The 57,671-nt window shown below is 42.6% G+C and carries 55 protein-coding genes, 2 tRNA genes and 4 rRNA genes (2 of these 61 only partly in view); 19 read left to right on the plus strand and 42 right to left on the minus strand.

All coding sequences use genetic code 11. The features are described 5' to 3' along the window. The 10 genes from ACSBL2_RS21290 to rrf (ACSBL2_RS21335) form a co-directional block, all read right to left on the minus strand. Positions 1-345 carry the 5' end (the start) of a UDP-N-acetylmuramoyl-L-alanyl-D-glutamate--2,6-diaminopimelate ligase gene (locus tag ACSBL2_RS21290; protein ID WP_442588578.1) on the minus strand. It extends 1,113 nt beyond the left edge of the window, so only the first 345 of its 1,458 coding nucleotides appear in the window; its start codon is at positions 343-345; its stop codon lies off the left edge, out of view. A gap of 1 nt (position 346) precedes the next feature. Then, entirely contained in the window at positions 347-2,446 is a 2,100-nt protein-coding gene (locus ACSBL2_RS21295; RefSeq protein WP_442588579.1) for a penicillin-binding protein, read from the minus strand. Further along, the gene (locus ACSBL2_RS21300) at positions 2,436-2,855 is read right to left on the minus strand and encodes an FtsL-like putative cell division protein (protein ID WP_442588580.1); all 420 of its coding nucleotides are present in this window, start codon (positions 2,853-2,855) and stop codon (positions 2,436-2,438) included. The genes ACSBL2_RS21295 and ACSBL2_RS21300 overlap by 11 nt, the downstream gene beginning before the upstream one ends. Then, positions 2,852-3,757 (minus strand): 16S rRNA (cytosine(1402)-N(4))-methyltransferase RsmH, encoded by a 906-nt coding sequence (rsmH, locus tag ACSBL2_RS21305; RefSeq protein WP_442588581.1) that lies wholly within the window; start codon positions 3,755-3,757, stop codon positions 2,852-2,854. Before rsmH ends, ACSBL2_RS21300 begins: the two co-directional genes overlap by 4 nt. Continuing rightward, on the minus strand, positions 3,747-4,214 hold the full coding sequence (gene mraZ / locus ACSBL2_RS21310; RefSeq protein ID WP_442588582.1) for a division/cell wall cluster transcriptional repressor MraZ: 468 nt from the start codon (positions 4,212-4,214) through the stop codon (positions 3,747-3,749). The genes rsmH and mraZ overlap by 11 nt, the downstream gene beginning before the upstream one ends. A 563-nt stretch (positions 4,215-4,777) precedes the next feature. Beyond that, the gene (locus ACSBL2_RS21315; protein WP_442588583.1) at positions 4,778-5,971 is read right to left on the minus strand and encodes a phosphoglycerate kinase; all 1,194 of its coding nucleotides are present in this window, start codon (positions 5,969-5,971) and stop codon (positions 4,778-4,780) included. A 47-nt stretch (positions 5,972-6,018) separates the two neighbouring features. Continuing rightward, on the minus strand, positions 6,019-6,453 hold the full coding sequence (locus ACSBL2_RS21320; protein ID WP_442588584.1) for a GNAT family N-acetyltransferase: 435 nt from the start codon (positions 6,451-6,453) through the stop codon (positions 6,019-6,021). 42 nt (positions 6,454-6,495) lie between these two features. Next, complete coding sequence (gene gap, locus ACSBL2_RS21325; RefSeq protein WP_442588585.1) at positions 6,496-7,506, minus strand: type I glyceraldehyde-3-phosphate dehydrogenase; 1,011 nt, start codon at positions 7,504-7,506, stop codon at positions 6,496-6,498. 539 nt (positions 7,507-8,045) lie between these two features. Further along, positions 8,046-8,261: a hypothetical protein gene (locus tag ACSBL2_RS21330; RefSeq protein ID WP_442588586.1), complete on the minus strand. Its 216-nt coding sequence runs from the start codon at positions 8,259-8,261 to the stop codon at positions 8,046-8,048. Positions 8,262-8,423: 162 nt separating this feature from the next. Further along, positions 8,424-8,535: ribosomal RNA gene (rrf, locus tag ACSBL2_RS21335) — 5S ribosomal RNA — on the minus strand. Positions 8,536-8,909: 374 nt separating this feature from the next. Here rrf (ACSBL2_RS21335) and ACSBL2_RS21340 point away from each other — a divergent pair. Then, the gene (locus tag ACSBL2_RS21340) at positions 8,910-10,016 is read left to right on the plus strand and encodes an aspartyl protease family protein (protein WP_442588587.1); all 1,107 of its coding nucleotides are present in this window, start codon (positions 8,910-8,912) and stop codon (positions 10,014-10,016) included. A 197-nt stretch (positions 10,017-10,213) separates the two neighbouring features. On the opposite strand, the gene rrf (ACSBL2_RS21345) is transcribed toward ACSBL2_RS21340, so the two are convergent. The 5 genes from rrf (ACSBL2_RS21345) to ACSBL2_RS21365 all read right to left on the minus strand — a co-directional run bounded on the left by rrf (ACSBL2_RS21345) (position 10,214) and on the right by ACSBL2_RS21365 (position 15,420). Then, a 5S ribosomal RNA gene (rrf, locus tag ACSBL2_RS21345) occupies positions 10,214-10,325 on the minus strand. Positions 10,326-10,495: 170 nt separating this feature from the next. Beyond that, positions 10,496-13,374: ribosomal RNA gene (locus tag ACSBL2_RS21350) — 23S ribosomal RNA — on the minus strand. A gap of 234 nt (positions 13,375-13,608) precedes the next feature. Next, positions 13,609-13,685: transfer RNA gene (locus ACSBL2_RS21355), tRNA-Ala, on the minus strand. Between the two features lie 17 nt (positions 13,686-13,702). Beyond that, positions 13,703-13,776: transfer RNA gene (locus ACSBL2_RS21360), tRNA-Ile, on the minus strand. Positions 13,777-13,897: 121 nt separating this feature from the next. Further along, a 16S ribosomal RNA gene (locus tag ACSBL2_RS21365) occupies positions 13,898-15,420 on the minus strand. Together the 16S, 23S and 5S rRNA genes with 2 tRNA genes alongside form the textbook arrangement of a ribosomal RNA operon. Before the next feature lie 805 nt (positions 15,421-16,225). Here ACSBL2_RS21365 and ACSBL2_RS21370 point away from each other — a divergent pair. Continuing rightward, on the plus strand, positions 16,226-16,561 hold the full coding sequence (locus tag ACSBL2_RS21370) for a hypothetical protein (protein ID WP_442588588.1): 336 nt from the start codon (positions 16,226-16,228) through the stop codon (positions 16,559-16,561). A gap of 314 nt (positions 16,562-16,875) precedes the next feature. Here ACSBL2_RS21370 and ACSBL2_RS21375 read toward each other — a convergent pair whose 3' ends face one another. After that, on the minus strand, positions 16,876-17,085 hold the full coding sequence (locus tag ACSBL2_RS21375; RefSeq protein WP_442588589.1) for a hypothetical protein: 210 nt from the start codon (positions 17,083-17,085) through the stop codon (positions 16,876-16,878). On the opposite strand from ACSBL2_RS21375, the gene ACSBL2_RS21380 reads away from it, so the two are divergent. Next, positions 17,066-17,455 (plus strand): hypothetical protein, encoded by a 390-nt coding sequence (locus ACSBL2_RS21380; RefSeq protein WP_442588590.1) that lies wholly within the window; start codon positions 17,066-17,068, stop codon positions 17,453-17,455. The two genes, ACSBL2_RS21375 and ACSBL2_RS21380, sit on opposite strands and share 20 nt — an antisense overlap. 147 nt (positions 17,456-17,602) lie before the next feature. Next, on the plus strand, positions 17,603-17,953 hold the full coding sequence (locus tag ACSBL2_RS21385; RefSeq protein WP_442588591.1) for a helix-turn-helix domain-containing protein: 351 nt from the start codon (positions 17,603-17,605) through the stop codon (positions 17,951-17,953). Positions 17,954-18,119: 166 nt separating this feature from the next. Here ACSBL2_RS21385 and ACSBL2_RS21390 read toward each other — a convergent pair whose 3' ends face one another. Further along, entirely contained in the window at positions 18,120-18,893 is a 774-nt protein-coding gene (locus ACSBL2_RS21390; protein WP_442588592.1) for a hypothetical protein, read from the minus strand. A 755-nt stretch (positions 18,894-19,648) separates the two neighbouring features. Continuing rightward, positions 19,649-20,842, minus strand: coding sequence for a PAS domain S-box protein (locus ACSBL2_RS21395; protein WP_442588593.1), 1,194 nt, complete (start codon positions 20,840-20,842; stop codon positions 19,649-19,651). Between the two features lie 314 nt (positions 20,843-21,156). On the opposite strand from ACSBL2_RS21395, the gene ACSBL2_RS21400 reads away from it, so the two are divergent. Next, complete coding sequence (locus ACSBL2_RS21400; RefSeq protein WP_442588594.1) at positions 21,157-22,263, plus strand: serine hydrolase domain-containing protein; 1,107 nt, start codon at positions 21,157-21,159, stop codon at positions 22,261-22,263. Here the strand turns inward: ACSBL2_RS21400 and ACSBL2_RS21405 are convergent. Together ACSBL2_RS21405 and ACSBL2_RS21410 are read right to left on the minus strand one after the other, a co-directional pair. Beyond that, positions 22,260-22,619 (minus strand): CoA-binding protein, encoded by a 360-nt coding sequence (locus ACSBL2_RS21405; protein WP_442588595.1) that lies wholly within the window; start codon positions 22,617-22,619, stop codon positions 22,260-22,262. The genes ACSBL2_RS21400 and ACSBL2_RS21405 overlap by 4 nt on opposite strands. Before the next feature lie 157 nt (positions 22,620-22,776). After that, a complete protein-coding gene (locus tag ACSBL2_RS21410) occupies positions 22,777-24,318 on the minus strand; it encodes an NAD(P)/FAD-dependent oxidoreductase (RefSeq protein ID WP_442588596.1) in 1,542 nt (513 codons plus the stop codon). 434 nt (positions 24,319-24,752) lie between these two features. Here ACSBL2_RS21410 and ACSBL2_RS21415 point away from each other — a divergent pair, with 434 nt between their 5' ends. Together ACSBL2_RS21415 and ACSBL2_RS21420 are read left to right on the plus strand one after the other, a co-directional pair. Continuing rightward, positions 24,753-25,025 carry a hypothetical protein gene (locus ACSBL2_RS21415; protein ID WP_442588597.1) on the plus strand — a complete coding sequence of 91 codons (273 nt, stop codon included), beginning with the start codon at positions 24,753-24,755 and terminating at the stop codon, positions 25,023-25,025. Positions 25,026-25,047: 22 nt separating this feature from the next. Then, positions 25,048-25,509, plus strand: a complete 462-nt coding sequence (locus ACSBL2_RS21420; protein WP_442588598.1) for an HAD domain-containing protein — start codon at positions 25,048-25,050, stop codon at positions 25,507-25,509. A gap of 5 nt (positions 25,510-25,514) precedes the next feature. Here the strand turns inward: ACSBL2_RS21420 and ACSBL2_RS21425 are convergent, their stop codons facing one another. Beyond that, positions 25,515-26,405, minus strand: coding sequence for a cation diffusion facilitator family transporter (locus tag ACSBL2_RS21425; RefSeq protein ID WP_442588599.1), 891 nt, complete (start codon positions 26,403-26,405; stop codon positions 25,515-25,517). 181 nt (positions 26,406-26,586) lie between these two features. Continuing rightward, positions 26,587-26,895 carry a hypothetical protein gene (locus ACSBL2_RS21430; protein ID WP_442588600.1) on the minus strand — a complete coding sequence of 103 codons (309 nt, stop codon included), beginning with the start codon at positions 26,893-26,895 and terminating at the stop codon, positions 26,587-26,589. A 325-nt stretch (positions 26,896-27,220) separates the two neighbouring features. On the opposite strand from ACSBL2_RS21430, the gene ACSBL2_RS21435 reads away from it, so the two are divergent. The 5 genes from ACSBL2_RS21435 to ACSBL2_RS21455 all read left to right on the plus strand — a co-directional run bounded on the left by ACSBL2_RS21435 (position 27,221) and on the right by ACSBL2_RS21455 (position 30,056). After that, the gene (locus ACSBL2_RS21435; RefSeq protein WP_442588601.1) at positions 27,221-27,802 is read left to right on the plus strand and encodes a LemA family protein; all 582 of its coding nucleotides are present in this window, start codon (positions 27,221-27,223) and stop codon (positions 27,800-27,802) included. A 79-nt stretch (positions 27,803-27,881) separates the two neighbouring features. Further along, positions 27,882-28,328, plus strand: a complete 447-nt coding sequence (locus tag ACSBL2_RS21440; RefSeq protein ID WP_442588602.1) for a TPM domain-containing protein — start codon at positions 27,882-27,884, stop codon at positions 28,326-28,328. After that, a complete protein-coding gene (locus ACSBL2_RS21445; RefSeq protein ID WP_442588603.1) occupies positions 28,325-29,098 on the plus strand; it encodes a TPM domain-containing protein in 774 nt (257 codons plus the stop codon). The genes ACSBL2_RS21440 and ACSBL2_RS21445 overlap by 4 nt, the downstream gene beginning before the upstream one ends. Positions 29,099-29,103: 5 nt before the next feature. Then, positions 29,104-29,508: a hypothetical protein gene (locus ACSBL2_RS21450; protein WP_442588604.1), complete on the plus strand. Its 405-nt coding sequence runs from the start codon at positions 29,104-29,106 to the stop codon at positions 29,506-29,508. After that, positions 29,508-30,056, plus strand: a complete 549-nt coding sequence (locus ACSBL2_RS21455; RefSeq protein ID WP_442588605.1) for an NUDIX hydrolase — start codon at positions 29,508-29,510, stop codon at positions 30,054-30,056. Before ACSBL2_RS21450 ends, ACSBL2_RS21455 begins: the two co-directional genes overlap by 1 nt. Positions 30,057-30,252: 196 nt before the next feature. Here the strand turns inward: ACSBL2_RS21455 and dnaA are convergent, their stop codons facing one another. Together dnaA and ACSBL2_RS21465 are read right to left on the minus strand one after the other, a co-directional pair. Continuing rightward, on the minus strand, positions 30,253-31,683 hold the full coding sequence (gene dnaA, locus ACSBL2_RS21460; protein ID WP_442588606.1) for a chromosomal replication initiator protein DnaA: 1,431 nt from the start codon (positions 31,681-31,683) through the stop codon (positions 30,253-30,255). Between the two features lie 388 nt (positions 31,684-32,071). Further along, on the minus strand, positions 32,072-32,602 hold the full coding sequence (locus tag ACSBL2_RS21465) for a DUF7935 family protein (RefSeq protein WP_442588607.1): 531 nt from the start codon (positions 32,600-32,602) through the stop codon (positions 32,072-32,074). 103 nt (positions 32,603-32,705) lie between these two features. Here ACSBL2_RS21465 and ACSBL2_RS21470 point away from each other — a divergent pair, with 103 nt between their 5' ends. Together ACSBL2_RS21470 and ACSBL2_RS21475 are read left to right on the plus strand one after the other, a co-directional pair. Continuing rightward, positions 32,706-33,059: a HesB/IscA family protein gene (locus tag ACSBL2_RS21470; RefSeq protein ID WP_442588608.1), complete on the plus strand. Its 354-nt coding sequence runs from the start codon at positions 32,706-32,708 to the stop codon at positions 33,057-33,059. A 110-nt stretch (positions 33,060-33,169) separates the two neighbouring features. After that, positions 33,170-34,402, plus strand: coding sequence for an ABC transporter permease (locus tag ACSBL2_RS21475; protein ID WP_442588609.1), 1,233 nt, complete (start codon positions 33,170-33,172; stop codon positions 34,400-34,402). A gap of 210 nt (positions 34,403-34,612) precedes the next feature. Here the strand turns inward: ACSBL2_RS21475 and rfbB are convergent, their stop codons facing one another. From rfbB to ACSBL2_RS21495, 4 genes are read right to left on the minus strand one after another with little or no spacing between them, the layout of a single operon-like run. After that, positions 34,613-35,665 carry a dTDP-glucose 4,6-dehydratase gene (rfbB, locus tag ACSBL2_RS21480; protein WP_442588610.1) on the minus strand — a complete coding sequence of 351 codons (1,053 nt, stop codon included), beginning with the start codon at positions 35,663-35,665 and terminating at the stop codon, positions 34,613-34,615. Positions 35,666-35,698: 33 nt separating this feature from the next. Beyond that, positions 35,699-36,265, minus strand: coding sequence for a hypothetical protein (locus ACSBL2_RS21485; protein WP_442588611.1), 567 nt, complete (start codon positions 36,263-36,265; stop codon positions 35,699-35,701). Beyond that, the gene (gene galE, locus ACSBL2_RS21490; RefSeq protein WP_442588612.1) at positions 36,266-37,288 is read right to left on the minus strand and encodes a UDP-glucose 4-epimerase GalE; all 1,023 of its coding nucleotides are present in this window, start codon (positions 37,286-37,288) and stop codon (positions 36,266-36,268) included. Positions 37,289-37,297: 9 nt separating this feature from the next. Beyond that, the gene (locus tag ACSBL2_RS21495; protein ID WP_442588613.1) at positions 37,298-38,287 is read right to left on the minus strand and encodes a UDP-glucuronic acid decarboxylase family protein; all 990 of its coding nucleotides are present in this window, start codon (positions 38,285-38,287) and stop codon (positions 37,298-37,300) included. A 215-nt stretch (positions 38,288-38,502) separates the two neighbouring features. Between ACSBL2_RS21495 and ACSBL2_RS21500 the strand changes: the two genes are divergently transcribed. Further along, positions 38,503-39,765, plus strand: a complete 1,263-nt coding sequence (locus ACSBL2_RS21500; protein WP_442588614.1) for a 3-deoxy-D-manno-octulosonic acid transferase — start codon at positions 38,503-38,505, stop codon at positions 39,763-39,765. Here ACSBL2_RS21500 and hemH read toward each other — a convergent pair. The 4 genes from hemH to ACSBL2_RS21520 all read right to left on the minus strand — a co-directional run bounded on the left by hemH (position 39,762) and on the right by ACSBL2_RS21520 (position 43,495). Continuing rightward, a complete protein-coding gene (gene hemH, locus ACSBL2_RS21505; RefSeq protein ID WP_442588615.1) occupies positions 39,762-40,790 on the minus strand; it encodes a ferrochelatase in 1,029 nt (342 codons plus the stop codon). The genes ACSBL2_RS21500 and hemH overlap by 4 nt on opposite strands. A 147-nt stretch (positions 40,791-40,937) precedes the next feature. Further along, positions 40,938-41,786, minus strand: a complete 849-nt coding sequence (locus ACSBL2_RS21510) for a 4-hydroxy-3-methylbut-2-enyl diphosphate reductase (protein ID WP_442588616.1) — start codon at positions 41,784-41,786, stop codon at positions 40,938-40,940. Between the two features lie 44 nt (positions 41,787-41,830). Next, the gene (locus ACSBL2_RS21515) at positions 41,831-42,838 is read right to left on the minus strand and encodes a glycosyltransferase (protein WP_442588617.1); all 1,008 of its coding nucleotides are present in this window, start codon (positions 42,836-42,838) and stop codon (positions 41,831-41,833) included. A gap of 147 nt (positions 42,839-42,985) precedes the next feature. Then, positions 42,986-43,495 (minus strand): phosphoribosyltransferase family protein, encoded by a 510-nt coding sequence (locus tag ACSBL2_RS21520; RefSeq protein WP_442588618.1) that lies wholly within the window; start codon positions 43,493-43,495, stop codon positions 42,986-42,988. A gap of 284 nt (positions 43,496-43,779) precedes the next feature. On the opposite strand from ACSBL2_RS21520, the gene ACSBL2_RS21525 reads away from it, so the two are divergent. Further along, complete coding sequence (locus tag ACSBL2_RS21525; RefSeq protein ID WP_442588619.1) at positions 43,780-44,496, plus strand: head GIN domain-containing protein; 717 nt, start codon at positions 43,780-43,782, stop codon at positions 44,494-44,496. A 233-nt stretch (positions 44,497-44,729) separates the two neighbouring features. On the opposite strand, the gene ACSBL2_RS21530 is transcribed toward ACSBL2_RS21525, so the two are convergent. From ACSBL2_RS21530 to kbl, 7 genes are all read right to left on the minus strand, one after another. Beyond that, entirely contained in the window at positions 44,730-45,149 is a 420-nt protein-coding gene (locus tag ACSBL2_RS21530) for a hypothetical protein (protein WP_442588620.1), read from the minus strand. Between the two features lie 66 nt (positions 45,150-45,215). Further along, positions 45,216-46,631: a 23S rRNA (uracil(1939)-C(5))-methyltransferase RlmD gene (rlmD, locus tag ACSBL2_RS21535; RefSeq protein ID WP_442588621.1), complete on the minus strand. Its 1,416-nt coding sequence runs from the start codon at positions 46,629-46,631 to the stop codon at positions 45,216-45,218. 185 nt (positions 46,632-46,816) lie between these two features. Next, the gene (locus tag ACSBL2_RS21540) at positions 46,817-46,927 is read right to left on the minus strand and encodes a phenylalanyl-tRNA synthetase subunit alpha (protein ID WP_442588622.1); all 111 of its coding nucleotides are present in this window, start codon (positions 46,925-46,927) and stop codon (positions 46,817-46,819) included. 125 nt (positions 46,928-47,052) lie between these two features. Then, positions 47,053-47,628, minus strand: a complete 576-nt coding sequence (locus ACSBL2_RS21545) for a TetR/AcrR family transcriptional regulator (protein WP_442588623.1) — start codon at positions 47,626-47,628, stop codon at positions 47,053-47,055. Continuing rightward, entirely contained in the window at positions 47,628-48,044 is a 417-nt protein-coding gene (locus tag ACSBL2_RS21550; protein WP_442588624.1) for a hypothetical protein, read from the minus strand. The genes ACSBL2_RS21545 and ACSBL2_RS21550 overlap by 1 nt, the downstream gene beginning before the upstream one ends. A gap of 10 nt (positions 48,045-48,054) precedes the next feature. Beyond that, on the minus strand, positions 48,055-49,092 hold the full coding sequence (gene pheS, locus ACSBL2_RS21555) for a phenylalanine--tRNA ligase subunit alpha (RefSeq protein ID WP_442588625.1): 1,038 nt from the start codon (positions 49,090-49,092) through the stop codon (positions 48,055-48,057). Between the two features lie 185 nt (positions 49,093-49,277). Further along, entirely contained in the window at positions 49,278-50,465 is a 1,188-nt protein-coding gene (gene kbl / locus ACSBL2_RS21560) for a glycine C-acetyltransferase (RefSeq protein WP_442588626.1), read from the minus strand. A gap of 140 nt (positions 50,466-50,605) precedes the next feature. On the opposite strand from kbl, the gene ACSBL2_RS21565 reads away from it, so the two are divergent. Both ACSBL2_RS21565 and ACSBL2_RS21570 read left to right on the plus strand, forming a co-directional pair. Then, entirely contained in the window at positions 50,606-53,056 is a 2,451-nt protein-coding gene (locus tag ACSBL2_RS21565; protein ID WP_442588627.1) for a DUF5686 and carboxypeptidase regulatory-like domain-containing protein, read from the plus strand. Between the two features lie 109 nt (positions 53,057-53,165). Next, a complete protein-coding gene (locus tag ACSBL2_RS21570; protein WP_442588628.1) occupies positions 53,166-53,831 on the plus strand; it encodes an XRE family transcriptional regulator in 666 nt (221 codons plus the stop codon). Positions 53,832-54,368: 537 nt separating this feature from the next. On the opposite strand, the gene ACSBL2_RS21575 is transcribed toward ACSBL2_RS21570, so the two are convergent. Then, a complete protein-coding gene (locus ACSBL2_RS21575; protein WP_442588629.1) occupies positions 54,369-55,919 on the minus strand; it encodes a SulP family inorganic anion transporter in 1,551 nt (516 codons plus the stop codon). Between the two features lie 112 nt (positions 55,920-56,031). Between ACSBL2_RS21575 and ACSBL2_RS21580 the strand changes: the two genes are divergently transcribed. After that, positions 56,032-56,232, plus strand: a complete 201-nt coding sequence (locus ACSBL2_RS21580) for a hypothetical protein (RefSeq protein WP_442588630.1) — start codon at positions 56,032-56,034, stop codon at positions 56,230-56,232. Between the two features lie 237 nt (positions 56,233-56,469). Here the strand turns inward: ACSBL2_RS21580 and obgE are convergent, their stop codons facing one another. Next, positions 56,470-57,492 (minus strand): GTPase ObgE, encoded by a 1,023-nt coding sequence (obgE, locus tag ACSBL2_RS21585; RefSeq protein WP_442588631.1) that lies wholly within the window; start codon positions 57,490-57,492, stop codon positions 56,470-56,472. 77 nt (positions 57,493-57,569) lie between these two features. Then, positions 57,570-57,671: the 3' end of an adenylate kinase gene (locus ACSBL2_RS21590; RefSeq protein WP_442588632.1), read on the minus strand. Its footprint extends 468 nt past the window's final position; only the last 102 of its 570 coding nucleotides appear in the window; the start codon falls outside the window, past its right edge; it ends in the stop codon at positions 57,570-57,572.

Here is a 57,671-nt window from a genome sequence, read left to right on the forward strand (position 1 = left end):
TTTGCCATTGGTTCCTGTAATCCCCACCAGTTTCAGTTTTGCTGAGGGGTTCCCGTAATAATTCGCGGCCATAATTCCAAGGGCCACGGTGGAGCTCTCCACTTCAATATAAGTAACTGCGGCATCACGTTCCACAGGAATCTCTTCACAGATCACTACTGCAACACCGGCTTTAATTGTTTGCTCAATAAATTGATGTCCGTCCGACAAAGTACCCCTTACAGCAAAAAAAACGGCATTCTGCTGTACCGCACGCGAGTCAAACGTAAGCATACTAACTTCTCTGTTCGTTGAGCCGACCAGGTTAGTAATGGCAACACCATATAAAACATCCTGCAACTGCATCTTATCTCAATTCTAAATCAACCAATAAACCTTTTCCAATTTTAGTCCCTGCAGCGATCGACTGATAGATCACTTTTCCGCTGCCGGTCACATGGGTCTTTAACCCTCCGTTCCCTAAAAGATACAAGGCATCCTTCAATCCCATTCCTACTACATTTGGCATCAATCCTTTTACGGAACTATACTCTTCGTAAACGATCCCGTTACTGGTATCGACACTGTTAAAATAATCCGACTTGGCGGCATACAATGTTTTAATCCCTAAAGACTTATACACCTTCTTCACCGCTTTACTCTGTCCCGCTTTAGCTTCCGGACTTTTCGTATTGCCAACCAGGTGGTCAGTTACATTGTTATACATCTGTATGTCACTCGCATAAATACGGTCGGCAATCTCTTTAAACACCGGACCAGCTACTGTAGCTCCATAATACCCGTTTTTAGGGCCATTGATCACCACATTGATAGAATACTTCGGCTTATCTGCCGGAAAATATCCGCAAAAGGAAGCCTGATAGCTCTTCTTTGCCCTGTAGCCCCTGTTCCCATCGGCCACCTGTGCAGTACCCGTTTTACCGGCTACCCTGTAAAATGGTGATCCCATCAGCTTACCTGTACCATGGGTTACCACGGCTTCCAGCATTTCCTGCAGTTTCTTCACGGTTTTCGGAGAGCTGACCTGCTCACTGATCACGCGGGCATGAAACTGCTCTATAGGATTCCCCAGGCGGCGGATTTCCTTCACAAAAATCGGGGAGATATATTTGCCATCATTTGCTATGGCATTATAAAACGCCAAAATTTGCAGCGGGGTAATCTGCATTTCATAACCATAAGCCATCTGTGCCAGCGTCAAACCGCTCCATGATTTAAACGAGGGATTTTTAATCACCGGTTTTGTTTCTCCCGGAATCTGTAATCCCAGCCGTTCATTCATATGGATATTGTATAAATGATCTGTAAACTCCTTTGGATTATCCTTATAATGGGCATACACCAGTTTGGCCACAGCAGTATTGGAAGATTCTTCAAAAGCCCTTTTCACGGTCACTGTTCCAATACCTCCGTGCGAATCCCTGATGGTATGCCTGAATACCTTATAGGTACCATCTCCTGTAGCCACCATGGTATTGGTATCTACCTTTCCATCTTCCAGTAAAGCCATATAAGAGGCCAGTTTAAAAGTAGAGCCCGGATCCTGGCTTCCGCCAATGGCATAATTAAACTTCTCCCTGTACACCCCTTCACTCTCCCTTGTATAATTCGCCACTGCGCGAACCTCTCCCGTGGCCACCTCCATCAGTATCACTGTCCCATGGTCAGCATCACTTTTAATCAGCTGTTTCTCCAGTGCACTTTGTGCCAGGTCCTGCATATTGATATCAATGGTGGAAATAATATCGGCACCTTCCTTAGGGGCAATTTCCGCCTCTTCATTCACGGGCATCCATACGCCACCGGCAATACGCTGTACCAGACGTTTTCCACTTTCCCCGTTAATGTAGTTACCATAGGCACCTTCCAGTCCCACACTATTGGCCACATTTTCATTCTTATACCCTATGGTACGTGCGGCAAGCGATTTAAAAGGAAGGATCCGTTTATTCTGCTGAATAGCCATCAGTCCCCCGCTATACTTGCCAATATTGTACAAAGGAAAACTGCGGATCACCTTCAGGTCCTGGTAATTCACTTTTCGTTTAATCAGCAGGTACCTTACACTATCCCTCCTGGCTCCACGCAGGGTACGGGAATATTCCTTCGGTGTTTTATCGCCAAAAAACTGCGACAGTTTCATGGCCAGTGAATCCACCTTACTATTGAAAATATGGTCATCGGCAATTCCACCTGCATAGGTATCCATACGCAGTTCATATTCCGGTACCGATGTAGCCAACAGGCTACCATCATTAGAATAAATATTACCACGGGCTGCCTCCACATTGACATACTTTGTAGAGAGACTATCGGCCATGGCACGCCACTTATGTCCCTCTACAAATTGCACATCGCATAACCTGACCAATACCGCCACGGCAAGCAGTACAATCAGTCCGAAGGACAAATACACCCGTAATAATATGTTAGCTCTAATATTCATCACTCGTTATGATTATTTTTTTAGGGGGCTCCGTAAGCTCCTTAATTCCTAACGTATCTACTTTTTTAGCCACCTCAGTCAGTTTGCTTCTAAACATCAAATCTGCCTTCAGTGATTTATACTCCCAACTCAGCTCTTTAACTTCCTTGCTCAGTTTATCAATATCCCTGATATTCTTCACTGCCATATGGCTATTGGCGATATACAACATCGTCAGCAGCGAAAGGAAAACCAGAAAAGGCAACATTGCTGTCGCCGCTTCTTTAGAAACCACACCATCCACAAAAAGCTTTTTAAAGAAAATATTAACACTTTCATTTTCTTTTTTAGGCTCCTTCAGTTTAATTACCGGTTCGTCCAGTAACTCCTCCTCTTCTTCCTCTATGTCGTTCCTGAACTGGTTATTCATATCCTTTCTCCAATCCTCAGTTTTGCACTTCTCGACCTGCTGTTTCTTTCCAGTTCTTCCTCTTCAGCCATCACAGCTTTACGGGTAATCGCTTTAAAAGGCTTCTCTTCATTTCCGAAGAAATCCTTATCCGCTTCACCCCTGATTTTCCCTTTGGCAATAAAATTCTTTACAGGCCTGTCTTCCAGCGAATGGTAAGACATCACCACCAGTCGCCCGCCTTCATTCAGCACTTCGGCGGTCTGAACCAGGAAACTTTCCAGCACATCGATCTCGGCATTCACCTCAATACGCAATGCCTGGAAAACCTGCGCCATATATTTATTTTCTTTTCCCTTCGGAATATGTGCTGAAACAGCAGTTTTAAAATCGGCCAAAGTCACAATCGGTTGTCCCACTCTCCAGGTCACCACTGCCTTCGCCAATGATTTCGCATTTTTCACCTCCCCATAAATACCAAAGATCTTATGCAGTTTATCTTCGGTATAGGTATTTAAAACATCGGCAGCAGTAAGCTTGCCTTGTTTATCCATACGCATATCCAGGGTAGATTCAAACCTTGTAGAAAATCCCCTGTCGGGTTCATTAAACTGGTGTGAGGAAACGCCTAAATCGGCCAGAATTCCATCCACCTGTTTGTAACCCAATAAACGGAGGTTATTTTTAAGAAAAGCGAAGTTCTGGTCTACAAACCGGAAACGCGGATCATCAATCTTATTCCTTTGCGCATCAGGATCCTGATCGAATGCGATCAGCACTCCATTTTTCCCCAAATGTTTTAAAATCTCTCTCGAATGACCACCGCCACCAAAGGTAACATCAACATATACCCCATCAGGTTTGATATTCAAGCCCTCCATACATTCTTTTAAAAGTACCGGTACATGATAATTATTTTCCATCTTCCCCCCTGTTTTTATTTCCCATCACTTCTTCAGCCAGCTGAGCAAAATCTTCCGGTTCACTATCCAGTAAACTATCGTAAGCCTCTTTAGCCCACAATTCAATTTTGTCAAACTGACACGCGAGTACCACCTCCCCATTGATGCCTGCAAATTCCAATAATGACTTGGGAAGATTCACTCTTCCCGAGGCATCCAGTGTCAATTCCATCGCACCACGGGTAAAAAATCTGATGAACTCCCGATTTTTTTTCTCATATTGGTTCAGTTTACTCAACTCTTCAACTATACCTTCCCATACTTTTTTCGGGTAGATCACCAGGTGCTTTTCAAACCCCCTGTTCACTACTAACCCTTCTTGTTCAACACTGGGCAATTGTTTTTTCAGACCGGAAGGAACCATTAAGCGGCCTTTCGCATCCAATTTACAATCGAATTCTCCCAACAGTTGCACCATTATAGTATGTACACATTTTATGTAGTGTAAAAATAGGTACTTCTACCACTTTTTACCACAATCTACCACAAAAAAGTTATCAACATGCAAAATGTCCAATATTTTCCCCATTCCAGGATAAAACGGGTTGGAGAAGAATCTGCCCCTGCTGGGGAATTAAGCAGGATTTTACTGAATTTATGATCATGAAAGCCGGAGATATACAAGGAATGGCCTGTGCTCAAGAAAAATGAATTAAACAGGAAAACCACATTATTATTTTCGGGAAACACTTAAAAAGCTTGCTTTCAATACGTTCCGGAAATAAAGATTTCTCCTATCGGGGCTTTACTTCTTCCTACAGGTACGTACAAATCTGCAGGCTCCTGAATATCCTTATCCTGGACAGGTTTAAGATTGGGCAATGATCACATCGGAGTGCCATACTCTTGTAAACATCAAATTTGGGTCAGTTATTCCTCAACAAACCTGTGGTGTTTATAAAAATAATGGTATAAAAAAAAGCCACTAAAAGTGGCTTTTCCAAAGGAACGAATTCCCTTTTATACGATATAAAAAATCAATTAATCATTGATCGCTTTCACACCTGGAAGTTCTTTACCTTCCATATATTCCAATAATGCACCACCACCGGTAGAAACATAACTCACTTCATCTTCCAGGTTAAATTTAGCAATTGCAGCAGCTGAATCACCACCACCGATTAATGAAAATGCATCATTATCTTTCGTTGCAGCAACCACAGCATCAGCAATAGCGCGTGTACCTACTTCAAAACTTGTCATTTCGAAAACACCCATCGGGCCATTCCATAATAAAGTTTTAGAATCTTTAATGACAGAAGAGAACAACTCAATAGTTTTAGGGCCGATATCCAATCCCATCCAGTCAGCCGGAATTGCACCGCTATCCACGTTACCTTTTTCTGCGTCATTGTCAAACTTATCAGCAATCACGGTATCCAGGGGTAAAAGTAATTTTACACCTTTAGCTTTAGCTTTTTCAAGCAGTTCCAGGCAAAGTTCCATTCTATCTGCTTCCAATAAGGAAGTACCGATTTCACCACCCTGTGCTTTAGCGAAAGTATAAGCCATACCACCACCAATAATCAGGTTGTCAACTTTATCCAGCAGGCTTTCAATCAAAAGAATTTTATCAGAAACCTTAGCACCACCCATAATTGCAGTGAAAGGTCTCACGGCACCATGGTTTACTTTCTCTGCATTTTTCAACTCTTCAGCCATCAGGTAGCCAAAATATTTCTCTTCAGGGAAGAACTCGGCCACGATAGCTGTAGAGGCATGTGCACGGTGGGCAGTACCGAAAGCATCATTCACATATACATCACCTAATTTTGCCAGTTTACCAGCAAAATCTTTATCACCTTTTTCTTCTTCTTTGTAGAAACGCAGGTTCTCCAGCAATAAAACTTCACCAGGATTTAAGTTCGCTGCTTTTTCTTCCGCTTCCGCACCAATACAATCAGCCGCAAATTTCACTTCCAGATCAAGCATTCTTGACAGGTCACCTAAGATATGTTTCAAAGAGTATTTATCCTCCGGACCGCCTTTCGGACGACCCAGGTGGGACATTAAAATTACTGATCCACCATCGTTTAAAATTTTAGTGATGGTAGGTAATGCTGCACGCATCCTTTTATCATCAGTAATGTTGAATTCTTTATCCAGTGGTACGTTGAAATCTACCCGGATCAGCGCTTTTTTGTCTTTAAAATTGCATTGGTCTATTGTCTTCATCTATCTAATTATTAGTTTATCTATCTTTTTAATGAAATAAAAGCTTCCTATTTTTTTAATAACATCAGCATATCAAAATGTGGGCCTATGCCAGGAACATCAAATTCAGCGGACACCACTTCCATACCGAGCTTATGGTAAAAACCCACCGCTGCCGCTCTTGCATTACACCATATATAAACAGCATCATCTGCCAAAAGTTGGGCGGCAGCAAAATTAATCAGTGCTGCACCATATCCTTTACCGGCAAAAGCAGGAGCTGTGGCCATGCCCCTTAACCTAATGCCACCGGGGCCTTTTCCGGGATAATCCTCCGGGAAGAAAGTACCAACAACGACCAGTTGTTCTCCTGCATACCCTCCAAGATGGAAGATTCCCGCTGCCCCATCAGTCGGCAAAATACATTTATCGTAACTTGCACCCTTTCTGAGTACAGCACTACGTAGCGGGAAGGTTTCCTCCTGAGTGATTACTTTAATCATATTAAACTATTACAATGCTAAGCATAATTTTGCAATCCGGGTCTATAAAAGTCCGTAATCCTTATCATTATTATTCGTAATCTTCAGCACCAAATCTACCAGCCGGGCAGAATACCCCGATTCATTGTCATACCAGCCCACTACTTTCACCAGGTCGCCCACAATAGAAGTTAGCTGTGCATCAAAAATACAGGAATGCGGATTATCCAGAATATCAACAGAAACAATAGGATCTTCAGTATATTCAAGCACTCCCTTCATTTCATTTTCTGAAGCAGCTTTAAAGGCCGCATTGATCTCTTCAATAGTGGTTGGATTTTTGAGGATACAGGTAAAATCGGTAAGGGAGCCATTTAATACAGGAACACGAATCCCTGCCCCGCCCAGTTTACCTTCCAGATGAGGGAAAATATTGGTGATCGCTTTGGCTGCACCAGTACTTGTAGGGATGATCGATGCTGATGCTGCCCTCGCCCTTCTCAGGTCTTTGTGCGGTGCATCATGCAGACTCTGGTCGCCTGTCATTGAATGTACTGTAGTGATATATCCATCCAGAATCCCCCAGTGGTCATCCAGGATCTTCACCATCGGCGCAACGTTGTTGGTCGTACAGGAGGCGTTTGAAATCAGGCTGGAACTCAGGTCAATTACCTCATCATTCACCCCCAGTACATACATTGGAATATCTTTATCTGCCGGGGCGGATATGAGCACCTGTTTAGCTCCGGCTTTCAGATGCTTTTCTGCACCAGTCCTTGTGGTAAATTTTCCGGTAGACTCTAAAACAAGGTCTATCCCTAAAGTTTTCCATGGCAACAGTTCGGGCTGAGACGCTCTGCAAACCTTTATCCTCCTGCCATTAATAACAATTGCGTCATCGGTAGAACTCACATCACCTTTAAAGCCACGGTGAACCGTATCGTATTTAAAAAGGTGGGCAAGTGTTTCCGGATCTGCAAGATCATTTATGGCGACTACATCGATGTTTTTTTCCAGTGCGGCACGTAAAAATATCCTGCCGATCCTGCCAAAACCATTAATTGCTAATTTCATTTGTTGTCAATTTCTGGCGACAAAACTAGCTATATTCTTTTTGGTATTAATTGAAAAAATACGGGAATCATCAAAATTATATATTCAAATTACAGGGGGTGTAAATTAAAATACACAGCAATAATGTGACATATCTGAGCACCATTTTATTTGGTCCCAGACACAACGCTGTTGGAAGAAACTCATATTGATTTTGGCCCTCATTAGCTATTAAATATATCATAATTATCTTTCGCCCAAAGTTTCCCATATTTTTGGGTTTCGACTTGTATGTAAAACCGCAAAAATCAGAACGGTTTCATTCTCGAGTAAGAAATGGACCATAAATGGAAATTTCCTTATTACCATGCATCTCACTTCTTTATAGCGGACGGTATAAATCTCAGCAGTTTTACTTAGCTTATTTATCTGGTTGATTACTTGTTTCTAAAAACGTGTACCTAGTCCGTAAGATTGTTGATTATACCAATATGTTGTTTTTTGGATATCTGTTAAAGCCTCCGGAAAGATCTTAATTTTATAAGATAGCATTATTTTAATTAACCTTTAAGCTCTTTTGAAACAACACTCCAATCTAATAAGATATCCGGGTTAGATTTATACTCAGAGATTCTTTCATTAACGATATTCTGATGCTCTACAGGTAGAGCAATGTCCTCAGCCCAGATTACATCACTAAATTCCAGTTTTTCAGAAGGTGATAATCTTTTCACCGCATCTTTTAATTGTCCAAATGATAATTCTACAGCGATCATAATATTTTTCTTTATGCCTTTAACAAATTTACCTAAATTTTTCTCTAATACAAAACAGGATGTTTCACATCAAAATTATATATTTAAATTGCTTAGCTTGAAAAATTATTTTCACTCAGAAACAAGAAAAGCCTCTCAGTTTCCTGAAAGGCTCTCTTTAAGATTTGGCACCGACCTACTCTCCCACGTGTTACCGCAGTACCATCGGCTCTGGTGGGCTTAACTTCTCTGTTCGGAATGGGAAGAGGTGGACACCACCGATATAGGCACCTAAATATTTTGAACTATCAAATCATCCGCCTGATAGTTGAATTGTCTTTATTAATGTCCAAAGATAGTCAAAAATACCAGAACTCAACTATAATGATTAAAATAGGCAGCTAACTAAGCTGTGGGCATTTATATTTCGTATATTTATTCATAGGGAAACCTAGCCAGATATAGATCTTTTTCCAACCAGGAGTTTACTGCCAGTCAGTATGGTTCATGATATATACTGGAAAAATAAATGGTGCCATGAAAACATCTCCCTCTAGAATTCAGCGGTTTCTTTTCTGTCTACTTTTTTGCTTCATCTATATCAACCAGATACATGCGCAGAAATTTGAATTTGAGGGGAAAAGGAAAAAGTACACGCTAGACTTTAAAATGGTACAAAATTTAATTGTCATTCCTATATATATCAACCAAAAAGGCCCCTATAATTTCTTACTTGATACTGGCGTTGCCCAAATGATTATTACTGACACGACCTTCCTAAAAAACTATCAACTCGAAAAATATCAAACCATTAAAGTCCAAGGTTATGGATTTGGAGAAAGCATAGATGCCATACTCACCAGAGATTTGAATGTGCGTATTGGTAAAGCGAAGATCAGCAGAATTCCCACAGCTATATTTACAGAAGATATTTTCAATTTATCCAATTACCTTGGTGTACATATTTCAGGCATATTGGGGTATTATTTTTTTAACAGCTTTCAGGTCAAAATAAATTACAACCATGGTACCCTTACTTTTTATAAGCCAGGAACCTTAAAGAAAATCAAAGGGACAAAAATCCCCATCGTCCTGAAAAATGCCAAACCCTATATCAACATGTCTATTGAAACTCCACAACTGGGCAAGACAGACTTACATATGCTGATCGATAATGGTTCAAGTCATGCGATGACCCTAGAATCATTTAAACAAGCACCATTTCCTCTTCCTGATAGCGTGATCTCAGCGAACCTGGGCGTAGGTATCAATGGTATTATCAATGGCGCAATAGGAAGGATTGATACTGTTCATATAGATGGTTTTTCCTTTAACCATGTTTTAACCGGATTTCCAACTTACCACAAAGAAATGTCTGATTTAGAAGGTGCCAACAGAAATGGAAGTATAGGTGCTGATCTTTTAAAAAACTTTACAGTAACCTTTGATTATGGCGCTGAGGTTATGTATTTAAAAAGGGCGTATACGCATTCCCCAAAATTTGAACACGATATGGCGGGGATAGAGATCTATACCAATGATAAAAAGGTTAAAAGGTATTTCATTGGAAGAATTGAACAGGGTTCACCAGCAGAAACAGCAGGTTTACAACCTGAAGATGAAATTATCGCAGTAGACTTTAGGGATGTGATCGCCTATACGCTCAACGATTTAATAGAATTATTCAAATCAAGGGATGGAAGAAATATACTTCTCGAGATCAGACGTAAGTCCGATTTTCACGTAATTGTATTGACACTAAAAAAGAGGATATAAACCAAAACAAAATCACTCCAGGTAAACGTCTTACTACTCATTTATTACTCAGATAAAGAGATAAGCAATTGAAAGAGAAAACCTTTTCCATTGTTAGTGTCGATATGAACAGCCTGCTGTATCAATCATCAATGCACAGGTACAAAACCCCTGTAAACAAGAAAAGCCTCTCAGTTTCCTGAAAGGCTCTCTTTAAGATTTGGCACCGACCTACTCTCCCACGTGTTACCGCAGTACCATCGGCTCTGGTGGGCTTAACTTCTCTGTTCGGAATGGGAAGAGGTGGACACCACCGATATAGGCACCTAAATGTCTTTACCGTACAGCTTTTACGCTGTGCTTTTGTTTTTATGCGCTCGCGCATACAATATGTTAAATATGTTTTAGATTCGGATGATCCCTTTCGGAATCTTCCTGCTCTCAAACAATGACATGTTATTGAAAGAAGTTAGTGTGAAGAACAAACAACAGTGTATTGCTCTTGAAAGCTTCGGATGATTAGTATTACTCGACTATGGTGTCGCCACCTTTACATCTGTAACCTATCAACGTAGTAGTCTGCTACGGTCCTATATGGAATTCTCATCTCGTGGCTAGTTTCGCACTTAGATGCTTTCAGCGCTTATCTATTCCCAACGTAGCTACTCTGCAATGCCCCTGGCGGAACAACAGATTCACTAGAGGTTAGTCCAACCCGGTCCTCTCGTACTAAGGTCAGCCCCACTCAAAATTCCTACGCCCACAACAGATAGGGACCGAACTGTCTCGCGACGTTCTGAACCCAGCTCGCGTGCCACTTTAATCGGCGAACAGCCGAACCCTTGGGACCTTCTCCAGCCCCAGGATGTGACGAGCCGACATCGAGGTGCCAAACCTCCCCGTCGATATGAGCTCTTGGGGGAGATCAGCCTGTTATCCCCAGCGTACCTTTTATCCTTTGAGCGATGGCCCTTCCATGCAGAACCACCGGATCACTATATCCGTCTTTCGACCCTGCTCGGCTTGTCTGCCTCACAGTCAAGCAAGCTTATGCTATTGCACTCCTCATACGGTTACCAAGCGTATTGAGCTTACCTTTGAAAGCCTCCGTTACCTTTTTGGAGGCGACCACCCCAGTCAAACTACCCATCAAACAATGTCCCCCCCTAAAGGGGTTAGACACCGAATACAGAAAGGGTGGTATTTCAACGTTGACTCCACAACACCTGGCGATGCCGCTTCACAGTCTCCCACCTATCCTACACATCCTGTATCCAATGTCAATGTTAAATTGTAGTGAAGGTGCATGGGGTCTTTCCGTCCCGTTGCGGGTACCCGGCGTCTTCACCGGGACCACAATTTCACCGAGCTCATGGCTGAGACAGCGCCCAGATCGTTACACCATTCGTGCAGGTCGGAACTTACCCGACAAGGAATTTCGCTACCTTAGGACCGTTATAGTTACGGCCGCCGTTTACTGGGGCTTCGATTCAATGCTTCGCCTTGCGACTAACATCCCCTCTTAACCTTCCAGCACCGGGCAGGTGTCAGGCCTTATACTTCATCTTTCGATTTTGCAAAGCCATGTGTTTTTGTTAAACAGTCGCCTGGGCCTTTTCACTGCGGCTGACATTGCTGCCAGCGCCCCTTCTCCCGAAGTTACAGGGCCATTTTGCCGAGTTCCTTAGCCATGATTCACTCGAGCGCCTTAGAATTCTCTTCCCGGATACCTGTGTCGGTTTGCGGTACGGGTTTTTATAACCTGAAGCTTAGCGGTTTTTCTTGGAAGTCTGATTACCTGCGCTATCCACTTAGCCGAAGCCTCGCGGTACTATCGACTTTCAGCTAGGGTGGCGGATTTGCCTACCTCCCTAATACCTACAGTCTTTAACGATCTATTCCGTCAGATCGCGGCAGTGTCACTACTCCGTCCCCACATCGCAGTTATAAAAAGTACTGGAATATTAACCAGTTGTCCATCGAATTTCCCCTTCGGGTTCTCCTTAGGCCCCGACTAACCCTGATCCGATTAGCGTTGATCAGGAAACCTTATCCTTTCGGCGGGCAGGTTTCTCGCCTGCCTTATCGTTACTTATGCCTACATTTGCTTTTCCAGAAGCTCCACCACAACTTACGTCATAACTTCGCTGCCGCTGGAATGCTCCCCTACCGTAATATAAATATTACCCATAGCTTCGGTATACTACTTAATGCCCGTTTATTATCCATGCACGATCGCTCGACTAGTGAGCTGTTACGCACTCTTTAAATGAATGGCTGCTTCCAAGCCAACATCCTAGCTGTCTGTGCAATCGCACCTCGTTAGTTCAACTTAGTAGTAATTTAGGGACCTTAGCTGATGGTCTGGGTTCTTTCCCTCTCGGCCCGTGACCTTAGCACCCCGGGCCTCACTGCCGTGTATATTTGATAGCATTCGGAGTTTGTCTGGATTTGGTAGGATTTGACTCCCCCGCACCCAATCAGTAGCTCTACCTCTATCAAACTCTACCACGACGCTGTTCCTAAAAACATTTCGGGGAGTACGAGCTATTTCCCAGTTTGATTAGCCTTTCACCCCTACCCACAGATCATCCGGAAACTTTTCAACGTTTATCGGTTCGGTCCTCCAGTACGTGTTACCGCACCTTCAACCTGTCCATGGGTAGATCACAAGGTTTCGCGTCTACCTCCCCTGACTATACGCCCTATTCAGACTCGCTTTCGCTTCGGATCCGTGTCTTAAACACTTAACCTTGCCAGAGAAGAGTAACTCGTAGGCTCATTATGCAAAAGGCACGCCGTCACGCCACCTGGACGCTCCGACCGCTTGTAAGTACACAGTTTCAGGTTCTATTTCACTCCCCTGTTCGGGGTTCTTTTCACCTTTCCCTCACGGTACTGGTTCACTATCGGTCTCTCAGGAGTATTTAGCCTTACCGGATGGTGCCGGCAGATTCCCACAAGGCGTCTCCGACCTCGCGGTACTCAGGATACTACTAGGCTAATGTCTCTTACGTGTACGCGGCTCTCACGCTTTACTGCCAGGCTTCCCATCCTGTTCCACTTCAATTCATTAATACCACATCGTAGTCCTACAACCCCAACATTGCCGTAACAATATTGGTTTGGGCTCTTTCCCGTTCGCTCGCCACTACTTAGGAAATCATTATTATTTTCTCTTCCTCTGCTTACTTAGATGTTTCAGTTCGGCAGGTTTGCGCACCGCAGTGCGACTGATCTTCAATCAGCCAGGTTGCCCCATTCGGAAATCTTCGGATTAAATCATATTTGCTAATCCCCGAAGCTTATCGCAGCTTATCACGTCCTTCATCGCCTCTGAGAGCCAAGGCATCCCCTGTGTACTCTTTCTTACTTTCTTCTCTCCATAGCCTTTTGCGCCTATGGAAATGCTTTTTTATTAATGTTGTTAACCTTTTTGATCAGTTCCCAGTGATGATTGCTCATCCATGGTTACTTCCCTAAGTGCTAACAACGTCTCTATTGTTGTTTGCTCTTCTTTATTAACTTCTTCCAATATGTCAAAGAACTTTTCTATCCCGGGTATTCCTTCCGGTTTACCTATTTCTGTATCTTTTGTATCAGATACCGGTGATGGTGGAGAATAACGGAGTCGAACCGTTGACCTCCTGCGTGCAAGGCAGGCGCTCTAGCCAGCTGAGCTAATCCCCCGTAAGATATAACTAATGTAGTCCCGAGCAGATTTGAACTGCTGACCCCTACATTATCAGTGTAGTGCTCTAACCAACTGAGCTACGGGACTATTTGTCTTAACTTTCAGTAGGCAGAACATCTATGTTGATGTTTCATCCTATGGGTTGTCTTTTTGAGATTTTACTGTCATTTATATCATTTACGCAAACGGGTAGTTAGTCTTGCTCCAGAAAGGAGGTATTCCAGCCGCACCTTCCGGTACGGCTACCTTGTTACGACTTAGCCCCAGTTATCGGTTTTACCCTAGGACGCTCCTTGCGGTTACATACTTTAGGTACCCCCAACTTCCATGGCTTGACGGGCGGTGTGTACAAGGCCCGGGAACGTATTCACCGCATCATTGCTGATATGCGATTACTAGCGAATCCAACTTCAAGAGGTCGAGTTGCAGACCTCTATCCGAACTGTGAATGGCTTTTGGAGATTCGCTTGCTGTTGCCAGCTTGCTGCCCTCTGTACCATCCATTGTAGCACGTGTGTAGCCCCGGACGTAAGGGCCATGATGACTTGACGTCGTCCCCTCCTTCCTCTCTGTTTGCACAGGCAGTCTGTTTAGAGTCCCCACCTTAACGTGCTGGCAACTAAACATAGGGGTTGCGCTCGTTGCGGGACTTAACCCAACACCTCACGGCACGAGCTGACGACAGCCATGCAGCACCTAGTTTCGTGTCCTTGCGGACTGGACTATCTCTAATCCATTCACTAACTTTCAAGCCCGGGTAAGGTTCCTCGCGTATCATCGAATTAAACCACATGCTCCTCCGCTTGTGCGGGCCCCCGTCAATTCCTTTGAGTTTCAATCTTGCGACCGTACTCCCCAGGTGGAATACTTAACGCTTTCGCTTAGCCGCTAACTGTGTATCGCTAACAGCGAGTATTCATCGTTTAGGGCGTGGACTACCAGGGTATCTAATCCTGTTTGATCCCCACGCTTTCGTGCCTCAGCGTCAATTAAACCATAGTAAGCTGCCTTCGCAATCGGTGTTCTGTGACATATCTATGCATTTCACCGCTACTTGTCACATTCCGCCTACCTCTAGTCCATTCAAGCTCTTCAGTATCAAGGGCACTGCGATAGTTGAGCTATCGTCTTTCACCCCTGACTTAAAAAGCCGCCTACGCACCCTTTAAACCCAATAAATCCGGATAACGCTTGGATCCTCCGTATTACCGCGGCTGCTGGCACGGAGTTAGCCGATCCTTATTCCTTCGGTACATTCAGCTCATTACACGTAATGAGGTTTATTCCCGAATAAAAGCAGTTTACGACCCAGAGGGCTGTCTTCCTGCACGCGGCATGGCTGGTTCAGAGTTCCCTCCATTGACCAATATTCCTTACTGCTGCCTCCCGTAGGAGTCTGGTCCGTGTCTCAGTACCAGTGTGGGGGGTCATCCTCTCAGATCCCCTAGTCATCGTCGCCTTGGTGGGCCGTTACCCCGCCAACTAGCTAATGACACGCATGCCCATCTTAATCCTATAAATATTTGATCATTACACAATGCTGTGCTGTGATTTTATGCGGTGTTAATCCGAATTTCTTCGGGCTATCCCCCTGATTAAGGTAGGTTGCATACGCGTTACGCACCCGTGCGCCACTTTTCGATTAGAGCAAGCCCCAATCTATCGTTCGACTTGCATGTATTAGGCCTGCCGCTAGCGTTCATCCTGAGCCAGGATCAAACTCTCCATTGTAAAATGTTGTGTTTGAACGCTGACCATTCTTAACTTAATAAATTAATTTAATAATAATCTGTTCTTATTTGTCTGACAGATCTAACTTGAAAAACCCATGCGGATCATGTACTTTGATCTTGTACAGGATTACCCCGCTTACGTTTTATAAATGACATCTCTTTAATGAACTTCTCGGCACTTACCTCACGGCGGCCTGTATATGTTGCGATCTCTTCTCTTCTTTCCCGCAGGTCTTATTGTTCCTGCATTCCAGCTGATCTTCTGATCGTTTCAGTCTTGTTTGTTTCCTTGCGACATCCGCCGCCGGGCTCCCGTTTTGTTGGGACTGCAAAGGTAGAAATCTTTTTTGATCTGGCAAGCTTTTTATTTTTTTTATTTTCCAGGGTTTTAAAATCCTGAAAGAAGTTTAAACCTTCCTCTTTAAAAATAAAACCTTTACCGGATTCCTATTCTTTACACGCCTTTCAAATTACTTCTTCTTTATCTCCTGCACTGTTTCCCTTCCTCCGAAGCGGGATGCAAAAGTAGGAAAAATATCCATGCCCGCAAACAATTACATACAATTAATTGTATCACACCGCTAACTTATTGTATGACAGCTATATTTTTTTGGCGATACAATAGGGTACCGTCATTCCACAGCAAAAACAGCAACAGGACCTGCCCTTTTGATATATACTGGATCTAGCGCTACCACATCCCCCACCTGCAATAGGCGCCTGAGAGTATATAATATAATAGCATGGCTTTTCCTTCATAGGGCCATGCCAATGGTTTCCTGTGCAAAGCCTGGTACATATCCATGTTCGGACAAACAAGCAGAAATATCCTGGCCACACTTTGCCTTGGCTCTGGCATTGTCCTGCATTGGGAAGGGCTTACCTACCAACACCCTACAGCAGCCCTTTCCCAACCGGTTCGCAACCCAGAACACTTCCAGTACTTACAGGATGAACACAGGACATATGCTATACCTGGCCAGACATTGTCCTATACGGGTATAAAAATTTTGATTTTACCCACAGAAATCATGACAGAAAAAATATTTATTTTTTTGTTAACTCTATACGATTTGGTGTGGTTACATTTACAACGTGGTAATCAGGCGATAGCTTTATTACCAGATTTTAAATCCTAATAGGTATTTAAATCAACGAAACTTTGTGATTGCAGACCTGAGAATCTTAAAACAAATCAAAGTTACGGATGATAGAATGCCCGGTTTCTTTACCTTTGCGGGGTTTGGGACCATGGGCGCTCTCCGTGCGGTTTGTTTTGAGGGAACATTGTTCCCTCCCTTTCTCAGGAGGTGTAATCACGCACGGGGAGCCTCCATATCCTGGTTCCTCTTTTAGTTTTCATTGCTTTAAAGCCTTTATAAACTTAAAGCAATGAAAAACAGAGACAACAACCCCGTCCTTCGAACCTTCTGCACAGCATCTCTTACTCATTTCAGGAATGATCTGCTCCTGAACAGGAACGGCCCATCAGGTTAATTTTCTTTTTCTCAGGACGGAATGGAAACCAGTTACCCCTAATGTTCACATTTTCTAAATTTCTAACCCGCATCTGCTCCAGGATTCCATCCTGCAGGCCATGCCATGCCCAAAATTTTAAACTATCCACCATTAAATCCAACACCATGGTCAACGTTGCACTCATCGAGAAATATTACCTGGAACTCATCTACAGGCTCATCCTCAAAAGGATTGCCAAAGGTTACACCACCGCACAACTATCCCATATCATCGCCAGGGAGGCAGATTTCATGGATACCATTGAAATGCTCCAGTTTCCCCTAAAGTCCGATATTGAACTGCAGGAAATAGCCTGGGCACTGGGCGAAGAAGACATCCGGGTATTCCAGCCCAGGCACCAGGAAAAGACACTCCTCCATGTCATCATGGAGAAAGAGGTTTACCGGCATACCCGTATCCATTCCTGCGACATCATTATGCCCGGTAGAAATAAAGAACGTCCCTTTTTCTTCCTTCAGGAAGACCTTACGGAACAATCCAGGCTATTGGACTGAGCTAAAGCCTTAATCCACAACATTCCAGCTAAACGTTGTGGATTAAGCTTATCTAAAGAAAACGCGCTTTTGATGAATCGCTCTCCATCCATTTAACGCTCAATAAATCAGAACTAACAGTGATTATTTAACACCATATTTTTAACAATGGAAGAGAAAAACAGTATAGGCAGAAAAATTGCCCGGGTAAGGGAACTGAAGGGAATTAAACAGGAAGGACTGGCGATCGACCTGGGCTTAAACCAGCAGGCGATATCCAAAATGGAAAGGAGTGAATCTATTGACATAGAAATGCTTAGAAAAATAGCCAGGGCTTTGCAGGTACCGGTACAGATTATTGAAAACTTCGATGAGCAGATGCTCCTCGACTATTTCGATGACGGGGGACATTCCAGTTTCAAGTGTAACTTTAAGCTGATCGATAAGGTCTGGGAACTATATGAACGGTTGATCCTGACAGAAAGGGAAAAGAATGACCTGCTCAGGCAGGATAGATAACCATTATGCAGGAAATACTTCCGGTTAAATGCAAGATAGCAGTTAACCGGAAAATACTTCATTTCATGGGTTCATTCACTAATTTTTCTGTAATGCCCTATCTAAATTCCTCCCCCTCCGCAAGCATCACAGAAATTGGCAACTGCCGTTTAAAAGGAGGTACCCCTCAGAGATACAGCCCATTTTCTGCCCATAAGAACTCCCCTCCTTCTTCATAAACCCCTGGAGTAATCTGTGCCCAATAAATTGATGAAGCGTTTAGCCCATCATCAACAACTGGCCTGGACCTTTTAAAGTATTCGATACTTATGGCCAATACACAAAAACTGCCCCTGGGGATAGCAAAGTCATTAGACAGGCCACGGAGGTCAGTATCCAGACAGGTAATCCTGAACACTTCCCTAACGGCCTTTCTGCTCATTAATCCTTCATGTAAACGGAAAAATGCAACGCTGAAAGTAAGCTCGGCTGAGGTAGCTCCTTCAGGGAATTTTAGTAGCAGCGGGCGCTCTGGTTTTGGAAAAGCGACCCTTAGTACATCATGCTCCATCAATACCAACACCTTTGCGGGTAACTTATTACGCAAACGAAGTTTGCTATTGAACTCAAATCCTTCGAGCGCGTGGAAACTGTCTTCCCTAAAATAAAACTTTCTGTCCGATTGATCACGACTATGGATTAATGCGCTATCAAGTGTAGCAGTGAGCCTATGATGGACAGACCCATCCATTACTATATCTGACTCATAGTCAAATATATCCCTAAGGCTTTTACTCAGCGAACCTGCCAACCCAAAGGTGTTTGCTGCATTCTTTGTAGCTGGGGTTTGCTTCACTTTCTTGTAGTCGGGCTTAATAGTTACCTGTTGTTTGTCTTTAAATTTTTTTACGATCACCGGACCAATGATTCCACGTAGAAATCCTTTTTTAAATACTCCCATTGTTTTTTTTGTTTAAAAAGTTTATAATTAATTATCTAAAGGCAATCTTAGATATTTTGCAGGGACAATCCAAGACCATGTCCATAAATGTCCAAGTCTGTCCAAACTTGTCCAAACTTGACACCCCTGTCTCGTTTGTCTCGCTCCAAATGGTTGTCAGATTAAAACGACAACAAAAAATGGAATTAAGCAATTCAGGATTATCTCGTCTCGTTCCAAAAATGGCTGTCTCAGAAACTTAGGCTAGGAACTTCGAGTGGAAAAAGAGGAGAAACCAGGCAGGAAGAGCGGTGTAGTTTTTCCTGTACACGATCACTTGTATAAGTCATTTAGGAATAACAATTCTATCTGTATAACTATTTTACAATTAATTATGAACGTTGTATAGTTATCACAAGAGAAGACAGCTATTATAATTAGGATAAGACATGATGCTGAACATCGTCGTACAGTCGTCGTACACTGCTCGGTCAAAGTCCCAGTACAGTCCCACTTGAGTCCCAGTTTAGTCCCAGTTTTCCTATGATTTTACCGGGAAGCAGCTGGCAGGAAAGTGGGGGTATACTCGCAAGTTGCCCGAACACGCTCCGATCAGTTGTCGAGCAATAGCAGGCCAGTCCCCAGAATTTTTCAGGTCAAACCGCAGCAGGTTCCTGCCAGTATATTAAATAGATCATTCTGAATAAGTATCCATGTAGCCTGCTCCTCTTTTGGATCAACTTGTTACTTCCGTACAAAAGTCTTCAGTTGATCATTCAGGAAGCGATATCAATTTTTCCATCTTTGGCTTGCTGGTTGATATTAACCAGGGCATCATCAAGTTCTTTGGAGGAACTGCCAAGCAGGTCAATCAGATGGTCCAGTTCCTCATTGCCATTATGTGTACCTTTGATTAAATTGATCAAACCCAGAATATTGCTTAATGGGCGTCGTACCTGATGAGAATTGATCCATGCAATCTCTTTGAGCTGTTCATTCTGGTGAAGCAGCTGTTGTTCATATTTTTTTCGGCTGCTGACATCCTGCATGGCGCCAATCATCCGTATAGGTTCCCCGGCATCATCAAAAATCACATAACCCCTGTCAGCAATATACTTAATAGATCCGTCGGCACAAATATACCGGTATTCGGCCAGCCAGCTTTTTTCTTTTTTGACAACCACCTCTTTAAATGATGCCACGGCAGCCTCCCGGTCATCCTCATGTATCTTATTCATCGCCCAAAAGCTGTTGGGTACAGCCTCAATCTCGTAACCAAACGTTTCCTTATAGCCAGGCATCCAGTTTAACTTATCTGAAACAAGATCATAATCCCAGATCACATCATTGGTAGCTTTATTGACCGTTTCGTATAAATGAAGCAACTCATTGATTTCCTTTTCATAATTGATAGATTGATTTACATCTGTCACCATCACCAGGAAAGCCTCTTTCTCCGCTAAAGGAACAGAATGAAAAGTAATCTGCACATAAAAACACTCTCCATTCTTCTTTTGATGGAGCCAGACACCCGACTCATTCGTCAGTTCCCCATATTTTTCCAGATATTCTTTGATACGCAATTTTTCACTTTCCGGGCGGATATCAAAAGCGGACATCGCAAGAAACTCTTTCTCCGTATACCCATATAACTTGCTCATCGATACATTTACAGCAAGAAAATTCAGGGTCTTCTTCTCCATGATATAAATTGCATACGGACTACCATTAAATATTTTTTGATAATTAATCCCCGTATTCTTCCTGATCTGGTAAAACTGAAATGCGAGAATGGTCAGGAAAATAGCCACAATCAGTAATATGACATTGGTGTACAGGGAAAACGAATCCAACAAACCGTTTTCACGATGAATATATAACTGATGAAATATTCCCGATACCGAAAGCAGCAATATGACGATAAGAAGAATAAGGAAGAGGATCGACTTAAATGATACCGGGTTCTTCAACGTAGTTATAATTTAGCGTGAATTTAATTTGTAAAGAAAAGCAATAGCCACCTGTTTAGCGATAAAAAAGTAATTTAAAGATTTTTTATCAGCATTTATCCAGTAAAAAGAAATATCATTTCTAAATTAGAATAGACTCACAATTATTTTACTTAAAACAGCCAAATCACAAGCGGACAGTTTATAAAATTGTTTCCATCAACAGCTATTCATTGTCAGACAGCTGAATAAAACACCCACCAGCAACTTGAAATGAATCCTTTTTATTATTTTAGAAGCATTCATGCCAAACCTATTTGCAAATACTTTAAACTATGAATCAGTGTAAACTACCTACTCTTCTCCTCCTGATCTTCATGACATTCAATTCATGTAAGGTAAGCCGCTTCGTCGTATACAATTTTGCAGATATCAATGATTACAAGAAATTTCCTTCACACGCACTTCAGCATGGCGGAGAAAAATTCTTATTTCACACTTCAGCACAAGAAAAAGGGCCAAAAAAGATAACTGTAGAAGGAAAAGAGCCCGTGCCTTTTGAAAAGTACCTGGAAGACAATAACACTGTAGCTTTTATGGTAATCCATAATGATACGATACAATATGAAAAGTATTTTAAAGGATATGACAAGACCTCTATTGTTCCTTCCTTTTCTATGGCAAAATCTGTGACTTCAATTCTGATTGGCTGTGCAATAGATGAGGGATTAATTAAATCTGTTCAGGAACCGATTACCAATTACATTCCCGAGCTGAAAAAAAATGGCTTTGAAAAAGTGAGCATAGAGCATGTCCTGCAAATGACTTCAGGAATTGATTTTAATGAAGGTTATGCCAATCCTTTCGGAGAAGTGGCGAATTTCTATTATGGAAGAAACCTGCGCAAAGCGTTACTCAAACTTAAGCTAAAAAGAGAACCCGGAAAGCAGTTTGAATATGTAAGTGGTAATCCGCAGCTCCTGGGATTAATCCTTGAAAGGGTGTTGAAAGGAAGGACAATTACGGAATATATGCAGGAAAAATTATGGCAGCCTTTGGGTATGGAATACGATGGAAGCTGGAGTACCGATAAAAAGAAAAATGGGATGGAGAAAACCTTTTGCTGTATCAATGCCCGGGCAAGGGACTTCGCCAAAATAGGAAGACTGTACCTGAATAAAGGAAACTGGAATGGCAGACAGATTGTTTCTGAAAGCTGGGTGAAACAATCGACCAAGGTTGATACCACGAAAGGCAGTGCCTCCTATTATCAATATCAATGGTGGTTGCCCACCCAAAGGGGAGATTTCATGGCCCAGGGGATACTAGGACAATACATTTATGTCAATCCAGCAAAAAACCTGGTGATTGTCCGCCTTGGAAAAAATAAAGGTAAAGCAGACTGGGGAGATGTTTTTGTAGGACTGGCAGCCGCTTATTAATATTGCCCGGTAGATAACATCACCAAGGTACAGGCCTCCACAGGCTCTATCCCATTTTCACGCAATACGTTCTCAAGTTTATCGTTTTCGGTTCCCGGATTAAAGATGACCCGTTTAGGGTTGGTTTTCACGATATAGTCGAAATACTCATCCTGCAATGCAGGACCTATGTATAAGGTGATCGTATGTACATCATTATGAATATCCCCCGGTTTTTCGATAGTTACACCGGCAACTTCACCACTCTTTATCCCTACATTGATAATTTCATGTCCCCTGGATTTTAACATCTGTGCTGCACGGTAAGCATATCTGGTCGGATTCGGTGTTGCGCCAATGATTAATGTATTCTTCATATTCATAAAAATTGTTGTCTCTATTTACTAACAGAACAAGAACGAAAATGTTTAACCGGCAGTCTGTACCCACAAAATAATAAGCATCGGTGGGGCTTTCGGCTCAGCCAAAGGAATTTCGGGTTTCCAGATGTCCATTACTGCAATTCCAGATCAATTATCCAAATTTCAGGATGGCATTCGCACAATTCACCCCGTCAATAGCGGCAGACACAATTCCCCCGGCATATCCTGCTCCTTCGGCACAGGGATACAGACCCGCTACCTGCGGATGCTGATAAGATTCCCTGTCGCGCGGAATACGTACCGGTGATGAACTTCTGCTTTCCACACCGACAAGGATAGCTTCATTGGTATAATAACCTTTCATCTTCTTACCAAAAAGCGGCAATGCATTCTTCAGACTTGATGCCACAAAATCTGGCAATGTTTCTTTCAGCATCACGCTGTTTGTTCCGGGCAGGTAAGAGTTTTTTGGCAAATCTGCTGAAACCCTGCCTTCCACAAAATCTACCATTCTTTGTCCGGGAGCCACAAGATGGCCACCTCCCAGTTGAAAGGCAGTCTGTTCAATCTGCATCTGGAATTCCATCATCCGCAAAGGATTCTCACCGGGAACATCTTCCAGGGTAACCTGAACCACCGTTCCCGAATTGGCAAAAGGATTATTTCTTTTAGAGGGCGACCAGCCATTGACCACAATCTCATTTTCATGGGTTGCACATGGGGCAATAATACCACCTGGACACATGCAGAAGGAGAATACGCCCCTGCTCCCCACCTGTTCCACCAGGCTATAGTATGCGGGTGGCAAAAATTCACTCCTGATATCGCAGTGGTACTGTGCAGCATCGATAATGGATTGCGGATGTTCAATTCTGACACCTAAGGCAAATGGCTTGGCCTCTACAAGAATGCCTTTATCATTTAATAACGTATAAATATCACGCGCAGAATGGCCTGTTGCCAGAATAACGGCATCAGCCAGCAACTTTTCCTCTCCATTGATCACCACTCCTTTGATCTTACCAAAATCGACAATAAAATCGGTTACCTTCTGGTCAAACCGAACTTCCCCTCCCGCATTCTGGATCGTTTCCCTTATGGCAGTAATGATATGGGGTAATTTATTGGTGCCAATATGCGGCCTGGCATCGATAAGAATATCTTCTGTAGCCCCATGCTGCACAAAAATCTGCAGTACTTTATTGATATCGCCACGTTTATTGGAACGGGTATAAAGCTTACCGTCGGAATAAGTTCCTGCACCTCCTTCCCCATAACAATAGTTGGATTCGGTGTTGACTATACCTTCCTTATTGATTAAAGCAAGATCCCTCCTGCGTTGCTTGACGTCCTTTCCACGCTCCAGGACAATAGGTTTCATGCCATTTTCTATACACTGCAGCGCAGCAAATAGTCCTGCAGGACCGGCACCAACAATAATGACGGGCTTTTTATCTTTTACATCCTGATAGTTAACGGTGAAAACCTCATTCAAAAGAGGCTCATCGATAAATACCTTCACCTGTAACCTGTAAATCACCTTACGCGAACGCGCATCGATAGATCGTTTCAGGATTTTATATCCGTTGATACGGCTAACATCCGTTTTTAAAGCTATTGAAAGCAATTTTTTAATCTCTGCTTCCTTTTCAAGATCGCTGGGAGCGATCGTTATTTCTATATCCTTTTGCATAGTCCTGTCAGGTTTTTATCCCGAACGCAACAAAGGTAGGGTAATTTTTTGTTTTCAGGATGCGGAAGCTCATCTTGAAAAAAGATCTTATCAGCAGAGAGAAGATGGACTATTTTTTCAGGTCCCAGTCGAATAGCATAAAATTACAATTGATTTTGATCTTATGTTAAACGCTATTATATGTAAAAATGAACCAAATATTTATTAAAAAAAATGGGTCATAAACGAAGAAATATTTAGATAAAGAATCCCCAGTTTTAAAGGAAAAAATCAGAAAATTTAACAGGCCTTCAATTCCTTCACCTATCATTTGAATTATTTTGGAAAAGATCACACGCAAATCCATCAAAGATTACATTAGAAATAATGAAATACCCTTAACGTCAACACATCACCGCCTTTGTATTCCAATAATAAACAGAATATGTCAGAAAATGCAGCATGGCTTAAAATTCAATGAAATCAAATTAGACCATGACCTGATCATAGATGGTCATCACAGATATATCAGTTCTCTAATCACGACCTATCAGATTGGTTGGGTGCCAGGCCACAAAACTTCAGCAACGAAAGCATATTACTGGAAAGATATTGAATTTGACGAAAACGATTGGGACACAAAGTTTAAAATATCGCATCTTAACAGGAAAGACGCAGAATATAACCAAATAGATATAGAGACCTTAAAACTAATTATCTCTATATAAATATATTTCATAAATTTGTATCATGCTAATCCTATTGGACATAGACGGCGTAATGGTTCCAGAAAAGTCATGGAAAAGACCTGAATTTCTGAATGATGGTTTTCCGGTATTCAGTACTACATCAATACATGCACTTCAAAAAATCATTTTCAAAACTGGCGCAACGATACTACTGACCACATCTCATAAATCAACATACAGTATTCCGGAGTGGTTCAATATATTTAATCTTAGAGGTATACACGTGATCAAAATTGAACGTCTTACAACTAACGAACTGAATTTAAATCGCAGAGACGAAATTTTAAACTGGTATACCTCAAAGTATCACTTAGGGGAGAAATTCGTCATCATTGATGACGATAAATCCTTAAATAACCTGCATGGTCACCTCAGGGAAAACCTGGTGCTGACGAGTCCTTTGGTTGGCTTAACGAATGAACTGGCAGATCGTGCGATTTCAATTCTGAACCCTGAAACATAGGAAGTTTAAGCCAAATAAGGTTCTACGTGAATGAGCGCATTTTTTATATTTAGATTGGCCTGGATCAGTTCATCCTTCACCTGGTGAGCAACCTGGTGCGCATCGAATACATTGATCGTCCCTTCTACTTCAATATGCAGATCAACATAATAGTCCAGCCCCATCTTTCTTACGAAACATTTTTCTACTCCCTTTACTTCTGCATGTGAAGAAGCAATCTTTTTGATTTCGAGAATGAGCTGGTCTGAGGGAGCGCCGTCCATGATCTCAGAAAGTGCAGGTTTGATAATTTTTACGGCATTATATATGATAAAGAGGCAAGCCATTAAGGCCGCCCAATCGTCCGCACCTTCATAGCCCTTGCCAAAAATAAGTGCAATGATAATCCCTATAAAAGCAGCTATGGAGGTGATGGCATCACTACGGTGGTGGTAGGCATCTGCAATGACTGCCTGGCTATTTAATCTTTTGCCTATGCGCAGTACATACCGGAACAGCGATTCCTTGACCACAACTACAATAAACAATACCACCAAAGTGAATTTCGCCGGTAATTCGTGAGGTGTCTCAATGAAAACTATAGCATGATAAGCAATCCATCCTGCTGCTGCCATTAAAAACAGGCCTACAATGATGGCTGCAATAGGTTCTGCTTTTCCGTGACCATAAGGGTGTCCTTTATCCGGCGGACGCTGTGCATAACGCAGTGCCAGCCATAGAATTCCTGAACTAAGCACATCGGCACCGGATTCCGTTGCGTCAGCAATCAATGCATAGGAATGACCCAAATGACCTGAGATCCCTTTTAAAAAGATCAGCAGGATACTGACCATAATTCCGAGCTGTGTAGTCCGGATCGCCTGTGATGAGGCAGACATTTCTTTTAATTTCATCATGAATTTTAATAAAAAATAGAAGATCAGGTTACCATTCAATTGATAACGCTGCTCCAGCTTATAAGATATACGATTATTTAAATCGTTTGTATGGTAGCAGATCTGTTACGCGATGATACAGTTATCTGGCTGAAGAAATTCCAAATAACCGATAACGGATCAAACAAACGTTAGGGAACAATCAGGCCTGTGGTGGCTTATAAGGCTTCTCGGCAACCGGATCCTGAAGGAATGAACGGAGATATACGATGTCGGGCATATCCTGATCAGTTTCATGGAATAGGCGATGTCTTTTATGTATGGTCTGAAACAGCACCAGATGGGTATGTGTATCTACCTTTTTGAAAGGAAGTTTCATGTCCTTGTTCACATCATTATCTTTTGCATCCTGTCCAAGATAATGCATGGATAAAAACTGTGAGATACTTATGCTGGCATTTTGATGTTGGTGCTCCATAAAATGCTGCACCAGAAATGGAGTCTTCAGCATTTCTGTGAGGATATTGTTTTCACAAAGGACTGTCAAAACCAATAAATAAATGCAGATTCTCTTCACCCTGCAAAACTAATGAATCTAAAGCGGAAATGAAGATCAATCTTTTGCATCATGAACAGCTTTGCTGAAACACCCGATAGATTATCAAGATGTTATCCCGGCTGACAAATTAGCATTGAGCATCATATTTTCTACCTGAAATGACTGCTTAAAGACCATTTAGCGGTAATACCGCTATTTTTTCCCGCAAAATGTAACAAAGGCACAAGAATTGAGTTCTAATAGACAATTAGCACTTGTTAAATAAAAACTAAGAAATATGAAAAGAATAATATTAGGGTTTGTCGCGGCTTTATTCCTTACCTCAACACTGAGCAGTTGTGGATATAACAGCATGGTGGAACTTGATGAAAATGTAAAAACCAAATGGAACCAGGTAGAAACACAATACCAACGCCGTTCTGACCTGATCCCTAACCTGGTGAGTACAGTAAAAGGTGCTGCCAAGTTTGAGCAGAGTACCTTAACCGCAGTGGTAGAGGCACGTTCAAAAGCCAGCCAGATTAAAGTAAATCCTGATGATCTTTCCGAAGAAAACATTCAGAAATTCCAGGCAGCACAAGGACAGGTTGGCCAGGCTTTAAGCCGTTTAATGGTTCTTACTGAAAACTATCCTGAGTTGAAAGCTACCCAACAGTTCAGCGATTTGTCAGTGCAACTGGAAGGTACAGAAAACCGCATTGCTGTTTCCCGTAAAGACTTTAATGAAGCTGTTCAGGCATACAATACGAAAGTAAGGTCGTTCCCAAATAACCTTACCGCCGGAATGTTCGGATTTAAACAAAAAGCAGGATTTAAAGCAGATGCCGGTGCGGAAAATGCGCCAAAGGTAGAATTTTAGTTACCATAGTAACATTTAAGGGTAATACGTGTTTTCTTTATAAGACATGTATTACCCTTAAATGTTTAAATAAACAATTATGTCACTTCTTAATGAACAGGAACAAGACCTGGTAACGAATGCAATTGCTGAGGCTGAAAAACAGACTTCAGGAGAAATCAGAATTGCAGTAGAGAAACATTGTAAAGGCGAAGCTTTTGAACGGGCAACGGCCTACTTTGCAAAACTGGGGATGGATAAAACAAAAAAGCGTAACGGAGTATTGATTTATCTGGCTTACGAAGACCATAAATTCGCAATCATAGGTGATAAAGGTATCAATAGCCGGGTGGAACCAGACTTCTGGGAAGTCGCCAAAATTGCCATGCAGGCACATTTTGCCGGTGGGAATATTGCGAACGGATTAATTGCCGGCATTACCACTACCGGAGAAAAACTGGCGCTTCATTTCCCTTACGAATCCGGAGATATCAATGAATTGCCAAACGATATTATTTTTATGGATAAACACCCACACCAGCTATGAAAAGAATAATCATAGTATTACTGCTCAGTCTATTTTTTATTCCCGGATATAGCCAGGAGTTTCCTGCGAAACCAACGAAACTTGTCAACGATTACACAGGGACCCTGTCTGCTTCACAAATCCAGCAGCTGGAAGATAAACTGGTGGCTTTTGACGATTCTACTTCCACACAGGTTGCCATTGCAATCCTGAAAAGTGTAGGTGAGTATGATATCAATGAATATGCAATGGGCCTCGGCCGCAGCTGGGGTGTCGGAGGGGCAAAGAATAACAATGGCGTCATGATCGTGGTGGCTATCGGCGACCGGAAAATTGCCATCCAGACCGGCTACGGGGTTGAAGGTGTATTACCGGATATCATTACCAAGAGAATCATTGAAAATGAAATAAAGCCTTATTTTAAGTCGGGCGACTACTATGCCGGACTAGAGGCTGGTACGACCGCCATCATTAAATACACCAAGGGAGAATATAAAAACGATAAGCCAAAAGCCGCTAAAAAAGGCGGGGCTTTAAGTGGACTGATCCTGATTGTGATCATTGTTGTGATCATCATTATCGTCAAAAAAGGCGGTGGCGGCGGTGGCAGCCAGGTGATGGGTGGCCGGGGTGTCGGTGATGCACTGTTCTGGGGCATGTTGCTGGGCAGCAGCGGACGTTCTTCCGGTGGTAGTGGCTGGGGTGGCGGAGGCGGAAGCAGCGGAGGCGGTGGCTTCGGCGGTTTTGGCGGTGGTAGTTTCGGTGGTGGCGGTAGTAGCGGAAGCTGGTAAGGCTTATGTACAGACGTGATTTACTAACGGCAGAAATCCAGAAACTTGGACTAGCGCTGGCCCGTATCATGGGTTTAAAGGAACAGGGAAAACTGGAAGAAGCAGCACGTGACCTGGATGAGATCTTCGGGAAAGAATTCGGCATCCTCATTTCAGACCTTACCGCTTGCAGCGCATCCGATTTTAACCTATTTTTAGCAGAGAAAGAGTTCCCTGCTGAAAAACTCGATATGTTTTCGCAGTTTCTCTTTCTTAAGTTTAATGCGGATATGGAAGAAAAAGAACGCTACAGTATCGCTGGGAAATTGCAGCAGATATACCTGTTGCTGGAAACCAAATACCATATCATCAATATGATTAACCTTAACCGGCAGAAAACAGTAGAACATTATTTAAAACTTAATTCTTGATGGAAATCCAAAAATGGGAAAAGCTTTCTTCCAGGTACCTGGTTAAAGAAAGATGGGCGACTTTACGTGTAGATACCTGCAAATTACAAAATGGTACAGTTAAGGATGATTATTACGTACTTGAATATCCGGATTGGGCGAATGCCGTAGCCCTGACCAAAGACAATAAAATTATCCTGGTTCGCCAATACCGGCACGCGGCAGACATCATTTCACTGGAAATGCCAGGAGGTGTGGTGGAGCCTGGTGAGGATACGGCTGTCGGGATCAAAAGGGAATTGCAGGAAGAAACAGGTTATACTTTTGAAAGCTGCGAACTGATTGCCACATTGTATGCCAATCCGGCGACCTCTACCAACCAGACTTTTACCTATTTATTGAAAGGTGGAGTGAAAACACAGGAACAGCAACTCGATGAACATGAGATCCTGAATGTGGAAGAATATACGATTGAAGAAGTCAAACAATTGCTGGCTGACAATAAGATTGATCAGGCCCTGCATTCCGCAGGACTGTTTTATGGATTGATAAAACTTGGAGCGATATAAGCACATTTGAAGCCCTGTAATGCTTATTACAGGTGCTTTAACTTGATTAGCTGAACTGAAAAATTAACAGCAGGCAGACGTTTACCGTCTTTTAAATTCAATTGCTATTTTTTTTAAAATGACGTTAAACCAGGATGCGATTTCAAATTAGTATACGATGAAAAGGCTTGGCTTGCTCCTGCAGTCAAACTGAAGCTTAGCTCATTTTAAGCTTTTTCTGGATATCATGGACATATCCCTTGAACTTTTTATCGGTATCGATCAGATCTTCTACCGTTTGGCAGGCATAGATGACTGTAGAATGATCCCTGCCGCCAAAAAAGGCACCAATGGTCTTTAGCGAAGACTTGGTATGGCTTTTAGACAAATACATCGAAATCTGTCTTGCCTGTACAATCTCACGCTTACGGGTAGACGATTTAACCATATCCACAGGGACTTCAAAATACTCACAAACCAGTTTCTGAATATATTCCATGGAGATTTCCTTCGTGGTGTTCTTAATAAAATTCTTCAACATCTGTTTGGCCAGGCTAAGGTCTATATCCTTTTTATTAAGTGTGGACTGTGCCAGCAGGGATACCATGGCGCCCTCCAGTTCACGCACATTGTTATCTATATTATTGGCGACATATTCCACCACCTCTAATGGCAATTCTATCCCATCAGCATACATCTTCTTACGCAGAATGGCAATACGTGTTTCCAGGTCAGGAATCTGTAAATCTGCCGAAAGCCCCCATTTAAACCTGCTCAATAAACGTTCTTCCAGTCCTGCAAGGTCTTTAGGTGCTTTATCTGAAGACAGGATCACCTGTTTGCCCGACTGGTGCAGGTGATTGAAAATATGGAAGAAGATGTCCTGGGTTTTCTCTTTTCCGGCAAAGTTGTGCACATCATCCATAATAATCACATCCATGGCCTGGTAAAAATTCACAAAGTCATTGATGGTATTGTTCTTCAGGGAATCCACAAACTGCTGACAAAACTTCTCGCAGGATACGTAAATGACCAGCTTATCCGGCATAGATCTTTTGATCTCATTCCCTATGGCTTGTGCCAGATGGGTTTTCCCCAAGCCCACACCGCCATAAATCATTAAAGGATTAAAGGAGGTACCTCCGGGTTTTGCCGCTACGGCGTATCCGGCCGACCTTGCCAGGCGGTTGCAATCGCCTTCGATATAGTTATCAAAAGTATAATTTGAGTTCAGCTGAGGGTCTACATTCAGTTTTTTTAAACCCGGAATGATAAAAGGATTTTTGATGTCCTTATTGAGCGCCACCGGAATGGGCATGGACTGTAATTTAGCCTCTGCCCCGTTGCCATTTGATGGCATATTTGTGGTGTAGGGAGAACCACTGTTGGAAGACTTATCTACCACAATATTGTACTCCAGCCGGCCCTCTTCCCCCAACTGCTGTTTGACTGTTTTACGCAGTAGTCCCACATAGTGCTCTTCCAGCCATTCATAGAAAAATAAACTCGGTACTTGTATGGTTAACACCTTTCCTTCCAATTTAAGGGATGAGATCGGCTCGAACCAGGTTTTGAAACTCTGGGAGGGGATATTATCCTTAATAATTTTGAGACAGTTATTCCATACTTCTGTACAAGTTTTTTCCATGGGTATTCTAATAATTGTTGTTTTTAATCGGTGAAAATGGTCTCTGCTTTTCTATGATTATAGAGATCGAAGATTGAAAAAATTATCAACAAAAAAAACAAAAATCTGATTTATTTAGTAACTGCTTATTGAACAGCAATATAACCATGTTAACCTTAATTTTTTGTGTGGATAACTATTTTTTAACAATCACTTAATATTCACATAAATTATTATGAAAATAGAAGTCTTCTCCTCCTGTAGCAGCCCAGGTACCAACAGCTATTAGGATAAACGGAATTCAGTAGTTTTTTGTTTTAGCAAGCGCAGATAAACCTTTTTTACAGTGCTGATTAAACCCGCACAGGTACTTCCCGGAGGGACCTGTATCCGTTACAAATTTTTCTCTTTAGAAAAGCTGGTGAATATCTTTTTTGATCAGTTCAAGTGTGAGGTCGTACGGGTTTTCTTCAAGGGCCGACAGATGTTCCAGTACTTTTTTACTAAGCTCTACTCCTGAGGCTTCTTCCCGCATTCCTGCAACGGCATTATTGATCATCGCAATGGTATCATCTTTCAATTTCCGGACAACATTCCAGTTGGTGGAACTCAGGTACAATTGCTGCGTAACATTATGCTGGTATTCCGACCTGATTTCATTCAGAATGAGGGACTGAAGTACGCCTGCCGATATGCCCGGCTGATACAAACGGACGAATAACTGCGTCGGATTTAAACGTTCCACAAAAACGATCAGGCGCTCATGTGCCTGCAAACGTAAGGGCAGTAAATGTGTCCTTTCCAGCTGGTGATCTTCATGGGATTTCAGGCGCAGCCAGGCTTGAATATCCTTCTTCAGGAATGCATAGGCAAGAATAAAAATGAGGGTTCCGGACAGGGTGATGGCCGCAGTCAGTGCAATAAAATAGGTTAAACTCATGGTACAGGGGTATTTTTTTTGTTTATGCAGGGTAATAATTAGCGATTACCCACAACAAAAATGTACATTATTATTTATCTTTGTTCACCTAATTAGAATTATCATGAGTAATACAGTTGACACGGCATTTGCACCAGTTACTTTCACCGAAACTGCTGTAAAAGAACTTATAAAATTAAGAGACCAACAGGAAATTGCTGACGATTTTGGATTGCGCGTTGGTGTAGAGGGCGGTGGCTGCTCAGGAATGAGCTATCTCCTTGGTTTTGATCAGCAAAAAGACGGTGATCAGGAATTTATTATTGAAGGAATGAAAATCTTCATGAATAAAGCACATCAGATGTACTTGTTAGGGATGCAGGTGGACTGGCAGGATGGATTAAATTCCAGAGGATTTACCTTCAGCAACCCGAATGCAGAAAGTACCTGTGGATGTGGAACAAGTTTCTCCGTATAAAGCATTTTACGCTTATAAAATAACATTTCCTTTGTAACATTTTAAAAGTCCGGTTGTCCTAACAGCAGGACTTTTTTTTATTTGGCCCTCCCTTAATTTTACCGAACGAAATGACTTATACAGAGAATGTAAGACTTGCCCTTCATGCCATTAACAGTAACCGCCTGCGCACGATGCTTACGGCATTGATTATTGCCATAGGCTTGTCGGCCCTGGTGGGTATCTTAACGACACTGGATGCTGTCAAAAAAAGCATGACGGAGGCTTTCTCCAGCATGGGTGCCAATTCTTTCACGATCCGGAACAGGGGGACTGGTATACGTATCGGGGGAAATGGTGTCCGTCCCAAACCTTTTGCATCGATCCGTTATGAAGAAGCCATAGCTTTCAAAAAAAACCTGGAGATTCCCGTTACCGTCGCCGTCAGTGTATTTGCAAGTGACGGGGCTACCGCAAAGTACGGGTCTAAAAAGTCCAATCCCAATATCAATATCCAGGGGATTGACGAGAACAGCCTGAATGCACAGGGACTGGACCTTGCCCTGGGCAGGAACTTCAGTAAGGCAGAGGCCGAACAGGGAACCAACCTCTGTATCCTCGGAGATGATCTCAAGACGACGCTATTCGGAGATGACTCCCCGATTGACAAAGTGATCACGACAGGAAACGGCCGGTTTAAGGTGGTTGGGGTAACGGCTAAAAAAGGATCCAGTATGGGATTTAACGGTGGCAGAACGATCTACGTTCCCCTGTTTAAGGCCAAAATTATCAATGAGAGTGCCAATCCTTCCTATACCATTACTGTCATGTCGCCCAATAGTGAGGAAACCGAAAAGATTATCGGAGAGGCGACCTCTGAATTCAGGAATATCAGAAAGGTAAAAATAAAAGACCCGAATAACTTTGAGATCAGTAAAAGTGATGCAGTGGCACAGACCCTCATCGAAAACCTGTCTTATGTGGCTATAGGCGGGGTAGCGATTGGTGTGATTACACTGATTGGTGCCTCTATCGGCCTAATGAATATCATGCTGGTGTCGGTTACGGAACGTACCCGTGAAATCGGGGTGAGAAAAGCAATTGGTGCAAATCCTTCTGTCATCAGGAAGCAGTTCCTGATTGAAGCGGTGGTGATCTGTTTAATTGGTGGGGTAATGGGCATTATGTTTGGTATCCTGCTGGGCAACGTCATTTCATTGCTGATGGGTGGCTCCTTTATTATACCCTGGTTGTTTATCATCGGAGGATTTGGATTGTGTGTACTGGTAGGGGTAATTTCTGGATATTATCCAGCAAAAAAAGCATCTAAACTGGATCCTGTTGAAGCGTTAAGATATGAGTAAAGCAGGTCTGACACAAGATATCTGTTCTGGCACAAGATATCAGGCGGGCACAGGAATTTAATTATATACAATTGCGGTAAAAAATAGTCCTGTAAAATATAAGCAGGATAAAACAGAAACCCGAAAAACAAAAAACACCTGTCATTTGAAATGACAAGTGTTTTTTTTGGCCATGGATGACTGTCAGCCCCCGTGATCTCCTTAACCAAATTATCGGCCCTGGTATTGCTGATCGTAATACTTCTGATAATTTCCTGAAGTCACATTCGTTAACCACTCTTCATTTTCCAGGTACCAGGATACGGTTTTATCCAGGCCTTCTTCAAACTGTAAACTAGGTACCCAGTCTAATTTCTCCTGTAATTTTGTAGAGTCGATCGCATAGCGTAAATCATGTCCCGCACGGTCAGTCACGAATGTAATCAGTTTCGCCGATTCACCAGGCTCACGTCCCAGCTTGCTGTCCATAATTTTACACAACAGCTGAATGAGATCGATGTTCTTCCATTCATTGTGTCCGCCAATATTATAGGTTTCCCCTGTTTTGGCCTGATGGAAAATTACATCTATCGCACGGGCATGATCTTCTACCCATAACCAATCGCGGATATTCTCTCCTTTTCCATAAACAGGGACAGGAAGGTTATTTTTAATGTTGTTAATCGCCAGGGGAATAAGCTTCTCCGGAAAATGGTGAGAACCATAATTATTAGAACAGTTGGAAATGACCACATCCAGTCCGTAAGTATCATGGTAAGCCCTGACAAAATGGTCTGATGAAGCTTTCGAAGCAGAGTACGGGCTATGCGGATCGTATGCCGTAGACTCTGTAAACATACCTGTATCTCCCAAGGCACCATAGACCTCATCTGTAGACACATGATAGAAACGTTTGGTGGCATAGTCGCCTTTCCAGAATTCACGGGCAGCATTCAACAGGTTCACTGTCCCTATGACATTGGTCATCACAAAAGCAGTGGGATCAGTAATCGACCTGTCCACATGTGATTCAGCAGCCAGATGGATCACCGCATCGAAGTTTTCTGCCTTGAATAAGGCATTGATCTCTTCTGCATCGGTAATATCCGCTTTCACAAACCTGTAATTGGGTTGTGCTTCAATATCGGTTAAGTTGGCCAGGTTACCCGCATAAGTCAGTTTATCCAGGTTAACAATTTCATAGTCGGCATACTTGTTCACAAACCTGCGAACCACGTGAGAGCCAATAAACCCTGCACCACCAGTTATTAATATCTTCTTCATTAATGTTGTTTTTAACCGCTTTAAGCGTACATACTATATTTCTTCCGGTAGTCCGACAATACGGGCTATCTTCTGCAGGTTGTTTTCTCCAATCTTATACAACAGCTGATTAAACTTATCCATGAGATCAAACTGTAGGTCTTCATGCAGCTTCAGGTATTTTTTATACAAGCCAAAGACTGTCTTTACAAAATAAGTGCTGAGCCGTTCCTGGTACTTTGCCATAGATAAAAATGTAAACTCCTCATAGGCAATGGGGATCACCGTTAACAGATGCAGGCGCAGTTCAATCTCGGTATTCAGGTCTTTTGTAACCTTAAAATGGTGGTTCACCCGGCCATTCAGTTTTCTCATGACAATGAGGGATTCTTTCGCACCTGCTTTACGCAGTTTACGGAGTCCCGTAATTTCATCGTCTATTTCTTCGATCAGAGCCAGGTACCGTCCTTCCAGATCAGATTCATCTTCCAGCAACTTGAAATGAAGATGCTCGGTAAGCACTTTATCTTTTGCTATAAGGCGCAATAACAACGCGTCCTTCTCTTTTGAAGGCAGGGCTATTATTGCGGCCTTTAAATCTTTATGATCTTTCAGGAGCATTTAAAATGGGTTATCTTTTAAATATTTCTCCCATTTCCAGGCAGAGGACATCATTTCATTTACATCCAGCTCGGCTTTCCAGCCCAGTAATTCGGAAGATTTAGTGACATTGCCCCAAACCTGCTCCACATCACCTTCTCTCCTGTCACCAATTTTATAATCCAGCTTCTCGCCAGTCGTGGCCTCAAAAGCTTTAATGATCTCCAGTACGGAAGAACCTTTTCCTGTACCCAGATTAAAGACTTCATAATTGCTTTCACTTTTTTCTTCTTCCATGCGCTTAATTGCCGCCACATGTGCTTTGGCAAGATCCACTACATGAATATAATCTCTTACGGCACTGCCATCAGGGGTATTGTAGTCGCTGCCAAATACGGTAACCGGACCACGTTTACCGATGGCCGACTGTGTAATGAAAGGAACAAGGTTTTGTGGTACACCAATTGGCAATTCACCAATCAGAGCAGAGCTGTGTGCACCTACAGGATTGAAATAACGCAGTGAAATCACTTTCAGGTCAGGCGTCACCTTGCAGGTATCGGTAAGGATTTCTTCAGCAATCTGTTTGGTATTGCCATATGGTGATTCTGCCCTTTTCACAGGCGCATCTTCTGTCACAGGCAATACATCCGGCTGACCATAAACCGTACAGGAAGAAGAGAAAACAAGGTTCACTTTACTTTTAAAGGCATTGATAATGTTAATCAGCGAATAAAAGTTGTTTCTATAGTATTTTAGCGGTTGCTGAACAGATTCGCCAACAGCCTTGAAAGCGGCAAAATGAATTACCCCCGTAATTTCCGGGTGCTGCTCCACAAAAGCATTCAGTTTTGCTTCATCACACAAATCCAACTCTACAAATTCCGGTTCCTGTCCGGTGATTGTCTTTAACTGTGTAAGGATCTTTCTGCTGGAATTGGAAAAATCATCTAACAGAATAACTTCATATCCTGCATTAAAAAGTTCTACCGCTGTATGGGATCCAATAAAACCAGTACCTCCTGTAACTAAAATCTTTGCCATTGCTAATAATTAACGATTATATGTTGTGAAATCTTTATGCTCTTTGTTGACCAATGCTTCAGGTGGCAGGGTCTTGAAATATTCATACGTAATTTTTAATCCTTCAGCACGGTTAACTTTAGGCTCCCAACCCAATAAAGACTTCGCTTTGGTGATATCCGGCCTGCGTTGCTTAGGGTCATCTACCGGAAGTTCCTTATAAATCACCTTTTGGCTGGTTCCGGTAAGTTTAATAATTTCTTCCGCAAACTGGCCGATCGTAATTTCATCCGGGTTACCAATGTTCACCGGTTGCACATAATCGCTCAGCAATAACCTGTAAATACCTTCCACCAGGTCATCGACATAACAGAAAGAGCGTGTTTGTGAACCATCTCCGAATACGGTTAGATCTTCACCCCTTAAAGCCTGACCAATAAATGCGGGCAGTACACGTCCGTCATTCAGTCGCATTCTTGGGCCATACGTATTGAAAATACGTACAATACGGGTTTCCACCCCATGGAAGGTATGGTAGGCCATGGTCATCGCTTCCTGGAAACGTTTGGCTTCATCATACACGCCACGCGGACCTACAGGGTTTACATTTCCCCAATACTCTTCCGGTTGTGGATTCACACTGGGATCACCATATACTTCTGATGTTGAAGCAATGATCATCCTTGCATTTTTATTCTTTGCCAGTCCCAGCAGGTTATGTGTTCCCAGGGAACCTACTTTAAGTGTTTGGATAGGAATTTTAAGATAATCAATAGGGCTTGCAGGGGAAGCAAAATGGAGGATATAATCCAATTTCCCTGGTACATACACGAAGGTAGAGACATCATGATGGGAAAATTCGAAATTCTCCAGTCCGAAAAGATGTTCGATATTTTGAAGGTCACCTGTAATCAGATTATCCATCGCAATGACATGATAATCTTCCTTTATAAATCTGTCGCATAAATGCGAACCCAAAAATCCGGCAGCCCCGGTAATTAATACTCTTTTTCGCTCCATTGTATGAATAGTTTACAGCCAATATATTTATAATAACAACACAAATCAGTTGGGATGTTAAAATATTTTGAATCTATTATTTTTAAGAAACCCTCTTCATATTATCCCTTAGAAACGGATCCCCGACTCCTGGCTGATGAATTTAGCAGTTAAAAAGGCTAAATTTTCTAATATAATCAAGTATCTTCGGCTAAGATAATAAATAAACATACAAAATGTTCTGGCTTTATAATTTCGGCATCACCCTCTATAGCGTTCTGGTTAAAATAGCCTCCCTATTCAATCCAAAAGCTAAACTATTTGTATCCGGAAGGAAGAATGTCATGCAGGCTATAGCGCAGCAAATCAATGCGAATCATAAACATATCTGGTTCCATTTTGCTTCCCTCGGAGAGTTTGAACAGGGCCGTCCGGTATTGGAAAGATTAAAGGAGAGCTCAGCTGAAAGCAGGATCGTGGTCACTTTCTTCTCCCCTTCAGGTTATGAGATCAGGAAGGACTACGCCTTGGCAGAAGGTGTATTTTACCTGCCCCTGGATACACGCAAAAATGCAGAGCAGCTGATCAGGCTGATTAATCCGGAAATTGCCGTTTTTACCAAATACGAATTCTGGCACCATTATTTTAAGGTGCTTGGAGAAAAGCAGATCCCACTGTTTATCATTTCCGGTATTTTCAGGCCCCAGCAGTTATTCTTTAAGTGGTATGGTGGGTTCTACCGGAATATACTGAAACAGGTGACCCATTTCTTTGTACAGAACGAGCAAAGTGTTGATTTATTGAAATCAATCCATCTGGAGAATGTGAGCCTGAGCGGTGATACCCGTTTCGACCGGGTAGCAGAAAATGCTGCAGCGCCGAAAGATTTCCCCCTGATCAGGACGTTTTGTGGAAATAGCCCTGTTTGTGTGGCGGGCAGTACCTGGCCAGAGGATGAACAGTTGCTGAAGGCCCTGATTGAAGAACAGCCCGACTGGAAATTTATCATTGCCCCGCATGAGATCAATAGCGAGCATCTGGATCAGCTGATCAAGTTAATGCCTGATTTAATCCGGTATACCACACTACAAAGTAAAGAAAGTGCTCATTCTAAGCCTTTGGCAGGAAGTCATGTAACCGAGCAACCAGGCTCGGCCCGTATATTATTAATAGATAACATCGGGATGCTTTCCTCTGTCTATCAATATGCAAAAGTAGCTTATATAGGTGGGGGCTTTGGCGCAGGGATCCACAATACCCTGGAAGCCGCAGCTTTTGGTTTACCCGTTATTTTCGGACCAAAATATGAGAAGTTTCAGGAGGCCAGGGACCTGATCTCCATGGGTGCAGCAATCAGCATCAATTCAGGAGGAGAACTTTCCGCAGCTTTTGATCAGCTACGGAAAGATGCCAGTGCAGCTGAGCGCTCCAGCCAGTACGTCCAGCGCAAAACCGGGTCTACAAAACAAATTGTGACCATGCTGGAGAATTATATTTAATTTTTACAGTGCTGATCTTTCACCATTTTTACCAGGGCGGCAATCCATTGCGGGTGATCATTCAGACTGGCAACCAGCTGTACTTCTTCACCACCCAAATGTTTAAATTCTTCACCATACTCCACAGTCACCTCATACAGGGTTTCCAGACAGTCGGCCACAAAAGCAGGACAGAAAACCAGCAGTCTTTTCTTTCCTTTTTCAGCAAGCTCTTTCAACACATTGCTGGTATAGGGCTGTACCCAGGGTTCCTTGCCCAGTCTTGACTGAAAGCAAACTGAATACTTATCGGCAGGGATATTTAATTTCGCAGCGATCAGGCGTGCCGTATCATGGCATTGCGCCGAGTAGCAGAATTTATTGACATCTGTCAGTGTAGCGCAGCAGTCGTCTGTTTGAAGACAATGTTTTCCTGAGTGGTCACATTTTTTCAGCTGGCGCTCCGGTAATCCATGAAAGCTGAATAAAATCTGGTCATAGGATTCAGGCTGATATTTTTTGGCATTATCGGCAAAAGTATCGATCATGAGCGCATTGTCATGAAAAGAATTGACAAATGATACCGGTGGGATCGTCTGCCATTTACCCACAATTTCCATTACCTTCTGTATCACAGAGCCTGTACTGGCAGAAGCATATTGCGGAAACAAAGGGATCACCTGGATACTTTCCACCATCCCCGCTTTCATTTTTTCAAGTGCAGAGGCAATAGAAGGGCTCTGGTAACGCATGGCCAGTTCCACATGGTACTCAGGTCCCAGTTGTTCCTGAACCAATGCAGCCTGTATTTTGCTGAAGTACAATAAAGGGGAGCCGTTTTCATCCCAGATTTCTTTATACAATTTCGAAGTTTTAGGGCTGCGGAAGGGTACAATGATCCCTTTCACCAATAAGGTCCGCTGAATGGCATTGATGTCAATCACACGTTCATCCATTAAAAATTCGTCCAGATACGTGCGGACATCCTTTACTTCCGGACTATCCGGAGTTCCTAAATTTACAAGCAGTACGCCCTTTTTTCCCATAGTTTTTTGTAACGGCAATCCCGGTTCTCAGGAATTGCTAATAAATGCAAATATACGTTTAAGCAGAAACCTCTCTAAAAAAGGCTGCTGATAATTACTTTCCAATGATGATGATGAATGATTTTATTGATGAATTGGTTGCTAAGGTTAAAAAGACTCCAGCTTAGCCTTTACCTTTTCCATTAACCACATTGGGGTTGAGGTTGCGCCGCAAATGCCAACTTTATCATTTGCGTCAAACCAATCCAGCTCCAGTTCTTCTACGGTGGAGATGAAATAGGAATTGTCGTTGTACTTTTTGCATACATCATACAATACTTTTCCATTGGAAGATTTCTTTCCGGATACAAAAATGACCTTATTGAAATTGACCACAAACTGCTCCAGATCCGTATAACGATTGGACACCTGCCTGCAGATGGTATCATTCGCCTTCACCTCATATCCCCTGCTAAGCAGCTGATCCTTGATATGGTAAAATTTATCTGTACTCTTGGTGGTCTGGCTATAGAGTGTGAATTTGGCTGGCAATTCGGCATTGTCCAGTTCCGACAGGTCCTGAAAAACAAGGGCTTCACCATCCGTTTGTCCCTGCAGACCAATCACCTCGGCATGGCCGTGTTTTCCAAAGATGAGGATGTGCTCTTTATCATCATGTGAATTTTTGATCCGGTTCTGCAGTTTCAGTACAACCGGACAGGAAGCATCAATCAAAGTGAGGTTATTCTCCATCGCCAGCTGGTAGGTTGATGGTGCTTCACCATGCGCCCTGATCAGCACTTTCTCATTGTGCAGCAGCTGCAACTGCTCATGGTCTATAATCCTGAGCCCTTTATCGGTCAGGCGTTTGACCTCTTCATCATTATGTACAATATCCCCGAGGCAATACAAATAATCCTCATCGTCCAGAATATCTTCTGCCATTTCAATAGCATAGACTACTCCGAAACAAAAGCCAGAGGCTTTATCGATGGTTACGGCTAAATTATATTTCATAAGGTAAGTATTGATCCTGCAAAATTACACAAAAGAGTTTCAAATTATGCCCTCTTATGTGTTGAATAGTTGAATATACGTAAAAATATAGCATTTAATAAGGCGATACACAAGAACAGCATCTGTAGAGGATGAAGGAGAAGGTTAACCACCGGATTTTGCCTGACGAGGAAAGAAATCATGATACGTGTTAAAAAAATCAGACCCACAGGCATGATTAACAGCTCATATTCTGCATTGGAGAGCATATATACCGGGCCGGCAATGACCAGAAGGACATATAACAGCGCGGCAGGGATATTATTTCCAAAAATAAGCAGCAGGCGTTTTCCATAGGCAGGAAATAGCTGCTGCGTTGCAGTCGGAGCCGTATAAATTAAACGGTCGCCCAGTAGGGTTTCCGCTTTCAGCTGATCAAGTTTAACGGCTTTAACCACATCCCTTCCGGGTTGCCAGGCATATTTGCGGTAGGCCTGTGCAGAAAAAAACAAACATTTGTCGTCTGAAGTAGAAAAAGCAGGACTGGAAAAGAGGCGCACCAGGCGCAAGGGAACCAGGTTGAGCAATATAAAATCGCTTACCGGCAGCATGATTTTATCCCGGAAGGTAGCGGAAGTCTGCCTTGGAATAATGCTCAGCACTGCCAGGTCGAACACTTTCGCGCGGTAAATAAGGCTGTCGAATAATCCTGGGACCACTACGGTTTCAGGCTGGAGGAATAACAGGTACTCCGCTGCGACTTCTGCAGGATTAATTTCTCCTACAGTCCTGAAACGGGGATCAGCTGTACAGATTTCATGGAGCTGCTCAAAGTTTTCCGATTTCCTGTGGCAGTGTAACAGCACTTCCATATGCTGGTAATCCTGTTTTTGAAGAGAATGGAGTAAAGTAGCCATTCCCGGAGAATTGATTCGGGCATCAATGATCACAGCGACCTTATCGGTAAAATGTTTACCATATTTCCCCAGTTTAGGGTTGGATAAAAAATTGAATATCGTTACAGAGAAACGAAGAATCAGAAAAATAAGGACGACATAAATGAAAATAAGCATAGGGATCTTCAGTTGATGTCTTTAACCATTTCTTCTAACCATAGGGAAAATATACATATAACCGTACGACTTCATCAATCTATTCAATAACCGCACAAATGATTAAAAATTGTATAAAGCAGGCAATGTTTAAGGGAGATGGGTTGTTTACAGGAGATAAACACCATCAGCCTCTCCTTCCACATCAAGGACCACGTGGACATGTTCTTTTAATACTGTGGCCATTTCCAGCCCAACGAAGTCAGTTGCCACAGGGAATATCTTATGGCTCCTGTCTACCAAAACCACGGTCCTGATTTTTTTATGCGGTGTATTTAAGAAAACACCAAGGCCATAGGCCAGGGTTTTCCCACTGTTCAGCACATCATCTACCAGGATAATCACTTTATTTTTAACTTTTACAGGGTCAACATCAGTCTTGGCAATCAGGCGTGTACTGTCCTTTTCAAGGTCAATGCTCATCATGGTTACTTTAAGCCCGGAGATTTCGTCCAACACAGCTTTCAGGCGTAAAGCCAGTTTATAGCCCCTGTCCCATATCCCAGCCAGTACAAGTTCCTTTTCATTCAAATTATCTTCCAGGATCTGATAAGCCATGCGATTTATTTTCTGCTGGATCTGTTGTTTATTTAGAATTAATAATTGTGAGTCGGCCATTTGATTAACGGATTGGTTCTTTTATGCAAAAGAACGATTTTAAGGTACAAATTCAAATATCAATAAAATATTTACAAAATGCTGCAACGTTTCAACTATTCCTGCGTCTTATCTGAAGTGAACCACTGATTTGTTTACCGCAACTCATGACCTGCCACTTTACCTGGCAAACCCTATTGTACACCTGGCTTGCACAAGCCCGGGTATTCGGAGGAAAACATAATTCAGCAAGGTGAGCCTGCTAAACATTAATAAAACAAGAACCCAAACGAAAAACTAATTTTATGAAAACATCTTACTTCATCAAACTCACCATCTTATTCTTCATTGGAATAGCCTGGAATGGCCAGGTAGTCAGTGCACAGGAAACCAAAAAGGTTGCTGTCAGTAATTTTTCCGGCGTTTCCGTAAGTACGGGAATTGACCTTTACCTTAGCCAGGGTAGCAGCGAGAGTGCAAAAATTGTCGCATCCGAGGGTGCAGTGAATGAAGTACAAGTGGAGGTAAAGGACAATAACCTGGTGATAAAATTCAGGGAAAGCCGTGGTTTTACCAATGCCTGGAAGAACAGAAATGCAAAGGTATATGTCACCTACAAAACGTTAAACTCCATATCAGCTACCAGTGGAAGTTCAGCAATTACAGAAAACCTGTTGAAAGCAAATAAACTGGTGGCCAAAGCTACATCAGGAGCAGACCTGAAACTGGAGTTGAAGTGCAATGAGCTGGAAGTTCAGACGACAAGCGGAGCCGATGCGGATTTATCGGGCACAGCAACCAACATCAGCTTTAAATCCACTTCAGGTTCCGATATCAATGCCTATCGGCTGGCCGCAGATTATGGAAGGGTGACGGCGACATCCGGAGCAGACATTAAAGTAAACGTGAATAAAGGCTTGGAGACCACATCTAACAGTGGTGGCAGCATCAGGTATAAGGGAACGGCCTCCCTGAACGATCATTCCCCGAAAAACACGGGTAGCGTACACCGGGCAGATTAATTCTCCTTTGCCTGTACCATTTAATGGCTAGCGGGAATACTGGTTTCCATTCCCTTAGTCCCTATTCCACACACACAACTGAACACCCGGATTTGATATCAGGTGTATAAAAAAACGCCGGCCTTCTGATGAAGACCGGCGTTTTTTGTATCAACTGCCATAAAAAAGCAATCCAAGGTGCATTGCCGATAAAAATCACCAAATTTTAAACGTGACCATCAATCGACCCAGGGTTATCCTTTTCTGTTCACATAGGGGTAGTAAATGAAATTTGCACCTTCAGGGACAATCACAAATACACACATAAACTCTTCAGGTTTTTTATAGTGCTTTAAAAATTCTTCTTTTCTTTCCGGTTTAATAATCCCCTTTTCCACAAACTCTTCTACCGTTGAAGCCTGGATGGTCCAGTTGGTATTCAGTTCATCTTTATTCAGGATCAGCTCCCCGATACTTACCGTATGCTGGTGGGCAACAAATACCGGGTAGGAAGAAATACCTTCGGCAATAATCTCCACAGCAATTTCCTTCACCGAGTCGGAATACAACTCCAGGTCTTTTTCCAGGCTCACCAGGGGACTCACTTTCTTCGCGCTGTTTCCATTTCCGGAAGCAGCTCCCTGTTCCTGGGGTAATAATTCTTCTATATCCATCTTAAAATCTTCAGGCCCGTTTCAATTGAAAGGCTATATCATTAAGTTTGATTATCTATTCTTTAATTATTTAATAAGGTCCAGTAACACCACATTTTCAACGTGTTGTGTATGCGGGAACATATCTACAGGTTTAATTCTGCTTACGGTATACTTCTCCTTCAATAAGGCCAGATCCCTTGCCTGTGTGGCTGCATTACAGCTGACATACACAATCTTTTCTGCTTCCATTTCCAGTAACCGTTCTACCACATCGGTATGCATTCCTGCTCTTGGCGGATCTGTAATCACCACATCAGGTTTACCATGCTCCGCAATAAAATCCCTGGTCAGGATATCTTTCATATCGCCTGCATAAAACAGGGTATTATCGATATTGTTCAGTGCAGAATTGAATTTGGCATCTTCAATTGCTGTAGGGACATATTCCACACCAATTACTTTTTTTACGCTTCCTGCGACGAAATTAGCGATAGTACCTGCGCCTGTATATAAATCATAAACGAGTTCATCACCGGAGAAACCAGCAAATTCCTTCGTTATTTTATAGAGCTCATGGGCTTGCAAAGAATTGGTCTGATAAAATGATTTGGCACCAATTTTAAACTTAAGGCCATTCATTTCCTCAAAGATATGGTCACGACCAGCATACGTAATCACTTCCTGATCGAATATCGTATCATTCTTTTTCTGGTTTACAATATACAGCAGGGAGGTAATCTCAGGGAAATTCGTCTTCAGGTACTCCATCAGTCCGTCTATCTGTTCCTGTTCCACATAGGCAAAAACGACAACGACCATCACTTCACCTGTAGATGAGGTACGGATAATCAGGTTCCTTAAATTCCCTTCATGGTTACGCAGGTCGTAAAAGGTCAATCCCGTTCTCAGTGCATATCCCCTCACCTGATTCCTCAGGCTGTTTGAAGGTTCTGCCTGTAAATAACAATGGTCAATATCAAGGATTTTATCAAAACGCAAAGGTACATGGAAACCCAGGGCATTCATTTCCAGGTCGTCGCGGTCCTCCATGTCTGTCTTGTCCAACCAGCGCTTATTGGAGAACGTATATTCCAGTTTATTGCGGTAATATTTATTTTCTGCCGAACCCAGTATAGGCTCCATAGAAGAAGTATCAATCTTTGCCAGGCGCTGCAATGCCGCCTGTACATTTTTCTGCTTGAACTGCAGCTGGGCATCGTATTGCATATGCTGCCATTTACAGCCTCCACAGGTGCCAAAATGCTGACAGAAGGGATCTGTACGGTATACTGATGGCGTGTGCAGTGTTTCAATAACTGCTTCAGCCAGGTTTTTTTTCTTTTTTACGATTTTTACGTCCACGATATCGCCTGGGACGGCTTTATCAACAAAAACTACTAATTCATCTGCCTTACCTACACCTTTGCCTTCTTCAGCAATATCAATTATACTTAAGTTGGGAAGGATAGTAACCGTTCCGGCTTTTCTATTTCTACTCATTCTTTTGCAAAGCTAAAGGATGTATTTAACAGTTCCTATTTTTTTCATCAATACTGTCTTTCTGCTGATGATGGAGCGACCATGAACTTGTAGGGGGGGAAACAGCATGCTGTTCAGGAGGCATGGCAATTTCCCTGAGGTAAAACATGTACCTCATCATTAGGTGGGAATGGAAATATCAGCGCTTACTTGCCAAAAACTTTAAGGATTAATCCAAAAATGCCTTCCACAAGGTTAAAGTTCACCTCAAACTTCTCGTCGACCAATATAGAAATCTCTAATATCTCTTTACTCATAGCAATTGATGCTTGGAAGTAAATATAAAGGTTTATATACCCAAAACCAAATCGGTTCAACATATTCCCATGGCAAAAAAATATGCTTTTAAGAGAGATTGGTCGAAAGCTGGAAATATGAGGTATTATAGTGCGGCCTTTACTAAAAAAGGGAGTAATTCCTTCTGGAAACTGACGAAGTTCTTTCTCACATCAGAATCACTGACAGAGGTAAAGGCGAAAGAGAAAACAATACTTTTACTTGCCTTCAGGAGAAATGCCAGTCCCTCTCTGCGGGACGGATTATTTTTAAAATGGTCAAGGCCAAGGTATGCAGAAAGCAGGAGCGATTCCAGCTGATCCGACAAGTGCTTCAGGAACTCCTGGGAGTTGGTATTCTCCCTGACGAAATCCCAGCCGATAAATTCATTGCAGACCGTATACGTAAGGCGGCAGGTTTTCATCACCAGGGCCTTCAGGTGCTCCTCTTCATCATTGAACTGCGCCTTATTCTTTAAGATCTCATTCAAATTCAGGTCAAGGTAGTTCATCAGGATAGCGTCCAGTAACTGTTCTTTGCTATCAAAATATTTATAGATCGTAGCTTTAGCGATACGGGCTTTTTTGGCGATTTCGTTCACACTGGTTTTGTGGTATCCATATTTCCTGAACAATTCCTTAGCAGCCCTAATGATGCTCTCTTTAATCTTCTCTGGTTCCATTAGTTGGTTACTTGTATATTATTTCCTGAAATAAAAACACTGTACTGCTTCAAAGCAACAGTCGCCGGTGCTTTAGCAGGACTGCCATCTTCGAGCAAAAACTTAGCTCCTGTACATTCATCGGTGACCGTAAATGTCGGGTTATCCAGCACTACGGCACACTGGTTTTCCGGATTTACAGTACTGCAGCGGTCGTACGCCTTATAGTTGCCTGAAATTGTACGGTAGAGGATCAGGCCTGAAACGCCATATCCGTTCAGGACAACTGCCCCCCCTGTACTGCTTAAGGCAAGCAATCTGGGATCTGTAAGCGGCATGGAAAAGTTTACAGGCACGTCGGGTACCTGGTTGCGCACCTTCCCGCAACCGGCAATGATCAGCATGCCTATAAATCCTGTTACCACCATCTTTATCATGTAAAAAAGATTAGATCAATGAACTTTTATATTGTTTAAGAAAACGTACATCATTCTCAGAAAACAAACGCAGGTCCTTGATTTCGAATTTCAGGTTGGCAATACGCTCTATCCCCATTCCGAAAGCAAAACCGCTATATTTTTTACTGTCGATACCACAGTTCTCCAATACATTCGGATCTACCATTCCACAGCCAAGGATTTCTACCCATCCACTGTGTTTACACAACTGGCAGCCTGCGCCCTTACAGATGGTGCAGGAAATGTCCATTTCAGCAGAAGGTTCTGTAAAAGGGAAGTAGGACGGACGGAAACGTACTTTCGTACCTTCACCGTATAATTCCTGTACGAAATAGAATAAGGTCTGCTTCAAATCAGCAAAAGATACATTTTCATCGACATACAATCCCTCCACCTGGTGGAAAAAGCAATGTGCCCTTGCAGAGATGGCTTCATTACGATACACACGGCCCGGCATCAATGCCCTGAATGGCGGCTTGCCTGCTTCCATCATTCTCACCTGCACGGATGAAGTATGTGTCCTCAAAGCGATATCCCCTTTTTCACCACCTTTTTTAATAAAAAAAGTGTCCTGCATATCTCTGGCCGGATGTTCTTCAGGGAAGTTCAGCGCAGAGAAGTTATGCCAGTCGTCCTCAATCTCCGGACCTTCTGCCACAACAAATCCCAATTTACTGAAGATGTTGACAATTTCTCTTCTCACCAGTGCCAAAGGGTGACGTGAACCAACTTCGAATCCTGCGCCAGGCAAGGTAAGGTCAAGACCAGCATCTTTTTTACCCGTCTCTGTCTGTTCCTGTTCTTTTAAGGTTTGGTATCTGGCTTCAGCAAGCTGTTTAAACTCATTCAAAACTTTCCCCAGTGTCCTCTTCTCTTCAGCAGAAACGGCCTTAAATTCCTCAAATATATCTTTGATAATCCCTTTAGTACCAAGGAATTTTATTCTGAACTGTTCTAATTCGTCTGCATTCTCTGTAGAAAACGCATTTATTTCTGCGGTATATTCTGTGATCTTATCTTGCAACATGAGGCCAAATATACAGCTATTTCGGTATATTATTATATTTGGCCGTTCACTAAAAATGGTTCAGCCCTAAAACAAAAAGATCATATCGGCTAAACCGGGAGGTACCTTCCGGAAATAAAAATGAGGGTGACCACCCGGACACCCTCATGCGATCCTGAGACCTTATACCTGTTGATGCAACAGGATTAGATCACTTTTAAATCCCTGCCCACTTTAATAAAAGCCGCAATCGCCTTATCCAGGTGATGTTGTTCGTGTGCCGCCGACAGCTGTACACGGATTCTTGCTTTTCCCTGTGGCACTACCGGATAGTAAAAACCGATCACATAAATACCTTCTTCCAGCATTCTTGCTGCAAATTCCTGTGCCAGTTTTGCATCATATAACATCACAGGCACAATAGGGTGAATTCCTTCTTTGATATCAAAACCTGCTTCAGTCATTTTCTGACGGAAATACATGGTATTCTGCTCCAGTTTATCCCTTAATTCGGTAGTTTCACTCAGCAGGTCCAATACGGCAACAGATGCGCCTGCAATTGCAGGTGCCAGTGTATTCGAGAATAAATAGGGTCTTGAACGCTGGCGCAGCATATCAATAATTTCTTTCTTCCCTGCTGTAAAGCCCCCTGATGCACCACCAAGGGCCTTGCCCAGTGTACCGGTAATGATATCTATCCTGTCCATTACCCCACAATGCTCATGCGTACCCCTGCCTGTTTTTCCCATAAAACCAGAGCAGTGCGATTCATCAATCATCACCAATGCCTCATACTTATCGGCCAGGTCACATATTTTATCCAATTGTGCAATTGTTCCATCCATTGAAAAAGCACCGTCAGTCACAATAATTCTGTGGCGGCAACCGGCAGCAGCTTTCAATTGCTCTTCCAGGTCAGACAGGTCACTGTGTTTATACCTGAAACGTTTTGCCTTACACAAGCGGACCCCATCAATAATAGAGGCATGGTTCAGCTCATCTGAAATAATCGCGTCCTGATCGTTGAACAGGGGTTCGAATACGCCTCCGTTTGCATCGAATGCCGCGGCATATAAAATGGTATCTTCAGTGCCCAGAAAAGCGGAAAGCTTTTCTTCCAGCTCCTTATGAACGTCCTGTGTACCGCAAATAAACCTTACCGATGACATGCCATAACCATATTGATCGATAGCTTTCTTCGCTGCTGCAGTCACCCTTGGATCTGAGGAAAGACCCAGATAGTTATTGGCGCAGAAATTCACGACTTCCTGTCCGGTGCTTACTTTGATATCGGCACCCTGGGGGGTAACAATTACCCGCTCCCTTTTATAGAGTCCGTCATTTTCAATTTGTTCAAGTTCTTGCTGTAGAACCGGCTGCAGTGTTTTATACATGGTTTGTCTTTTATTTAACTGTTGGCGTCAAAGTTATAAATTATCATCCTAACCTATAAATTAATTTGTCTTACCTTCAAGCCATGTAAAACAGTGCTGTTGAAACAGATAGTTTCCTGCCATTTTATTCAGTTTTAAATATGAAGTTACACTACCTTATCCTTTCTCTTTTTCTGCTAATCAGCGGCAGCACTTTGGGGCAGACTTTCAGCATTAACGGAACCATAAAAGACAAACAGGGTCTTCCGCTTCCTTTCGTTTCCATATATCTTAAAAATACAGCAAAAGGCACTTCGGCAAATACAGAAGGACAATACACCCTCCGTGTGGACAGCGGGAAGCTGACGCTGGTATTTAAAGCTATCGGGTATAAAACACTGGAACGCAGCCTTACGGTCAGGCAGCATCGCACAGAAAATATAACCCTTGAGGAGGAAGCCTATACACTTAATGGGGTAACGATTGCGGCCAATGGGAAGGATCCGGCAGAAAGTATCATGAAAAAAGCCATCCGTAAGAGAAAAACTTATCTCCGGGAGAATGATGCTTATACAGTAAAGGTCTATATCAAAGGAATGCAAAAGCTCGTTGCCGCCCCAAAAAGATTTTTAGGCAATGATATAGAGAAAGTCCTCGAACTGGACACCAACAGGAAGGGAATACTGTATCTATCGGAATCACAGTCTATCTTCCATTTCAAATCTCCGGATAAGGTACGTGAAGAAATGATTTCTTCGAAAATATCGGGGAGGAACAATTCCTTCAGCTTCAATAAGGCATCCGACCTGAACCTCAATTTTTATGAAAACATCCTGCTGGAGAATAAACTGATGGCACGCGGGGTGGTCTCACCGGTGGCAGATCATGCCATGTCCTATTACCAATATAAGCTCCTGGGTTTTACGGAGGAAAATGGGGAAACCATCCATAAAATTGAGGTCATCCCCAGGCATGATACTGATCCTGTATTCAGCGGGGTAATTTATATTGCCGAGGACAGCTGGAGATTAATGGGCACTGCATTATACCTGACAAAGAAATCGGGCATTAACGTATTGGACACCCTGGAAATCAGGCAGCAATTCATTAAAGTGGAAAACAGCTACCTCCCGTCTGATATCAACTTCCGTTTCAGGGGTAACGTACTAGGGTTTAAATTCGAAGGATACTATCTGGGGGTATTCGATAACTATAACCTCCATCCAAAATTCCCTCCTCGCTTTTTTAATGGGGAGCTGTTGAGCATATCGGATACCGTAAATAAAAAAGATTCCACCTACTGGGCAAAAAACCGCCCTATCCCATTAAGTACAGAAGAAAAAACAGATTACCGGAAAAAAGACAGCATTGCTGTCAGGAAGACTTCCAGTAGGTACCTGGATTCGGTAGACAGGGAACTGAATAAAATCAGCCTGGGAAAGGTTGTCATGACCGGATATACCCTCAGGAACACCGCCGACAAGAAATTCCTGAATATAGACCCCCTGCTGAAATCTATCCTTTACAATACAGTGGAAGGATTTGCCATTAAATTGGGTGCAACTTATTCAAAAATACTGGAGGAGGGTAAATACTATACGATCAGGCCCGAAATCCGTTATGGCTTTTCCAACGAAACATTGACGGCAAACCTGAAGGCTAACTATTATTATGATCCCCAGAAGCTCGCAAATGTGGGTATTTCTTTTGGGAATGGAATAGTTGACCTCAATAACTTAGGAAGCATGCCCCTGCTTTCCAATTCCCTGAACGCACTATTATTTGAAAGGAATTTCTCCAAGTTCTACAAGAAAAACTTCCTCCAGGCCAATACCGGCAGGGAGCTGGCGAACGGGTTACAGGCAGAGCTGATACTCAACTATGCTAAAAATGAACAGTTAAGCAATACCACCGATTTTAGCTTTTTCGATTTTAAAAACAGGATGTTTACCAGTAATAACCCTTTTAGCCCGGATGCGGAAAGCCAGCTTTTCCCTGACTACCGTGCATTGACTTTCAGTGCCAGCCTGACCTATACCATGGGACAACAATACATTACCCGCCCCAATGGCAAGTTTTACCAGGAGTCGCCCTCCCCCACCTTTAAATTAAATTACAGAAAAGGGATCAAAGACTTGCTGAACAGTGACGCCGATTACGACCTGCTTTCCCTGGAAATATCAAAAGATAAGATGAGTGCCGGTATGCTGGGTTATTCAAAATTTGCGATCAGTGCCGGTAAATTCCTGAACAATCGTGCCGTATACTACCCCGACTTGCAACATTTCAGCGGGAACAATTCACTGACTTCGGCTCCGGAACTCAGAAAATTCTCCTTTCTCGATTTCTACCAGTACAGCAGCAGTGAACAATACCTGGAACTGCACTTTGAGCATAATTTTGCAGGTTTAATGAGCAATAAGGTACCCTTACTGCGCAAATTAAAACTGGAAGAGCTGCTGGGCATCAACTACCTCAGCCAGCCTTTAAGGAAGAACTATTCAGAGGTTTATTTTGGCATTCAGCGGCTGATTTTCAGGGCAACCTACGGCTTTGCTTTCAATGGAAACAGGAATATTGAACACGGATTTAGAATTTATTACGGATTTTAATTAATTGTTAACCACAATTCTATTAATCCATATTACATTATGCCATTTTATTGCGTCACCTCCGGAGGCGCCTTAGTATCAATGTATTAATTCATATAAATTCAACAACGTGAAAAAAGATGAAAGGGCCTCTTTTGGCCCAAGGATTAAAGAAGTACGGTTGGCTAAAAAGATGACCCTGAAAGAATTCTACGGGCCGGCAACAAAGTATGTAAACAACTTCTCTCCCATTGAAAATGGGAAAAGGATTATCGGAGAGCGCCTGCTGGCCGATATTTTAAGGATACATAAGATCTCCATGAACTGGCTGGTCAACCAGGAAGGGTCGATGTTTGTAGAAGAACCTACTGTCGCTGAGGAATACAAAGGTGTTCCCTTTTTCAATGTCAACTTTTCTGACATTACTTTTAGTGAGTTCAACCTGCTCAGGGAAACTCCTGAATACTATGTAAATTTGAAACCCCTGAACGATTGCGATGCATTCCTTACCGTGTATGGGGACAGTATGTACCCTAAATATGCAAGCGGAGAAATTATTGCGGTGAGGGAAGTGACCAATATGGAGGTGATTCAATGGGGCGAAGCCTATCTCATCATCACAGATGAAACTGCAAACAATATGATTACCGTGAAATCAGTATTTGAGCATTACAATGAAAGTAGCCTGGTTCTAAGGGCTTTTAATCCGGCCTATACCGGCGACACCATCATTGAAAGGAGTGCGATTAAAAGACTATTTATCATCAAGGGTAAAGTCATGCGCAATCAATTGTAGAAAAAAAGAAATTCCTGCTGGCCAGGATAAATTGATTATAAAACAAGAAAGGGTTGTTCCATCCAGACACAACCCTTTTCTAACCAAATATAAACCTGTATGAACGGGTTTTTCTTTTATGGTACCATAACAAGTATACTACCTTATTTATCTTTTCTATATTGCCTGTTATTCAAAAACCGAACCAGAAAATTCTCATTGAGAATTTATTAACCGGAATTACAGTTTCCAGACAATTCTCGGTAGTTGAGCAATTCTGTTAAGAACTGACCACCTATCTCTTATCATTTCAATTGTGACCTTTTTCTTTGACTTTTTTGTGATCAACACTGCAAATTTAACACTTTTTAATTAAAAACAGCACATTAAATACATTTTTCACTAAAAAAATCAACAATCCCCACAACAATTAGGAGTTTAATCCATTACAAAGTATAATAATGGTGATTTACGACAAAAAACAATCAAATAAATCCTACAACACGTCAATTTTAGAATAAAATAAGTTGTTAATAAAAATTTAACATAGAAAACATCTTATTTTAAAGCATAATTCCCTTCAGAAGCAACAAAATACGTCGGATCTTCCAAAACATTCACTTCGATCAGCTGATCGGCATTATTTAATAAACGCTTACAATCGGCACTTAAGTGTGTGAGGTGTAAAGTTTTGTGCATTTTTTTATAACGGTCAGTCAATTTATTCACCGCATCTATGGCTGACATATCTGCTATCCTGCTGTTTTTGAAATCAATAATGATATGTTCAGGGTCGGAAGACAGCTCAAACTGCTCCAAAAATCCTGTAACCGAACCAAAGAACAGTGGACCAGAAACTTCATAACACATCACTCCGTCTGTCCGCATATATTTTTTCACACGGATACGCTTGGCACTTTCCCAGGCAAACACCAGGGCAGAAAGAACCACTCCAATCAATACCGCCAGGGCAAGGTTATGCAGGTATACAGTAATTGCAGCCACACTGATCCCAATGAAAATATCCTGAACAGGCATCTTATTGATTACCCTGAAGCTCATCCATTCGAAAGTCCCGATAGCCACCATCACCATGACCCCTACCAATGCAGCCATGGGTACCCGTTCAATCACAGGTGCCCCGAAAAGAACGATAAGCAGGATCGTCAGGGATGCAATAATGCCTGAAAGACGCGACCTGGCTCCCGCAGAGAGATTAACCAGTGTTTGTGCAATCATGGGGCATCCACCCATTCCTGAAAAAAAGCCGTTCAGTATGTTTGCGCCTCCCTGTGCCATACATTCCCTGTTCCCGTTCCCTTTGGTACTGGTGATTTCATCTACCAGATTCAGGGTAAGCAAGCCTTCTGTTAACCCAACTCCAGCCATAATTAAGGCATAAGGCAGGATAATGACCAGCGCAGCGGTAGTTAAAGGTATCGATGGAATATGAAAAGGAGGAAAACCACCACTTACCGAAGCAATATTCCTCACCAGTTTGGTATCGATTCCGGAAAAAAAGACAAGAAGGAAAACAACAATAATCGCGACCAGTGAAGAAGGCACAGCCTTGGTCAGCTTAGGAAAAAATATCACAATAGAAACGGTCAGTAATACCAGGGAAAGCATGATCCATAGCGGATTACCGGATAGCCATACATAATTACTGCTATCTCCAATTTTAAACTGCTCCAGCTGTGACATAAAAATAATAATTGCCAATCCGTTCACAAAGCCAAACATCACCGGCTGGGGAACGAGGCGGATAAATTTCCCCAGTTTGAAGAGTCCGGTAAGGATCTGGAATACCCCTGCCAGGGCTACCGCAGCAAAAACATAGTCTATTCCATGTGTTCTCATCAATGCGATCAATACGACAACCGTAGCACCTGCCCCACCGGATACCATTCCCGGTCTTCCGCCAAAAATAGCAGTAACCAATCCCATAATGAAAGCAGCATAAAGACCTACCAATGGAGGAAAACCACCAAGAATAGCAAAAGAGAGGGATTCCGGGATCATCGTCATTGCTACGGTAAGACCTGCAAGAATTTCAATTTTATAGTCAACCTTTTGAGAAAAGTTAAACAGGCGTAAATAAGGTTTCATCCCGGATGTGAAAGTAGGTAAACAATAAGCCGCACGGAGAGAAATATCCGGCTTTGGGACAAAGGTAAGAAATTATCAGATCGTATTGTGCCTCAAAAAAGCACAGGCAGGAATGGTCAAAGACACCTTTGACAGGCTGCGTATTCATTCTGGCGCAGCAGTGCACCCGCAAAAGCGGATCAGCATGAAGCAGAAGCCTCAGGCTTTTAGAAAAGCAGGGAACAGGGTGTGTCCCTTTGCTTATTTCCTGGCCTTATTGCTGACTGATATCGTTTTTGCAGCAGGATTGGTTTTCTTTTTTGCGATTTTGTAAGTGCCAATTAAAACCATCGAAGCAATTACCATTGTAAACATGACGTTAAACGATCTTTTATCCATAATTCCAGAAATTTAAATTGTGAAGCAATTTACAGCTACCGGACATTCACAAAGCAAAAGAATGCTTTATTGAGGATAAAAAACCCTCAGAAACGATAACCTGTTGATTGTTAAACACAATTTAGACAAAATCCGGGTGAATTACAAATAATTCAATAAAATAATAGTTATTTTATTTTTGCGGAGAGGAAGATGGTTCTGCCCCGATAGCTTCCCAAAGCATATCTTTTAACTCGGTTAAACCCTTTTGTGCAACGGAGGAAATAAATACCGAAGGAATATTTGCAGGAATATCTTTCCTGATTTCTGCCATCAGTTCTTCATCGAGCATATCAGATTTTGTGACCGCCAGTACGTGTGGTTTCTGCATCAATTCCGGGTTATATTCGAGAAGTTCATGCTTCAGGATAGCATATTCTTCGCCGATTGTCCTGTTGGTATCTGCAGGAACCATAAATAGCAATACAGAATTGCGCTCAATATGTCGTAGGAAACGGTATCCGAGTCCTTTTCCTTTGGAGGCTCCTTCAATAATACCAGGAATATCTGCCATAACAAAAGATTTGTTGGCACGATAGGAAACAATTCCCAGGTTGGGAACAATAGTGGTGAAAGGATAATCAGCAATTTCTGGTTTGGCAGCAGAAACAACAGAAAGCAAGGTCGATTTTCCGGCATTCGGGAAGCCTACCAGTCCAACATCTGCCAGTACTTTCAGTTCGAGGACTACCCATTGTTCTTTTCCCGGCTCACCAGGCTGGGCAAAACGGGGAGTCTGCAGGGTAGACGTTTTGAAATGCCAGTTGCCAAGGCCTCCGCGTCCACCAGGGATAAGGATTTTGGTCTGTCCGTCTTCTGTGATCTCAAACAGGACTTCTCCGGTTTCCGCATCCCTGGCAATAGTTCCCAGGGGTACCTCAAGATATTCATCTTTACCGAATTTACCTGAACTGGTTGCACTGGAGCCCACACCACCATCAGAAGCAATGATATGTTTTCTATACTTAAGGTGCAGCAGCGTCCAGAACTGCCCGTTACCGCGCAAAACAATGTGTCCGCCACGTCCGCCATCGCCGCCGTCCGGTCCACCGGTTGATGTCATTTTATCGCGGTGCAAATGTGCAGAGCCGGCCCCTCCTTTACCGGAGCGGCAGCAAATTTTAACATAATCTACAAAATTGGAACCTTGTGACATAACCTTTTATTTTTTCTTTTTATATAAAATAGCGGGATGAACATACATTCGTCCCGCTATCTGCAAATTTTATTCTATTAATATTTATCTATAACAGCGCATAATTCCGCAAAGATATCATCGATGTTTCCGATACCATTCACTTTACTTAATTTCTGCTGTTCTTCGTAGTACGGCAA

The sequence above is a fragment of the Pedobacter sp. AW31-3R genome, assembly GCF_052180285.1.
GTDB lineage: Bacteria > Bacteroidota > Bacteroidia > Sphingobacteriales > Sphingobacteriaceae > Pedobacter.

Bases quoted from the DNA above. Each gene is read 5' to 3' on its own strand.
- ACSBL2_RS21470 (WP_442588608.1), top strand. From the start codon at position 32,706: ATGAGTAATACAGTTGACACGGCATTTGCACCAGTTACTTTCACCGAA.
- rsmH (WP_442588581.1), bottom strand. From the start codon at position 3,757: ATGGAAAATAATTATCATGTACCGGTACTTTTAAAAGAATGTATGGAG.
- obgE (WP_442588631.1), bottom strand. From the start codon at position 57,492: ATGTCACAAGGTTCCAATTTTGTAGATTATGTTAAAATTTGCTGCCGC.
- ACSBL2_RS21525 (WP_442588619.1), top strand. From the start codon at position 43,780: ATGAAAACATCTTACTTCATCAAACTCACCATCTTATTCTTCATTGGA.
- ACSBL2_RS21340 (WP_442588587.1), top strand. From the start codon at position 8,910: ATGGTACAAAATTTAATTGTCATTCCTATATATATCAACCAAAAAGGC.
- ACSBL2_RS21540 (WP_442588622.1), bottom strand. From the start codon at position 46,927: ATGAGTAAAGAGATATTAGAGATTTCTATATTGGTCGACGAGAAGTTT.
- ACSBL2_RS21475 (WP_442588609.1), top strand. From the start codon at position 33,170: ATGACTTATACAGAGAATGTAAGACTTGCCCTTCATGCCATTAACAGT.
- ACSBL2_RS21565 (WP_442588627.1), top strand. From the start codon at position 50,606: ATGAAGTTACACTACCTTATCCTTTCTCTTTTTCTGCTAATCAGCGGC.
- pheS (WP_442588625.1), bottom strand. From the start codon at position 49,092: ATGTTGCAAGATAAGATCACAGAATATACCGCAGAAATAAATGCGTTT.
- ACSBL2_RS21575 (WP_442588629.1), bottom strand. From the start codon at position 55,919: ATGAAACCTTATTTACGCCTGTTTAACTTTTCTCAAAAGGTTGACTAT.
- ACSBL2_RS21500 (WP_442588614.1), top strand. From the start codon at position 38,503: ATGTTCTGGCTTTATAATTTCGGCATCACCCTCTATAGCGTTCTGGTT.
- ACSBL2_RS21455 (WP_442588605.1), top strand. From the start codon at position 29,508: ATGGAAATCCAAAAATGGGAAAAGCTTTCTTCCAGGTACCTGGTTAAA.
- ACSBL2_RS21550 (WP_442588624.1), bottom strand. From the start codon at position 48,044: ATGATAAAGATGGTGGTAACAGGATTTATAGGCATGCTGATCATTGCC.
- galE (WP_442588612.1), bottom strand. From the start codon at position 37,288: ATGGCAAAGATTTTAGTTACAGGAGGTACTGGTTTTATTGGATCCCAT.
- ACSBL2_RS21545 (WP_442588623.1), bottom strand. From the start codon at position 47,628: ATGGAACCAGAGAAGATTAAAGAGAGCATCATTAGGGCTGCTAAGGAA.
- ACSBL2_RS21485 (WP_442588611.1), bottom strand. From the start codon at position 36,265: ATGCTCCTGAAAGATCATAAAGATTTAAAGGCCGCAATAATAGCCCTG.
- ACSBL2_RS21495 (WP_442588613.1), bottom strand. From the start codon at position 38,287: ATGGAGCGAAAAAGAGTATTAATTACCGGGGCTGCCGGATTTTTGGGT.
- ACSBL2_RS21405 (WP_442588595.1), bottom strand. From the start codon at position 22,619: ATGAAGAATACATTAATCATTGGCGCAACACCGAATCCGACCAGATAT.
- ACSBL2_RS21510 (WP_442588616.1), bottom strand. From the start codon at position 41,786: ATGAAATATAATTTAGCCGTAACCATCGATAAAGCCTCTGGCTTTTGT.
- ACSBL2_RS21425 (WP_442588599.1), bottom strand. From the start codon at position 26,405: ATGATGAAATTAAAAGAAATGTCTGCCTCATCACAGGCGATCCGGACT.
- gap (WP_442588585.1), bottom strand. From the start codon at position 7,506: ATGAAATTAGCAATTAATGGTTTTGGCAGGATCGGCAGGATATTTTTA.
- ACSBL2_RS21295 (WP_442588579.1), bottom strand. From the start codon at position 2,446: ATGAATATTAGAGCTAACATATTATTACGGGTGTATTTGTCCTTCGGA.
- ACSBL2_RS21465 (WP_442588607.1), bottom strand. From the start codon at position 32,602: ATGAGTTTAACCTATTTTATTGCACTGACTGCGGCCATCACCCTGTCC.
- ACSBL2_RS21315 (WP_442588583.1), bottom strand. From the start codon at position 5,971: ATGAAGACAATAGACCAATGCAATTTTAAAGACAAAAAAGCGCTGATC.
- hemH (WP_442588615.1), bottom strand. From the start codon at position 40,790: ATGGGAAAAAAGGGCGTACTGCTTGTAAATTTAGGAACTCCGGATAGT.
- ACSBL2_RS21375 (WP_442588589.1), bottom strand. From the start codon at position 17,085: ATGAGTGCAACGTTGACCATGGTGTTGGATTTAATGGTGGATAGTTTA.
- ACSBL2_RS21440 (WP_442588602.1), top strand. From the start codon at position 27,882: ATGTCACTTCTTAATGAACAGGAACAAGACCTGGTAACGAATGCAATT.
- ACSBL2_RS21320 (WP_442588584.1), bottom strand. From the start codon at position 6,453: ATGATTAAAGTAATCACTCAGGAGGAAACCTTCCCGCTACGTAGTGCT.
- dnaA (WP_442588606.1), bottom strand. From the start codon at position 31,683: ATGGAAAAAACTTGTACAGAAGTATGGAATAACTGTCTCAAAATTATT.
- ACSBL2_RS21580 (WP_442588630.1), top strand. From the start codon at position 56,032: ATGGTCAAAGACACCTTTGACAGGCTGCGTATTCATTCTGGCGCAGCA.
- ACSBL2_RS21330 (WP_442588586.1), bottom strand. From the start codon at position 8,261: ATGATCGCTGTAGAATTATCATTTGGACAATTAAAAGATGCGGTGAAA.
- ACSBL2_RS21520 (WP_442588618.1), bottom strand. From the start codon at position 43,495: ATGGCCGACTCACAATTATTAATTCTAAATAAACAACAGATCCAGCAG.
- ACSBL2_RS21410 (WP_442588596.1), bottom strand. From the start codon at position 24,318: ATGCAAAAGGATATAGAAATAACGATCGCTCCCAGCGATCTTGAAAAG.
- ACSBL2_RS21530 (WP_442588620.1), bottom strand. From the start codon at position 45,149: ATGGATATAGAAGAATTATTACCCCAGGAACAGGGAGCTGCTTCCGGA.
- ACSBL2_RS21370 (WP_442588588.1), top strand. From the start codon at position 16,226: ATGTTCGGACAAACAAGCAGAAATATCCTGGCCACACTTTGCCTTGGC.
- ACSBL2_RS21300 (WP_442588580.1), bottom strand. From the start codon at position 2,855: ATGAATAACCAGTTCAGGAACGACATAGAGGAAGAAGAGGAGGAGTTA.
- ACSBL2_RS21390 (WP_442588592.1), bottom strand. From the start codon at position 18,893: ATGGGAGTATTTAAAAAAGGATTTCTACGTGGAATCATTGGTCCGGTG.
- ACSBL2_RS21415 (WP_442588597.1), top strand. From the start codon at position 24,753: ATGCAGCATGGCTTAAAATTCAATGAAATCAAATTAGACCATGACCTG.
- mraZ (WP_442588582.1), bottom strand. From the start codon at position 4,214: ATGGTGCAACTGTTGGGAGAATTCGATTGTAAATTGGATGCGAAAGGC.
- rlmD (WP_442588621.1), bottom strand. From the start codon at position 46,631: ATGAGTAGAAATAGAAAAGCCGGAACGGTTACTATCCTTCCCAACTTA.
- ACSBL2_RS21380 (WP_442588590.1), top strand. From the start codon at position 17,066: ATGGTCAACGTTGCACTCATCGAGAAATATTACCTGGAACTCATCTAC.
- ACSBL2_RS21430 (WP_442588600.1), bottom strand. From the start codon at position 26,895: ATGCTGAAGACTCCATTTCTGGTGCAGCATTTTATGGAGCACCAACAT.
- ACSBL2_RS21515 (WP_442588617.1), bottom strand. From the start codon at position 42,838: ATGCTTATTTTCATTTATGTCGTCCTTATTTTTCTGATTCTTCGTTTC.
- ACSBL2_RS21420 (WP_442588598.1), top strand. From the start codon at position 25,048: ATGCTAATCCTATTGGACATAGACGGCGTAATGGTTCCAGAAAAGTCA.
- kbl (WP_442588626.1), bottom strand. From the start codon at position 50,465: ATGTATAAAACACTGCAGCCGGTTCTACAGCAAGAACTTGAACAAATT.
- rfbB (WP_442588610.1), bottom strand. From the start codon at position 35,665: ATGAAGAAGATATTAATAACTGGTGGTGCAGGGTTTATTGGCTCTCAC.
- ACSBL2_RS21400 (WP_442588594.1), top strand. From the start codon at position 21,157: ATGAATCAGTGTAAACTACCTACTCTTCTCCTCCTGATCTTCATGACA.
- ACSBL2_RS21445 (WP_442588603.1), top strand. From the start codon at position 28,325: ATGAAAAGAATAATCATAGTATTACTGCTCAGTCTATTTTTTATTCCC.
- ACSBL2_RS21435 (WP_442588601.1), top strand. From the start codon at position 27,221: ATGAAAAGAATAATATTAGGGTTTGTCGCGGCTTTATTCCTTACCTCA.
- ACSBL2_RS21385 (WP_442588591.1), top strand. From the start codon at position 17,603: ATGGAAGAGAAAAACAGTATAGGCAGAAAAATTGCCCGGGTAAGGGAA.
- ACSBL2_RS21450 (WP_442588604.1), top strand. From the start codon at position 29,104: ATGTACAGACGTGATTTACTAACGGCAGAAATCCAGAAACTTGGACTA.